This is a genomic window from Sphingobacterium sp. R2 (assembly GCF_040760075.1).
GTDB lineage: Bacteria > Bacteroidota > Bacteroidia > Sphingobacteriales > Sphingobacteriaceae > Sphingobacterium.
Genome location: NZ_CP142884.1, coordinates 4,498,378 through 4,556,048, shown reverse-complemented (window position 1 = coordinate 4,556,048; position 57,671 = coordinate 4,498,378). Strand labels below are relative to the sequence as shown.

51 protein-coding genes, 1 tRNA gene, 1 pseudogene and 1 riboswitch (2 of these 54 only partly in view) are annotated in these 57,671 nt (G+C 38.8%); of the genes and pseudogenes, 33 read left to right on the top strand and 20 right to left on the bottom strand.

The features are described from left to right. Positions 1–2,179, top strand: the 3' portion of a protein-coding gene (locus tag VXM68_RS19135; RefSeq protein WP_367209720.1) for a BamA/TamA family outer membrane protein. Its footprint begins 377 nt before the window's first position; 2,179 of the gene's 2,556 nt are visible here — the last part of the coding sequence; its start codon lies off the left edge, out of view; it ends in the stop codon at positions 2,177–2,179. Positions 2,180–2,215: 36 nt separating this feature from the next. Continuing rightward, positions 2,216–3,001 (top strand): helix-turn-helix transcriptional regulator, encoded by a 786-nt coding sequence (locus VXM68_RS19130; RefSeq protein WP_294182502.1) that lies wholly within the window; start codon positions 2,216–2,218, stop codon positions 2,999–3,001. Positions 3,002–3,046: 45 nt separating this feature from the next. On the opposite strand, the gene VXM68_RS19125 is transcribed toward VXM68_RS19130, so the two are convergent. Continuing rightward, positions 3,047–3,709, bottom strand: a complete 663-nt coding sequence (locus VXM68_RS19125) for a DUF1349 domain-containing protein (RefSeq protein ID WP_294182500.1) — start codon at positions 3,707–3,709, stop codon at positions 3,047–3,049. A 390-nt stretch (positions 3,710–4,099) separates the two neighbouring features. Here VXM68_RS19125 and VXM68_RS19120 point away from each other — a divergent pair, with 390 nt between their 5' ends. After that, positions 4,100–5,008 carry an NAD(P)/FAD-dependent oxidoreductase gene (locus VXM68_RS19120; RefSeq protein WP_367209719.1) on the top strand — a complete coding sequence of 303 codons (909 nt, stop codon included), beginning with the start codon at positions 4,100–4,102 and terminating at the stop codon, positions 5,006–5,008. 215 nt (positions 5,009–5,223) lie between these two features. Here the strand turns inward: VXM68_RS19120 and VXM68_RS19115 are convergent, their stop codons facing one another. Continuing rightward, on the bottom strand, positions 5,224–5,955 hold the full coding sequence (locus tag VXM68_RS19115; RefSeq protein ID WP_293954997.1) for a DUF1080 domain-containing protein: 732 nt from the start codon (positions 5,953–5,955) through the stop codon (positions 5,224–5,226). Between the two features lie 396 nt (positions 5,956–6,351). On the opposite strand from VXM68_RS19115, the gene VXM68_RS19110 reads away from it, so the two are divergent. The 10 genes from VXM68_RS19110 to VXM68_RS19065 all read left to right on the top strand — a co-directional run bounded on the left by VXM68_RS19110 (position 6,352) and on the right by VXM68_RS19065 (position 15,776). Next, positions 6,352–6,495, top strand: coding sequence for a hypothetical protein (locus VXM68_RS19110; protein ID WP_294347146.1), 144 nt, complete (start codon positions 6,352–6,354; stop codon positions 6,493–6,495). A 143-nt stretch (positions 6,496–6,638) separates the two neighbouring features. After that, a complete protein-coding gene (locus VXM68_RS19105; protein ID WP_257786997.1) occupies positions 6,639–6,761 on the top strand; it encodes a hypothetical protein in 123 nt (40 codons plus the stop codon). Positions 6,762–6,788: 27 nt separating this feature from the next. Beyond that, a complete protein-coding gene (locus VXM68_RS19100; RefSeq protein ID WP_367209718.1) occupies positions 6,789–7,166 on the top strand; it encodes a hypothetical protein in 378 nt (125 codons plus the stop codon). Then, positions 7,167–7,244, top strand: coding sequence for a potassium-transporting ATPase subunit F (locus tag VXM68_RS19095; protein WP_075994865.1), 78 nt, complete (start codon positions 7,167–7,169; stop codon positions 7,242–7,244). A 141-nt stretch (positions 7,245–7,385) separates the two neighbouring features. Further along, positions 7,386–9,071: a potassium-transporting ATPase subunit KdpA gene (gene kdpA, locus VXM68_RS19090; RefSeq protein ID WP_367209717.1), complete on the top strand. Its 1,686-nt coding sequence runs from the start codon at positions 7,386–7,388 to the stop codon at positions 9,069–9,071. Between the two features lie 25 nt (positions 9,072–9,096). Then, positions 9,097–11,106, top strand: a complete 2,010-nt coding sequence (kdpB, locus tag VXM68_RS19085) for a potassium-transporting ATPase subunit KdpB (RefSeq protein WP_367209716.1) — start codon at positions 9,097–9,099, stop codon at positions 11,104–11,106. Between the two features lie 25 nt (positions 11,107–11,131). Further along, positions 11,132–11,698 carry a K(+)-transporting ATPase subunit C gene (locus VXM68_RS19080; protein ID WP_367209715.1) on the top strand — a complete coding sequence of 189 codons (567 nt, stop codon included), beginning with the start codon at positions 11,132–11,134 and terminating at the stop codon, positions 11,696–11,698. A gap of 47 nt (positions 11,699–11,745) precedes the next feature. Next, positions 11,746–12,831 (top strand): porin, encoded by a 1,086-nt coding sequence (locus tag VXM68_RS19075; protein ID WP_367209714.1) that lies wholly within the window; start codon positions 11,746–11,748, stop codon positions 12,829–12,831. A 62-nt stretch (positions 12,832–12,893) separates the two neighbouring features. Further along, entirely contained in the window at positions 12,894–14,015 is a 1,122-nt protein-coding gene (locus VXM68_RS19070; protein WP_367209713.1) for a sensor protein KdpD, read from the top strand. Between the two features lie 24 nt (positions 14,016–14,039). Beyond that, a complete protein-coding gene (locus tag VXM68_RS19065) occupies positions 14,040–15,776 on the top strand; it encodes an ATP-binding protein (protein ID WP_294182488.1) in 1,737 nt (578 codons plus the stop codon). A gap of 122 nt (positions 15,777–15,898) precedes the next feature. Here VXM68_RS19065 and VXM68_RS19060 read toward each other — a convergent pair whose 3' ends face one another. The 3 genes from VXM68_RS19060 to VXM68_RS19050 form a co-directional block, all read right to left on the bottom strand. Beyond that, positions 15,899–16,174 carry an aldo/keto reductase gene (locus tag VXM68_RS19060; RefSeq protein WP_294182486.1) on the bottom strand — a complete coding sequence of 92 codons (276 nt, stop codon included), beginning with the start codon at positions 16,172–16,174 and terminating at the stop codon, positions 15,899–15,901. A 65-nt stretch (positions 16,175–16,239) separates the two neighbouring features. Further along, entirely contained in the window at positions 16,240–16,899 is a 660-nt protein-coding gene (locus VXM68_RS19055; RefSeq protein ID WP_367209712.1) for an aldo/keto reductase, read from the bottom strand. A gap of 82 nt (positions 16,900–16,981) precedes the next feature. Then, positions 16,982–17,452: a helix-turn-helix domain-containing protein gene (locus VXM68_RS19050; RefSeq protein WP_367209711.1), complete on the bottom strand. Its 471-nt coding sequence runs from the start codon at positions 17,450–17,452 to the stop codon at positions 16,982–16,984. A 404-nt stretch (positions 17,453–17,856) separates the two neighbouring features. Here VXM68_RS19050 and VXM68_RS19045 point away from each other — a divergent pair, with 404 nt between their 5' ends. From VXM68_RS19045 to VXM68_RS19025, 5 genes are all read left to right on the top strand, one after another. Next, entirely contained in the window at positions 17,857–18,504 is a 648-nt protein-coding gene (locus VXM68_RS19045; protein ID WP_367209710.1) for a hypothetical protein, read from the top strand. Between the two features lie 33 nt (positions 18,505–18,537). Continuing rightward, positions 18,538–19,296 carry a DUF1266 domain-containing protein gene (locus VXM68_RS19040; protein ID WP_367209709.1) on the top strand — a complete coding sequence of 253 codons (759 nt, stop codon included), beginning with the start codon at positions 18,538–18,540 and terminating at the stop codon, positions 19,294–19,296. Between the two features lie 10 nt (positions 19,297–19,306). Then, positions 19,307–19,474 carry a hypothetical protein gene (locus tag VXM68_RS19035; protein ID WP_367209708.1) on the top strand — a complete coding sequence of 56 codons (168 nt, stop codon included), beginning with the start codon at positions 19,307–19,309 and terminating at the stop codon, positions 19,472–19,474. A 138-nt stretch (positions 19,475–19,612) separates the two neighbouring features. Further along, complete coding sequence (locus VXM68_RS19030; RefSeq protein WP_293955027.1) at positions 19,613–19,987, top strand: hypothetical protein; 375 nt, start codon at positions 19,613–19,615, stop codon at positions 19,985–19,987. A 92-nt stretch (positions 19,988–20,079) separates the two neighbouring features. Further along, positions 20,080–20,520 carry a hypothetical protein gene (locus VXM68_RS19025; RefSeq protein ID WP_367209707.1) on the top strand — a complete coding sequence of 147 codons (441 nt, stop codon included), beginning with the start codon at positions 20,080–20,082 and terminating at the stop codon, positions 20,518–20,520. Between the two features lie 135 nt (positions 20,521–20,655). On the opposite strand, the gene VXM68_RS19020 is transcribed toward VXM68_RS19025, so the two are convergent. Further along, the gene (locus VXM68_RS19020) at positions 20,656–21,105 is read right to left on the bottom strand and encodes a hypothetical protein (protein WP_293955031.1); all 450 of its coding nucleotides are present in this window, start codon (positions 21,103–21,105) and stop codon (positions 20,656–20,658) included. Between the two features lie 418 nt (positions 21,106–21,523). Here VXM68_RS19020 and VXM68_RS19015 point away from each other — a divergent pair, with 418 nt between their 5' ends. The 8 genes from VXM68_RS19015 to VXM68_RS18980 all read left to right on the top strand — a co-directional run bounded on the left by VXM68_RS19015 (position 21,524) and on the right by VXM68_RS18980 (position 28,055). Continuing rightward, positions 21,524–21,709, top strand: a complete 186-nt coding sequence (locus VXM68_RS19015) for an alpha/beta fold hydrolase (protein WP_367209706.1) — start codon at positions 21,524–21,526, stop codon at positions 21,707–21,709. A 150-nt stretch (positions 21,710–21,859) separates the two neighbouring features. Beyond that, positions 21,860–22,015 (top strand): hypothetical protein, encoded by a 156-nt coding sequence (locus tag VXM68_RS19010; protein ID WP_293955034.1) that lies wholly within the window; start codon positions 21,860–21,862, stop codon positions 22,013–22,015. Positions 22,016–22,597: 582 nt separating this feature from the next. Further along, entirely contained in the window at positions 22,598–22,801 is a 204-nt protein-coding gene (locus VXM68_RS19005) for a hypothetical protein (protein WP_293955038.1), read from the top strand. Between the two features lie 288 nt (positions 22,802–23,089). Then, on the top strand, positions 23,090–23,890 hold the full coding sequence (locus VXM68_RS19000; protein ID WP_367209705.1) for a hypothetical protein: 801 nt from the start codon (positions 23,090–23,092) through the stop codon (positions 23,888–23,890). Positions 23,891–24,077: 187 nt separating this feature from the next. Beyond that, positions 24,078–24,665 (top strand): TetR/AcrR family transcriptional regulator, encoded by a 588-nt coding sequence (locus VXM68_RS18995; protein WP_294182473.1) that lies wholly within the window; start codon positions 24,078–24,080, stop codon positions 24,663–24,665. Between the two features lie 140 nt (positions 24,666–24,805). Beyond that, on the top strand, positions 24,806–25,099 hold the full coding sequence (locus VXM68_RS18990; RefSeq protein WP_293955044.1) for a hypothetical protein: 294 nt from the start codon (positions 24,806–24,808) through the stop codon (positions 25,097–25,099). Positions 25,100–25,580: 481 nt separating this feature from the next. After that, positions 25,581–26,636, top strand: coding sequence for an NAD(P)-dependent alcohol dehydrogenase (locus VXM68_RS18985; protein ID WP_367209704.1), 1,056 nt, complete (start codon positions 25,581–25,583; stop codon positions 26,634–26,636). A gap of 120 nt (positions 26,637–26,756) precedes the next feature. Next, on the top strand, positions 26,757–28,055 hold the full coding sequence (locus VXM68_RS18980) for a deoxyribodipyrimidine photo-lyase (RefSeq protein ID WP_294182468.1): 1,299 nt from the start codon (positions 26,757–26,759) through the stop codon (positions 28,053–28,055). A gap of 74 nt (positions 28,056–28,129) precedes the next feature. On the opposite strand, the gene VXM68_RS18975 is transcribed toward VXM68_RS18980, so the two are convergent. Both VXM68_RS18975 and map read right to left on the bottom strand, forming a co-directional pair. Further along, positions 28,130–28,915 carry an alpha/beta fold hydrolase gene (locus tag VXM68_RS18975; protein WP_367209703.1) on the bottom strand — a complete coding sequence of 262 codons (786 nt, stop codon included), beginning with the start codon at positions 28,913–28,915 and terminating at the stop codon, positions 28,130–28,132. Between the two features lie 521 nt (positions 28,916–29,436). After that, positions 29,437–30,198 (bottom strand): type I methionyl aminopeptidase, encoded by a 762-nt coding sequence (map, locus tag VXM68_RS18970; protein ID WP_367209702.1) that lies wholly within the window; start codon positions 30,196–30,198, stop codon positions 29,437–29,439. A gap of 260 nt (positions 30,199–30,458) precedes the next feature. Here map and VXM68_RS18965 point away from each other — a divergent pair, with 260 nt between their 5' ends. Then, positions 30,459–31,094, top strand: coding sequence for a nitroreductase family protein (locus tag VXM68_RS18965; protein ID WP_293955054.1), 636 nt, complete (start codon positions 30,459–30,461; stop codon positions 31,092–31,094). 340 nt (positions 31,095–31,434) lie between these two features. Here VXM68_RS18965 and VXM68_RS18960 read toward each other — a convergent pair whose 3' ends face one another. Genes VXM68_RS18960 through VXM68_RS18950 form a run of 3 tightly spaced genes read right to left on the bottom strand, consistent with a single transcriptional unit; the run spans position 31,435 to position 35,911 of the window. Beyond that, positions 31,435–32,736: a hypothetical protein gene (locus tag VXM68_RS18960; protein ID WP_367209701.1), complete on the bottom strand. Its 1,302-nt coding sequence runs from the start codon at positions 32,734–32,736 to the stop codon at positions 31,435–31,437. A gap of 30 nt (positions 32,737–32,766) precedes the next feature. Beyond that, positions 32,767–34,521 carry a class I mannose-6-phosphate isomerase gene (locus VXM68_RS18955; protein ID WP_294182459.1) on the bottom strand — a complete coding sequence of 585 codons (1,755 nt, stop codon included), beginning with the start codon at positions 34,519–34,521 and terminating at the stop codon, positions 32,767–32,769. A gap of 52 nt (positions 34,522–34,573) precedes the next feature. Then, entirely contained in the window at positions 34,574–35,911 is a 1,338-nt protein-coding gene (locus VXM68_RS18950; protein ID WP_367209700.1) for a sugar porter family MFS transporter, read from the bottom strand. Positions 35,912–36,001: 90 nt separating this feature from the next. Here VXM68_RS18950 and VXM68_RS18945 point away from each other — a divergent pair, with 90 nt between their 5' ends. Then, the gene (locus VXM68_RS18945) at positions 36,002–36,739 is read left to right on the top strand and encodes a GntR family transcriptional regulator (RefSeq protein WP_232475551.1); all 738 of its coding nucleotides are present in this window, start codon (positions 36,002–36,004) and stop codon (positions 36,737–36,739) included. A gap of 76 nt (positions 36,740–36,815) precedes the next feature. Here the strand turns inward: VXM68_RS18945 and VXM68_RS18940 are convergent, their stop codons facing one another. Further along, positions 36,816–38,147 (bottom strand): hypothetical protein, encoded by a 1,332-nt coding sequence (locus VXM68_RS18940; protein WP_293955064.1) that lies wholly within the window; start codon positions 38,145–38,147, stop codon positions 36,816–36,818. Positions 38,148–38,501: 354 nt separating this feature from the next. Between VXM68_RS18940 and VXM68_RS18935 the strand changes: the two genes are divergently transcribed. Further along, positions 38,502–40,832, top strand: coding sequence for a GH92 family glycosyl hydrolase (locus VXM68_RS18935; RefSeq protein WP_367209699.1), 2,331 nt, complete (start codon positions 38,502–38,504; stop codon positions 40,830–40,832). A 62-nt stretch (positions 40,833–40,894) separates the two neighbouring features. Here VXM68_RS18935 and VXM68_RS18930 read toward each other — a convergent pair whose 3' ends face one another. The 6 genes from VXM68_RS18930 to VXM68_RS18905 form a co-directional block, all read right to left on the bottom strand. After that, a complete protein-coding gene (locus VXM68_RS18930; protein ID WP_367209698.1) occupies positions 40,895–42,076 on the bottom strand; it encodes a homoserine dehydrogenase in 1,182 nt (393 codons plus the stop codon). Positions 42,077–42,114: 38 nt separating this feature from the next. After that, on the bottom strand, positions 42,115–43,158 hold the full coding sequence (gene metX / locus VXM68_RS18925; protein WP_294182448.1) for a homoserine O-acetyltransferase: 1,044 nt from the start codon (positions 43,156–43,158) through the stop codon (positions 42,115–42,117). A gap of 32 nt (positions 43,159–43,190) precedes the next feature. Further along, positions 43,191–44,501, bottom strand: a complete 1,311-nt coding sequence (locus tag VXM68_RS18920) for an O-acetylhomoserine aminocarboxypropyltransferase/cysteine synthase family protein (protein WP_294182446.1) — start codon at positions 44,499–44,501, stop codon at positions 43,191–43,193. A gap of 262 nt (positions 44,502–44,763) precedes the next feature. After that, positions 44,764–44,876: riboswitch (SAM riboswitch) on the bottom strand. Between the two features lie 180 nt (positions 44,877–45,056). Beyond that, a complete protein-coding gene (locus VXM68_RS18915; RefSeq protein WP_367209697.1) occupies positions 45,057–47,084 on the bottom strand; it encodes an FUSC family membrane protein in 2,028 nt (675 codons plus the stop codon). A gap of 402 nt (positions 47,085–47,486) precedes the next feature. Next, positions 47,487–49,676: a glutamine synthetase III gene (locus tag VXM68_RS18910; RefSeq protein ID WP_293955076.1), complete on the bottom strand. Its 2,190-nt coding sequence runs from the start codon at positions 49,674–49,676 to the stop codon at positions 47,487–47,489. A gap of 174 nt (positions 49,677–49,850) precedes the next feature. After that, positions 49,851–52,670 carry a prolyl oligopeptidase family serine peptidase gene (locus tag VXM68_RS18905; RefSeq protein WP_367209696.1) on the bottom strand — a complete coding sequence of 940 codons (2,820 nt, stop codon included), beginning with the start codon at positions 52,668–52,670 and terminating at the stop codon, positions 49,851–49,853. A gap of 94 nt (positions 52,671–52,764) precedes the next feature. Here VXM68_RS18905 and VXM68_RS18900 point away from each other — a divergent pair, with 94 nt between their 5' ends. Together VXM68_RS18900 and VXM68_RS18895 are read left to right on the top strand one after the other, a co-directional pair. Further along, a complete protein-coding gene (locus VXM68_RS18900) occupies positions 52,765–53,502 on the top strand; it encodes an SIMPL domain-containing protein (protein WP_293955081.1) in 738 nt (245 codons plus the stop codon). Positions 53,503–53,616: 114 nt separating this feature from the next. Beyond that, positions 53,617–53,696 (top strand) — tRNA-Leu (locus VXM68_RS18895). A gap of 70 nt (positions 53,697–53,766) precedes the next feature. On the opposite strand, the pseudogene VXM68_RS18890 reads toward VXM68_RS18895, so the two are convergent. Further along, a pseudogene (locus VXM68_RS18890) lies at positions 53,767–54,537 on the bottom strand (transposase). 205 nt (positions 54,538–54,742) lie between these two features. Then, positions 54,743–55,096: a transposase gene (locus tag VXM68_RS18885; protein WP_367209695.1), complete on the bottom strand. Its 354-nt coding sequence runs from the start codon at positions 55,094–55,096 to the stop codon at positions 54,743–54,745. Positions 55,097–55,760: 664 nt separating this feature from the next. Here VXM68_RS18885 and VXM68_RS18880 point away from each other — a divergent pair. Continuing rightward, positions 55,761–57,074, top strand: a complete 1,314-nt coding sequence (locus VXM68_RS18880) for a PDZ domain-containing protein (RefSeq protein ID WP_367209694.1) — start codon at positions 55,761–55,763, stop codon at positions 57,072–57,074. A gap of 501 nt (positions 57,075–57,575) precedes the next feature. Beyond that, positions 57,576–57,671: the 5' end (the start) of an RtcB family protein gene (locus VXM68_RS18875; RefSeq protein WP_293953325.1), read on the top strand. Its footprint extends 1,296 nt past the window's final position; the window shows 96 of its 1,392 coding nt (coding positions 1–96); its start codon is at positions 57,576–57,578; the stop codon falls past the right edge of the window.

Genomic DNA, 57,671 nt, shown 5'->3' with positions numbered 1-57,671 from the left:
TCACCCATTTGGAGCATTGACTGTACCGCCATTTAATAAAGCATTGAGTATTCCTTCAGCTTCGCCGGAACTTGTTTTTGTAGGGGACGACCCCAGATTAGGCGATTATCGCGAAGTCTTTAAAAATAGGGCTTATATGTTTGAGGCGCGTGCGCCTTTTGAGGATAAAAAGACAGATAATACTGCAAAAGTCATGCGTAAGCTCTTAGAAGATAATGATACGCAAATTGATCAAAAGCTTACGTTACGCGCCCGGATGCTCGACTTTACGCTTGGTGACTGGGATCGTCATCAAGATAATTGGCGTTGGGATCCCGAAAAGGAAAAAGGTAAAAAGATCTATACTCCCGTCCCAAGGGATCGGGATAAGGTATATTATAAAACTTCGGGTGTATTTCCCACATTACTTTCCTATCAATGGTTGAAGGCTCATTTGCAACCCTTTAGTCCACATATCCGAAATGTGCCCCATTGGAATTTTAATGCGAGTACTTTTGATCATTTTTTTCTCACTCATCTTACAGAGGACGAATGGATTGACGAAATACAGTTTGTTCAGAAAACACTGACGGATTCGTTGATTCATCAAGCGATGTTAACGATGCCTGATACAATTGTGAAAATGAGTGCGAATGAATTGGAAACAAATATTCGTTCAAGAAGGGACGAGCTGATGGAAAGCGGACTGACCTACTATCGATTTCTGGCGCGTGTCGTTGAACTACCATTGTCCGCGGAATCTGAATTTGTGGATGTCGATTACAATAAGGATGGCTCGGTCACTGTCAATATTCACAACAAGAAAAAAGATGGAACCGAAGGGCGAAAATTATTAAAGCGTACTTTTTTACCTGATCAGACTAAAGAAGTCCGTATATATGGCATATCTGGCGCTGACGAATATAAGTTACATGGATCAGGGAAATCCCCTATAAAGATCCGGCTAATTGGCGGGGAAGGACAGAATCTTTACCGTACAACGGATAAATTTGCCAATGGCAGCAAAGTTTATATCTATGATAGTAAAAATCAGGTGCCGGGTGCTATGCAGGTTGATGATGCTATTCATCTGAAGTTGAGCAAAGACAGCGCTGTCCATAAGTTTGACTATGAAAATTTTATCTATGATCGTAAAGGGGTCGTTTTTAACCTAGATTATGGGGTTGATCGTGGACTTATTTTTGGACTGGGGTATATGATCGAGAATCAGGGCTTCAGAAAGAAGCCTTATGCCTATCGGCATCAGTTTCTTGGCAGTTATTTGACCGGTCGCGAATCATTTATGTTTGATTACAAAGGGAATTACAAAGATCTCATTGCAGGGCATGATCTTTATATTCATCTTTCGTCCCTTGGTCCCAAAAACCTGAGTAATTTCTTTGGATATGGAAACAATACTATTTTTGATAAATCGGATTCAAAGCGCATTTCATATTATCGAAATCGATTTGACCTTGTGAGCGGTGACATTTTTCTGGAAAAGCACCTAGCGCCTGAATTCAAGGTGTTCTATGGATCTTCTTCCGAATATTATACGAGTAAAGAATCGAATAATGTTGGACGTTATTTTGAGGAATTCCATCAAAAATATCCATCGGAACCTATTTATGGAAGTAATTTCTTCACTGGGCTTACTGGCGGGATAGATTATGATACACGCGATAATATGGCCAATCCTAAATCTGGAGTACATGTACATACCAGGCTGGGCTGGAATGCTGAAATTGTATGGGGGGTCCGTAACTATACAAAATTGCAGCATTCCATGAGTTTTTATAAAACGGTTGCCGATAACTATATTACTTTCGCAAACCGTCTAGGATTTGATGCGGTATGGGGAGATCCCTATTTTTATCAGCATGCGCAAATTGGTGGTGAAATGAGCTTAAGAGGGTATAATTCTCGACGGTTCACTGGGAAAACAGCGCTATATAATAATTTTGACATGCGATTAAAATTATTTAGCTACTCTTCTTATATCGTTCCTGGAACAGTCGGGGCAATTGGTTTTTATGATATTGGGAGGGTTTGGATGAGTCATGAAAATTCCAATGACTGGCATATGGGCTACGGCGGTGGAATTTATTTTATGCCTGGAGACCTGCTCACGATTCAGGGGGTACTCGGTTTTAGTAAAGAAGCAACCTTGCCTTATCTTCGCGTTGGACTTTCTTTTTAAAGGCCTAAAATGAAGTTTTTTTAAGTGTGAAATGAAATGAAATCGGAGATCAAAAAAAAATTAGATAAGAATTTTTCGGAGCGTAGGCTAAGAAATAGCAGCATTGATTTATCTGTGCTAAAACACTATAAGAGTTACGCAAAAACTTTTGCCGACATTCATAATGGTATAGCCGTACTGAGTGACCTTACAGCGAACTGGAGTTATACCTATATCGGAACAATTGCAGAGCGACTTTATCTTCCTGCAGGTGAAAAGAAAATGGAGATAAATGGAATTTGGGAAGATTTTCTTCTCGAACGTGTTTACCCCGATGATTTGGCCATCAAGCATGCTTTGGAACTTCAATTTCTCGACTTAGTCAAAAAAATGGATCTGGAGGAGCGATTCAATTATCAAGCAAACAGCATCCTGCGGGTCGAAGGGCGAGAGGGGCAAATCATGCAGCTGTCCCATCAAATTTTTTACTTGGACACCCCGGGACCGGAATTTCCACAGTTGGCTTTATGCTGTTATACCCTATTACCAGAAACTGAAACATCAGTCAATCTCCGAAATTATATTCTCAATCAGGTAACAGGCGTAGTCCATCAACTGGATGGTTATGGTGCGAAAACTTCGATTAGCACACGAGAGAAGGAAATTTTAAGCTGTATTAAGAAAGGAATGATTAGCAAGCGAATTGCCGAAAAACTAGGACTAAGTGTAAATACAGTAAATCGTCATCGCCAAAATATACTCCAAAAGCTTCGCGTCCGAAATTCATATGAAGCAGTAAGTGTGTTTAATACGATGCAGCAGGATGATACTGAACAGATTTAAGATAACGCCCGTCTATGCGGCTGTATTAGGCGGGCGTCGGTGTTTTTAGTTTGAATTATTCTCTTTTAGCCATTTGCTTCGACGTTGATCTGCAAGGTGTGTGATCGTAAAATGATCAAATTTCGCCTGAAAGCCATTGCCATCAGGTGAAGCTGCCATTAGACCGACCATAACAGGGTGATTATCCTGTAGCCAGGCATTTCTCATCATGATATACTCCTTGTCATCAAAAGAATAGAAAAATTCAACAGCATCTAATCGACGTATCGCTTTGATCCAGATGTAGGGGATTTCCTTATCGATCGGAACAATGCTCCAATCACTTGTTTTATGCGTAACGACCGTACTTAAATTGTATTTTCCGTCAACAAATTCGATTCCTGCTTTTATATAATTCTCCTGATCAATGCGCAACATGAGACCTGCTTGGTCAAAGCGGGTTTGGTAATTAGCCGAGATCTTTGCCTTGACTTCAAACTCACCCCCGCGTAGCGTATAGAAAAAGGGCGCGTCATCTACTGTAAATCCATAATGAGAGATACGCCAATAATCGCTTTTAGGCGTAACGAACATCGACAGCGAATTGTCTTTGATGTTCCATTCTGTCGGTTCGTTAAACCAAAGCATCTTATCCAATTTTTGTGCGCTGGCCTGTATCGTAAGCAATGGAAATAATGAAGCTGCTAAAAATGTCTTTATCGTTTTCATGTTTTGTTTTTTGATGATATTCATTTTCATCAGCAAAGATATTTAAGCCTAGCACAGGTTTTCAATACTGATATATAACCATGATCCCAGTAATTCATCCGATTGTAATTTATTTGCAATTTAATAGCATTTAATGTTTTTGCTACATAGTTGCAATAGTGAAAAGTGCTATCTTCGTTTAGTTGACTTTTAATCCATTTTTGAACCAGGTAGGTTAGGCAAAGATAGATTTGCCATATCTGGTGGAGTAAACATGTACTTTACGATGTTAATACCATTGATACAGAGAACTCGGCCCATATGGATTACTGGAAATTAGAGCGGTAGAAGAGAATTATCGTTCCTAATTTATTTTGTGTCAGAAGAGGATTAATATTTAATAATGTATATATGAAAGATGATAGAAGCTATGAGGTAATTATTGTTGGGGGAAGTTATGCCGGACTTTCTGCAGCGATGGCATTAGGACGTTCCTTGCGGAATGTGCTGATTATCGATAGTGGGTTGCCTTGTAATCGACAGACGCCGCACTCCCACAATTTCATCACCCATGATGGTGAAAAGCCGCTGAGTATAGCGAAAAAAGCAAGGGAAGAAGTTCTGAACTACCCGAGTGTCAAGTTTCAGAAAGGGCTTGCTGTGAGCGGCACGAAGACAGCTACAGGGTATGAAATAAACATCGAAAATGGAGACGTCTTTCAGGCTAAAAAGCTCATTTTTTCAACTGGTGTGGAAGATATTATGCCCAGTATACAAGGATTTTCAGCCTGTTGGGGAATTTCGGTTATCCATTGCCCATATTGTCACGGTTATGAATTTCGAAAAGGAAAAACTGCTATTATGGCCAATGGTGAAAGAGCTCTTCACCTTGCAGGTTTGGTTCACAATCTGTCATCCGACTTAACGCTATTGACTTTTGGTAAGGCTAGTTTTGATGTTAAGCAGAAAGCAAAACTGAAGTTACACGGTATTTCGATCATTGAAGAAGAAATAATTAAAATCCAGCACAAGAATGGATGGGTTCAGCAGGTGCAATTAAAAGACGGTCGTGAACTTCCCTTCGATGCTGTTTATGCTGCCATTCCTTTTAGGCAACATTCGGCTATTCCTGCCGCCCTAGGTTGTGAAATAACGGAACAGGGACATATCAAAATAGATAATTTTCAAAAAACTTCACTTGAAGGAGTTTTTGCCTGTGGAGATAATTCTAGTATGATGCGTTCGGTGGCAAATGCTGTTGCTACAGGAAACCTAGCTGGAGCAATGGTTAATAAAGAACTTGTCGACGAAGTTTTTTAGCACCCATACTAACCTTTTTCCTCGCGCTAGTGGTACCTTTTTACAGTTTATTGGCGCGTCCTTATCCTAATATGGTTACTGAAAAATCTAGTTATAAAAAAGATGAAACCACTACCGGTTTCATCTTTTTACATTGGTTTAGAGATACCTCCCCATAGCGAACAGCTGTTTCTCGATAGCTATTGCTTAACCTATAACGAGAATAGGACTTTTTGTTACAATGGTTTTATTTTTAAGTTTCTAAACGATACGCCTCTGGACCAATCCTGTAGTGCCAATTTACCACTAATATGTTTACCAAACTCTGGATAATCTTTGAAATTACTATGTTTTACCAAATCTTTCCATTTAGCGGAATTAAAATCCATTTCAGCAGTGATTTTACCATTCAGGTAGAACTTTACCTTTCCGTCTTTCTGAATAATACTCGATTCATTCCAATCATCCTGTGCTTTAATATTGACAAAGTTCTGCTGCGGTAGAAATGTATAAAGACAGCCGGAACGCTTTAGCGGCTTATCAAAATCAGGATGAGAATCTGCTAACAATTGATATTCTGGTCCTGAATGGTAGGTCGCATTGATATCCGGTCTTTCCTGTACATTGACAAAAACGCCACTATTTCCCTCTTTTTCCAGCTTCCATTCAAACTTAAACTCATAATTTTTATACTCTTTGTCCGATACCAAGTCATATTTTTGGCTTTCACTGTTTGGATTGCAGTAAATAGTCCCATTTTTAACGACCCAGGCTGTAGGCGCATTTTTGCTATTATTGTAGGTATGCCAATTGTTGAGCGTGTTACCATCAAATAGAAGTTGCCAGCCGTTACTTTGCTCTTCTTCTGTCAATGTATTGGGACTGCTTTTTTCATTTTGACAGGAGAGTAAAATACAGCCTAGAAAGACCCATAAGGTGATTTTTTTGAAAAGGTTTAAGTTTATCATTGTTTTTATTTGTATAAGTGTCTCGTTAATACGTTTTCCCAACTAATATGTATTTCCTAAAATAATTTTTAATGTGAACTTTTGGAGACGATTTCATATTCCTTTGCAAATTTGTTACATAGTGCTTCTGCTAATACTTAACTCGAGGTTCACCTATTCTCCCGTTCATTCATGAATTTTTAAAATGTGCTGGCCCATCATATTAAAAGATAAATCGGCTCAAGCCGTCTATACTTTTTTGGTCACCTTTCAAGCATAGATGACAAGGTACACATTATAATGATTTTATCACATTTTCAGCATAGTCATTCTCATTTTGATAAAATAACCTTATCAAAATGATAGGATTCTCCAATTCTATTTTGTGACTTATTTTTTTATATCATCTGATTCATAATGTTTTATGATGTTTTATGGCATGGTGGAACGCTGTTTGGCTTATTGGGACAAATGAATGTAAATATGAAAACAGGACGGAAAAGAAAAGTATGTGGCAAGAGTCCTCCGCGGGAGACGATCGGTAAAGCTGCTGGTATGTAATTGAGTTTAACAAAATGAAATCGCGATTCACTAATAAAATTTAACAATGGTAATAACAATCATACTCGTCTTAACTGGAATTTTGTTCTTCTGGTTATTCTATAAAATGGTCGATTTTTTCGGCAAAATATGAAAGAAATAATATGAAAGAGAAGCAAGAAAATAAAGGCAGAAGTTCCGCACATAATTTATCGGGAGACCGTATAGCGAAGATCATAGTAGTGGTGTTGATTATTGCAATGATTTTTCAACTCTATATCGGTTAGATTTTGAAGTATAGTTTTACGCACAACATGAAAAAATTAAATCAATACGGTGCAGGTTTGTATATGGCGCTCCATTATAAGGAAATCCGATCAGAGATTAGTTTCCTATTACGGAAGCACAATTTTGCAGGAGCCCTACAGGCCGTTATTAATCACCTTCGGAGCTTAATTATATTGCAAAATACGGACAAAATTTGCCAGCATATTCATTTCCTCGGAATGATTTATGGACGAGGAAACCATTACGTCAAATACATTCTGGAAAATCTCTTTGTAAGATCTTTAGGAGGTCTTCGGCGCATCAGTTCGGTCAATGCATGGGCGGTAATCGAAGCTCAGCTGCCAACACCATTTTTAGAGGTCCTTAAAGGACAACAAATTCATAATCTATTAATATCAAAGTAAATGACAGCTTTATTTATTGTAGCACTACTGGTTTTTGCATATATCTGTTATGTACTTCTAAAGCCAGAAAAATTTTAATAATAAGATTACTCATTCTCTATCGTCGACGATGAAATCCCGCTCTCAGTCAGTTCTTTTCGTGTTACATAGCGAAAATAAGAGCTTGAGGTTAGATGACGATCGGTCATGATACACTTTTTATACAAATCAACTAAAGAAATGAATACAGAGATTCTTGGAATCATAGTGATGTTCACCGTAACATTACTACTCGGACTTCCCCTTGGGAAATATATAGCTAAGGTATATGGCAATGAAAAAACCTGGTTAGATCCATTGTTTCAACCATTGGAACGTTTTTTTTATCGGGTGACAGGAATTAATCCTAGCCTCCAGATGACTTGGAAACAGCACCTCGTTGCTCTTTTGACAATTAATCTACTGTGGTTCCTGTTGAGCATGGCTATCCTGATGAATATGGCACATTTGCCTTTAAATCCAGATGGGAATCCCGGAATGACTGCTGATTTGGCCTTTAATACCAGTATCTCTTTTTTGGTCAACTGTAATCTCCAGCACTATTCCGGTGAATCAGGAGTGAGCTATCTAGGACAAATTTGGCTCATGTTTCTTCAATTCGTGACCGCAGGCGTGGGAATGGCTGCAGCAGTGGTTATTTTCAAAGCTTTTAGGGATAAGACAACAACACAATTGGGCAATTTTTACGATTTCTTTGTGAAGTCTTGCACCCGGATTTTACTGCCTATCTCTGTCTTGGTTGCTGCCATCTTCGTATTCCAAGGCATGCCGATGACTTTCGAAGGTAAGAACAGCATGATTACTGTCGCTGGAGATACCGTACAGGTAAGCCGAGGACCGGTAGCTGCCTTTGTCCCAATTAAACATCTTGGTACAAATGGAGGTGGTTTTTTCGGTGCGAACAGTGCGCATCCATTTGAAAATCCCAATTATTTGACCAATATGGTGGAAATGATTGCCCAGTTTATTATCCCGATGGCGATGATATTTGCATTCGGCTTTTTTATTCGCAAGCGTAAATTTTCATGGATGATGTTTGGTGTGATGACCATTGGGTTTATCATCCTGACAATACCAAATATAAAAATGGAGATGGCTGGAAATCCAGCGATCGCGCAGATGGGTATTGACACGTCTATGGGCGCCATGGAGGGAAAGGAAATACGTATTGGTGCAGCGGCATCGGGGTTTTGGAGTATTGTTACAACGATGATTTCGACGGGTTCTGTCAATTCTATGCATGATAGTTACATGCCCTTATCTGGTATGAACGAACTTCTAGCGATGATGGTGAATGCTTTTTATGGCGGTGTAGGCGCGGGGATACTCAATTTCTTCATTTTTATTATACTCGCCGTTTTCATTAGTGGCTTGATGGTGGGGCGCACACCAGAGTTTATGGGTAAGAAAGTTGAAGCGCGGGAAATGAAAATCGCTATGATTGTTGCTCTTGCCCATCCTTTTCTAATCCTTGTCGGTACAGCACTTGCGACAGCGTTTCCAGCCCAAGGTGCTTCTACATTGAATAACCCTGGATTCCATGGTTTTAGTGAAATATTGTACGAATATACTTCATCCGCAGCTAACAATGGTAGTGGATTTGAAGGTCTTGGAGATAGTACAATTTGGTGGAACATTTCGACAGGCATCGTATTGTTACTCGGCCGCTTCATACCGATTATAGGGCCAATTGCTATTGCGGGATTATTGGCTGAGAAAAAATTTATACCTGAAGGGGAGGGAACGCTAAAAACAGATACAAGTACATTCGGTTTAATGGTATTCGCTGTGATCGCGATTATTGCAGCACTCTCTTTCTTCCCTGCCTTGGCATTGGGTCCAATTGCGGAATATTTTTCCATGTAGTACTTAAAATTAAAGAATTCTAAAAATGAGCAATCAACAAACATTGTTTCAGAAAGAACTTGTACAACAGGCGTTAAAGCAATCTTTCGTGAAGCTAAATCCTAAAATAATGTTCCGTAATCCAGTGATGTTTACCGTGGAAATCGGGACGCTGATTATGGCCGTCGTTTGTCTTTGGATAATGACTGGGGAAAAATCACAAGGTACACTTGGTTATAATTTTACGGTATTTCTTATTCTATTTTTAACCTTATTGTTTGGAAATTTTGCTGAGGCAATTGCCGAAGCCCGCGGTAAGGCGCAAGCAGATAGTCTTCGGAAAACTCGAGAGGAAACTCCGGCAACCCTGCGCGATGGTCGGGTGGTTTCATCCGCTCAATTGAAAAAAAATGATGTTTTTGTTTGTCAGGCTGGTGATGTAATTCCATTGGATGGGGAGATTATTGAGGGGTTGGCGACAATAGATGAGAGTGCAATTACCGGAGAATCAGCACCGGTGATCCGCGAGGCTGGAGGTGATAAAAGTTCAGTTACCGGTGGTACCAAGGTTTTGTCCGATCGAATTGTTGTGCAGGTGACGACAGAACCGGGGGAGAGCTTTTTGGATAAGATGATCGCATTGGTCGAAGGGGCAAGCCGCCAAAAAACACCTAATGAGATTGCCTTAACCATCCTTTTGGCAGGTTTTACACTTGTATTTATTATCGTAACGGTGACCTTAAAACCATTTGCAGATTATGCCAATGTTGGTATCACCATTGCTTCGTTTATTTCACTTTTTGTCTGTCTGATTCCAACAACAATAGGTGGTCTTTTATCGGCAATTGGTATCGCGGGAATGGATCGTGCACTTCGTGCAAATGTTATAACAAAAAGTGGCAAGGCAGTTGAAACGGCGGGTGACATTGATGTCTTGTTGCTTGATAAAACTGGAACCATTACGATCGGAAATCGTAAGGCGACAAATTTTTACCCCGCCGATGGTGTCCTGAAGGAAGCGCTGGTACGTGCATCAACATTGAGCTCCATGGCCGATGAAACACCAGAAGGGAAATCAATTGTCGAATTGGCTGGTGTCAACCCATCGAGCTATAAGGTCGAAAACCCGGCATTCATTAAGTTTACCGCCGAAACCCGTAGTTCGGGAATAGACTTTGAACAGACACGTATTCGTAAAGGTGCAACAGATGCTATTCGAAATATCATTGTAAAGGCTGGAAATCTATTTCCTCAGGAAATAGAGGAACGCGTAAAGCTTATCTCTCAAAATGGGGGAACGCCATTGGTCGTAGCCGAGAATGAACAAGTACTCGGTGTCATAGAATTGCAGGATGTGATAAAACCCGGGATTCATGAACGCTTTGAACGATTGCGAAAAATGGGTATAAAGACTGTTATGGTGACAGGAGACAATCCGTTAACGGCCAAATATATTGCCGAAAAAGCGGGAGTGGATGATTTCATCGCCGAAGCGAAACCCGAAGACAAGATGAACTATATCAAAAAAGAACAGCTTGACGGGCGATTGGTCGCCATGATGGGGGATGGTACAAACGATGCCCCGGCACTTGCACAAGCCGATGTTGGTGTAGCGATGAACAGCGGTACACAAGCTGCAAAAGAGGCCGGAAATATGGTCGATCTCGACAATGATCCAACCAAATTGATTGAGGTTGTGGAGATAGGTAAACAATTGTTGATGACCAGAGGTACGCTAACGACGTTTAGTATTGCAAACGATGTCGCTAAATATTTTGCTATCATTCCGGCCTTGTTTATTGCAGCAATACCCGAACTTCAAGGTTTAAACATTATGCAGCTCAGTAGTCCACAAAGTGCCATACTATCAGCTGTCATCTTTAACGCAATTATTATCCCATTACTGATTCCGTTGGCATTGAAAGGAGTCGCATACAAACCTATAGGTGCAAGCGCACTGTTACGGAGAAATCTGCTCGTTTTTGGACTTGGTGGAGTACTCGTTCCATTTATTGGTATCAAGGTCATAGACCTACTGGTTTCCCTATTTATCTAATACATTTTTAATAATAAAAGCAAAGATGAAAACACATATATATCCGGCAATAAAGATTACAATTGTTTTATTGCTCCTGCTCTCAGTGGTATATCCAGCCCTCGTATGGGCAATAGCGCAAATAGCACCTAATCATGGAAAAGGGGAAATGCTAGCGTACAACGGGCAAAAGTATTACAGAAATATTGGACAGGCCTTTACGCGTGATGATTACTTCTGGTCGCGTCCTTCCGCTGTTGGTTATAATGCAGCAGGATCGGGAGGAAGTAACAAAGGGCCCTCTAATGGGGAATATCTTTCGGAAGTTAGGGTCCGTATTGATACGTTCTTAGTCCACAATCCCACCGTAAAACGCGAACAGGTGCCGGTAGACATTGTTACAGCCAGTGGGAGTGGTTTGGATCCAGATATCTCCATCGAGGCAGCAAAAATACAAATTGATCGTGTTGCGAAAGCGAGAGGTATATCGGTAAATAGCCTACAGTCTCTTGTTGATGCCCACGTTCAGACGCCTTTATGGAATATGTTTGGACCTCGCAAAATCAATGTCCTTGAACTAAATATTGCTTTGGACGAGATGGCTGAAAAATAAAATTGACCTGAAGGGTCATCGATATACATTTTATAAGAACAATTTACATGAAAAAACTAGCGATGTTGGTCTGTTTACTCGCAGGGGCAACACAATTATTTGCACAGCAAGATACGACTCAAAACACCCAATTGTCTATCAGTGGTTACCTTGAAGCATATTACCTTCGGGACTTTAACAATCCACTTGGAAATACACGCCCAGGCTTTGTATATAGTCACAATAGGACGAATGAAGTAAACATAAACTTGGCATTTTTAAAAGCTACATACGAAACAATAAATACCCGTGCAAATCTTGCTTTAGGTGTCGGTACATATATGAATGCGAACTACAGTGCGGAACCCGGTGTCTTAAAAAATATTTACGAAGCGAATGCCGGCGTTCGTATCTCGAAAAAACATAATTTATGGATCGATGCTGGCATATTTTCTTCCCATTTGGGCTTTGAAAGCGCTATAGGAAAGGATAATTGGACTGTAACAAGGAGTATTTTTGCGGATAATTCACCTTATTTTGAAACCGGAGCAAAAATATCCTATACATCCGCATCGGGAAAACTATTTTTAAGTGGGCTTATTTTAAACGGATGGCAGCGGATTCAACGGGTGGACGGTAGCAGTTTACCAGCATTTGGCCATCAATTGGTCTATAAACCGACAGCTAAATGGACCATCAATAGTGGTTCTTTTATAGGCAGTGATAAAGCGGATAGCGTCAGACAGATGCGCTATTTTCATAACCTTTATGCAATTTATCAAATGAACGAAAAGCTGGGAATCACATTCGGATTTGATATTGGAGCTGAACAAAAAGCAAAAGGTAGTTCGAAGTACAATGTATGGTACACCCCAGTGTTAATTGCACGATACGCGACGACCGAAAAATTTAGCTTAACAGCAAGAGGAGAATATTACAACGATAAGCATGGTGTGATCGTTTCTACGACTACAGAGCAAGGTTTTCAAACGTTTGGCTATTCTTTAAATGCAGATTATGCCATTCTTCCCAATGTTCTTTGGCGTACGGAACTACGTAATCTCACAAATAAAGATGCTATTTTCCTTGATCGGACAAATAAGTTGGTGAAAAATAGTGTGACGGCTGTAACAGCACTTATCGTTAGTTTTTAAAAACAATTGTTCCTGCCGTGTGTTGGATCGGCAGGAACCTTCTGAAATGAAAGGCAATAAAAATGGAAGAGAGGAAAAGCGCTGAACACTTTTTGGACCTTATTCGGAAATCGAGAAGAGGTCGCTTCAAACTTTATATCGGTATGAGTGCAGGGGTTGGAAAAACATACCGCATGTTACAGGATGCACATACCCTTTTACAGGGAGGAATCGATGTTCGTATTGGCTATATTGAGACACATAATCGGAAGGAAACACATCAATTGCTCGACGGTCTACCCCTTATCGCCCGACGCCATCTTTTTTACAAAGGCAAACAGTTGGAGGAACTGGACCTTTATGCTGTCTTGAATTCACATCCCGAGGTTGTCATTATCGATGAGCTGGCACATACCAATATTGAAGGCAGTAAAAATACCAAAAGATGGCAGGATGTTATGGAGATTCTTGAAGCGGGGATTAATGTAATCAGCGCTGTTAATATCCAGCATATTGAGAGTTTAAATGAGGAGGTCAAAGCGATTACAGGCGTTGAAGTGCAAGAACGTGTTCCCGACAGTGTTATTGATTCCGCAGATGAAGTCGTTAACATTGACCTTACTGCAGAAGAGCTTATCATTCGCCTAAAAGAGGGTAAGATCTATGACGCGTCAAAAATTCAGGCAGCGCTTCAAAACTTCTTTAAAAGCGAACATATATTACAATTGCGTGAAATGGCGTTGAAAGAAGTTGCCTCCCAGGTTCAACGCAAAGTAGAGATTGAAGTTCAACCCCAACGATGGGTGCGAAAGGAGCGTTTCCTTGCTTGTATAAGTTCTAATGAAATAAAAGCAAAAAACGTCATCCGAAAAACAGCACGCTTAGCAGGATATTACAATAGCAGTTGGTTTTTGCTCTATGTACAGTTGCCAAAAGAGCGCGGAGACCGGATAGCTTTAAATAAACAACGGCACCTGATCAATAACTTCAAACTGGCGACAGAACTTGGTGGAGAAATTATCAAAGTAGAAAGTCATAGTGTGGCAAAAGAGATCATCGCTTTGTGCGAGCTCCGCAAGATCACCACAGTTTGCATTGGAAAACCACGATTATCTCTTTTAAGGATATTACTTGCTAAGGATACATTTAGCAAACTGCTGGCACAACTGTCGACCGAAGACATCGACCTGATTATATTGTCTTAATAATAAAGACAAATTGTGAATAAGATGAAAATAAAAACGAAACTTACCTTTGGTGTAGGATCACTTTTTCTCATGATCTTTCTACTTGCCGCACTAAGTGGTTGGTATGTAAACCGGTTAAAAAAGGATACCGCAAATATACTGACAGCGAACTACAATACGCTGCTGTACGCCAAGAATATGTTATTGGCATTGGAGGAAATTTCTGTTGAAAAAGCTGCTTTTAATAATTTCCAGATTAATCTTGACAAACAACGGAAAAATGTTACCGAAGTCGGAGAGCAGCAAACAACAAACGCAATTGCCAAACATTTTTTAAAACTGAAAGATAAGCCCTTAGATGTTACTATTGTCTCGTCTATCAGAAAGGATATTGCCTTGTTAATGGAGCAAAATATGACGGCAATTTCTCGGAAGAGTATTGTTGCGGATCGCACTGCCGAACATGCAATTTTGGTCATTTCATTTGCCGGGGCACTCTGTTTTATCATTGCTTTTATATTGCTGGTCAATTTGCCGTCCAATATAGCTGACCCCATTGCGAAATTGACAGCGAGTATTGGACAGATTGCAGGACAGAACTACAAAGAGCGTATTCAGGTACAGAGCGGAGGTGAGTTTGCGGAACTCGTCGCTTCATTTAATTCCATGGCAGAGAAATTGGAAGAATATGCTGAAAGTAAACTTGAAAAAATTTTAAAGGAAAAAAGACGAATAGAGTCCCTTGTTGATCATATGCATGATCCGGTGATAGGCTTCGACGAAGAGCGACGTGTTATTTTTGTCAACGAGGAAGCACTTCGCATCACAAATCTACATAAAGATCAACTTCTCGGAAGATCTGCTTTAGCGGTTTCAGATGAAAATGATCTTGCTAAGGATATTTTTAAAGATCTTTTTCTTCCTGTAGAAAAACGTGAAAAAAATGCTGTTAAAATTTATGCAGACGATAGAGAAAGCTATTTTGAAAAAGATGTTATTGATATCAATGTTTTGCCCACAGGTGAACTTGAACCAAAGTTTATCGGGCAGGTGGTTATCCTAAAGAATATTACGCCATTTAAGGAACTTGATCTTGCAAAAACAAACTTCATCGGTACCGTATCGCATGAATTCAAAACGCCTATTGCGGCGATTCAAATGGGGGTCCAATTGTTGGAAAACGAGCAAATAGGGCATCTGAATGCCGAGCAGCTTACGTTGTTAAATGGAATAAAAGATGATTCTAACCGCTTGCTTCAAATAACCGGTGAACTGTTAAATATGACGCAGGTCGAAAGTGGTTCTATTCAAATTAACTTACATACGACAGAAATACAGCCAATTATTGAATATGCTATCATGGCAAATCAATTTGCTGCGAATCAAAAAAATATCCACTTTGTTATCGAGGTAGACCCCAATGTGAAAGCTATATTTGCTGACAATGAGAAAACTGCCTGGGTTCTTACAAATTTTCTTTCCAATGCGATACGTTACTCCCATGAAGATTCGGTTATTCGTATAGCGGTGGAAAACAGCGAACTTAAAACAAAGTTTATCGTTACCGACAGTGGGCAAGGGATCGAGCCGAAATATTTGGATAAAATATTTGCGCGTTACTTCCGTGTGCCAGGGTCCAAAAAGGGTGGAACAGGACTTGGTTTAAGTATTAGTAAGGAGTTTATAGAAGCGCAAGGTGGCGAAATTGGTGTTGAAAGTGATTATGGCGCAGGAAGTTCTTTCTATTTTTCATTGCGTACTGCTATTCCCGATAATTAATACATACTAATCGGATCTGTTCCCATAGTGTATTATGACAACACGACAAAGCTGGATCAGTGGAAAACAATTTTTGAGATCATAAGTGACGCTGGCAAGCCACTTATAATCTCAAAAATGGATTAATGGTTAACTAAAGCCATAGCACCTTCACTGTATCGTGCTCCAATATTAGGGTATTTGAGAAGTATTTCATCTATTTTTTTTAAATCATCATGCGATAATTGTACATCAAGGGCACCAACATTTTCCTCCAGGTATCTTCTTTTTTTAGTTCCTGGAATAGGAATGATGTCATTTCCTTGTGCCAGCACCCAGGCTAAAGCGAGTTGTATTGGACTACAGTTTTTATCTTTTGCCAGTAGGGAGAAGTCGGCGACTAAATGTGCATTGTTCAATGCATGTTCACCTTGATTTCGAGGTAAGGTTCTTCTAAAGTCGTCCGAAGCAAGATCTTCTAAATTTAAAGAATTGAAAATAATCCACGCGCTAGAGGCGCATAAGGAATTAAACTTATCCCCAACTGCCTTATTGTGTGTAAGATTTCTTTTTCTACATCACGTGTAAGGAGCGAATATTCGCTCTGTAAAGCAGCTATAGGGTGTACGGCATTTGCTTTAATGATTGATGCGGGCGATGCTTCGCTTAAACCCAAATACCTCACTTTTCCTTCTTTAACCAATTCTGCCATAGTGCCTACGGTCTCTTCGATAGTAATATTGGGATCTACGCGGTGCGCATAATAAAGATCTATGGTGTCGATTCTAAGGCGTTTTAAACTTTTTTCTACCGCTAATTTTATCCATTCGGGCGAGCCATCGAAATAAGTGTTTGCCGTATCACTTGGACCAGCTATTTCATCTTTAAAGCGAAACCCAAATTTTGTTGCAATAAAAACTTTGTCACGGTTGGGAACAAGCACTTTTGAAATAAGTTTCTCATTTGCACCGTTGCCGTACATATCCGCGGTATCCCAAAAATTAATGCCGAGGTCCAATGCTCTTTCCAATGTTGCAATGCTCTCTTTTTCGTCCGTAGGTCCGTAAGCAAAGCTCATTCCCATACAACCTAATCCAATCGCAGAGAGTTTTTCATTTGTTGTTCCAAGATTTCTATATTTCATAATGATTACATTTTGTTCAATACAAAAGTACATAAGGAACAAACGAAGCGAGTTAAGACAATCAAACAGATTGTTATACAATTCAAACAGTACTGCTTCGGACTTGGTTTGGAGACATCCCGGTTTGCTTTTTGAAGAAATTGGTAAAATAGGATGGATATTCAAATCCTAGGCTGTAGGCAATATCCGATATATTCCAATTGGTATGCAGCAACAAAGCTTTGGCTTCTTGGGCCACACGGTTTGCAATATGTGTACTGGTGGTTTTGCCTGTGGCTTCTTTTACCGACCTGTTGAGGTAATTGATATGAACCGAAAGCGCATGCGCATAATCTGCAGAGCTTTTCAATTGCAGGCTAAGTTGAAGGGTATTGATTGGAAATTGTCTTTCTAACAGCTCAAGAAATAATACCGATACCCTAGTCGATGCATTGGTATAAGATCCAAAACTCGCTGCGGGACTCGATTTCATCGTTTCATGAATTAGAAGATGTAGATAACTTCGCAACATATCATCTTTATGGATATAGCTCGAGTTCATTTCAACCATCATCTTTTGCAAGATTGTAGAAATTTCTGCTAATTGTGTTGTTTATTCAGTGTAGACTGAATAAACAATGAACAAGCACTGACTAAAAATTGATTTAAAACTGTTATGAGATACAATTTGGTATCAATGTATTTCGGTTTTATTCTTGATGTCTATGACCTACTTTAGTAAATACGGAAATTATACAGTCTACTTGTATTTAATTGGCTAAAATATTTAAAATCAACAATTGTCATGTTGTTTTCAGATATTTATTATTAAGCTACAAATATCGCCAAGTTTTGACCTAATATGGGTTCCGGATTTAAGGGGTGAATAATTATGTGCAGATTTACGGTGATCAATGAAAACATGGGATATGTTTTCACGATTTTACAGATTTAAATACTTCATTAAATATTTTTAGTTTGAAAAGAGTCCTCATTATCCTGTTCATATTGCTGGTTTCATTTTTAATTGCAGCGTTTTTTATAAAAGTCAATAAGAGGGAAACCTTACTCTATAAGATACAGCAGTGGGTTAGCTACGATACAGCAGATTGGGAAAATTACCAAAAAAATAAGCAGCTATTGGCTTCCGGAGCCACCGAAGTAACGACGACAGAAGTGACGGCTGCCGAAGATGAACTATATCCGGTCGATACGAATCGCATATCGCCTGAATTTAGGGCTTTAGAAATCGAAAAAATTAAAAAGGCAGATTTAGGGCGATTAGTAATAGCAAAGTTACGACCCGATGATGAGGACGCACAAATTGCATTAATTCATCTCACAGATCGTAAATTGACCGATGTGATAATCAATCAAAAGATTAATATTAAAGTTGGAACTTGTTTTGAAAACCAAAAAACAGCAGGTAATTATCGCTGTGTAAGTTGTATGATTTTACTTTACAATCGAGAGAAGAAAGATTGGGTTGAAGCTCCAAACGGCAAGAATTTTTTGAAAAATGCCTATGATTTCTATCAGATTTCCGAAGGGGATATTTGGCAAGCACGCGAGCTGTCCATGAGAATCCCGTACGATTATGCGCTGTTAGCAAAATATAGTAAGTAAGATTTCTTTTACGTAGTTAATATCAATACCGTTATGTTTAAATTTTTGAAAGAATTATTTAATGCGGCAAATGAAGGTGTAAATGAAGCCAAAGATGAACTAACTTTGAAAGCCGAAGAGGGAGAAATGGCGGGAAGTTTAGTACCTGATAACGCTATACTTCTGAATACTCCTTATGAAGAACAGTTTGGTAACGCGCTAGGAGCCGCATTTAGAGTGATTGTTTTTGGGGATTGGTTTACGGTATTCGGAAGTACCGGAGATGATGGTAGTTATCCGATTCACTTATATCAATTTGGTAATTATCCAAGGGTTGATCAATATAGAAGTGATTTTATCAAATTGCTAAAGAGAGATTTTGGTATAACAGATAGAGAAACTTGTCTTGAAATGTTGAGTTCATACTTTACGTTACTTGGGATAGAAAAGACAGGGACCGCATTGGAGGGAAAAAACGGCAAAATCGATACGTCCATTTGGGATATCTCCAAATCAGGGGTAAATGCCTTTGTTGTTGCTGTCGTAAGTCATATTACTACATCCGCAACGGACGTTGAATATTTACCAAAACCTGTGGCATTAAATGTTCTCAAGAGTTTGTCACTATATGCGAGAGAGCATTTTATTGATTGGTTGCAATTTTCCGATTATTTCCTGAAAGGAGAAGATCAAGTTGGTGTAAACAGTAAAATTGGGAAATCTTACTTGAAAAGGTATATTGGGTATCTTAAAGAAAAGAAAGGAAGTCCTTGGAATAATATTGCATGGCAGAATGGTAATCATTCCGTCTGAGTGTTGTCTCATGTGGTCTTCACATCCACTACATTTTACGGCTTTGGATTTGCTGTATCAATTTGAACAACAAATAGGTCAGAAACAAGTCGGTGGCTACATCTATTTCAAAGGATTAGATGCTATCGAGAAAGATGAAGGGCGAATTCCGATGTTCTATCTGATTTGTATAAGTTAATTTCTTTTTGTGGAATAAATGAATTCTAAGGGCATCATTTTGGTTATCAGTTGTGTGTTGATCGTTGTCGTGTCGATAGCAGTATATAGGAAAAATGTAGCTAAGAAATATTTATACAGTGTTAAAAAAAGTTATGAAATGAATGATCATTTTGAGACAGATAAATTAAGAAAACTGTCATCACGTCCCTTTTTATTTGGTATAGAAGATAATCTGCTAAGTGACGAAGATTATTTTTTTGATGAAAATTATTTCTACGCTGTCGGTCGAAGAGACGGAGCAGGTAGATCCTTTAGGTTAGTGGATATCATTGAGCTTCGTAGGACATCGACTCAAATTAATAATCACTATATCTGGCAAGTCGTCGTTCAATTGGATAGCAAGGGACAGTCCATTTTTAGTTTTACGCATAACTATTCCCTTTGGAATAGGAATTTCTATGCTTTTTATCAAAAAATACGAGAACTAAATCCACATGCAATCAAATCAAAATGGAGTTTGTGGACGATGTAACAAATTCAATTTCAGCGTTTGTTTTGTACAGAAAAAGTTGTCGTAACTAAAAACCGTAATTTAATAACTTTTGTTATTTTAAGTAAAACGTTATGGGTAAATTAAGATTATTGATCATGAATGTGTTGGCAATTTTTATTTATGGAGCTTGTCAATTTCCTGATCGCCCACCACAATTCAGTACAAATGAATCTAAGCTCAAGGCACAGGAATTACCTTCTAACATAACGTTTTTTGGTGGTGGAAGATCTAAGGAAATGAATATGGTATCAGGAAAAACAGATACTATTTTCATTTCAGTCCATCAGGCGGATTCGGCTCTTATCAAAATAAAAACTCCCATGGATACAGCCAATGTACGAATTAGTCAGCTTTTTCTGCCCAATGGTTCGGCTGATGGCCCCTTCGGCCAAGAGCTTGCCTATAGATTTAAAGATGTTGGCCAATATCATATTACTGTAAATGAGAATAAAATGATAGGGAATCATTACTCAGGGCCATATGTAGTACAAATTGTGCCAATAGTTCAATAGTACACTTGAAACTAATAGAATTGTACAATAGTTATTCCAAGCAAAATGGATTCAGAATAACTATTGTGGCATTCAGGAATTTAATACAGCAGGCCTTGTGCTGATATAGGATTAAAACGAGATCTTCTTTTTGGGCTACTCAACATCACCTGTGTACTTGATCGTATTATCCACATAAAGCGCTGATTTTTTAGCATCGTATCTATAGCTATCCTTCTGATAGATATCATTCTCAACTTTATCCAAGATAATGGTATTTTTATTGTCATCAGGTAAGAATAATTCTAGCTTTGATTTATCCTCGCTAAGAACCACAAAAGCACTAATGACAGCTTTTCCTTCTTCTTTCTCCGTTGGATTTAGGCGTAAGCCAACATTAAAGACCTGGATACACCCTTGTTTGATCTCACTCCAAGTTTGTCCTGCCGCGACCAAACAACCATGCTCATCCTTGTTGCCGCCGATCGACGGGGTTGCTTCTTCCTTGTTTTGATCAACTGCTTCTTTGGATTCATTGTTCTTGGGAGTATTATTACAGGCCGTGAAAGTAACAAGACTCATTGCTATAAATGCTAATTTTCTCATTTGAATCGGTTTTTATATGTTCCATGAGGTTCTTACAATAAATATACCACAGTCATCTGTTTATTCTTTACCGACCCAATACGTGAGATTTTTATCCTTTAATTAGCTATAAAGTGTATGTCTACAGTATCGCAGAAAAATGTTTAGCGTACTTCAATATTGTCATAGGACAAGTCGAATTTCTGTATAGTTTATCAATATTGTGATATCGTTCAATGTTGCCTTTTATCTCAGTACATTAAACGGAATGATTTTAAACCGGTGTAAATAGAAACTTTCGACCCTGATCTGTTTACAAGTTTGGACCTGCAAAAGTCTTTTACCGATGGGGTCTTGTTAAGTTTTAAAAAATTATAGAAAACAAATCGCTGTAGAAGCGTGTGCTAATGATAAAAATATAGACTATTTAGTATAAATTATGCGTGAAATAGAATCGAAAAGCGCTTATGCACCTGCTAAAGGGATAAAACTTTACTACGAGATATTTGGCACAGGAAAACCTCTCGTACTGATTCATGGTGGTGGATCCTCCGGTCTTTCGGATTTTAAGGAGACTGTAAAAAGGTTGCATGATCAGTATCAGTTGATTTTGATAGATCTATAAAATCATGGAAGATCCGATCATCGATCCTCAGCTGAAACATTCGAGCAGGATGCCAAAGATGTTTTGGCCGTTCTAGATTTTCTTTCCATCGGCAAAGCTTCGTTTTTTGGTTTTAGCAATGGAGCGACAACCCGTTTGAAATTTGTGACGATGTACCCATACAAGTTCGAAAAGCTGATAGCAGCATCCGGAAATACAAAAAGAGAGGGGCTTCAGCGGATTCCGCATGCGCGACTGCTTATTTTACCAGCTAATCATGGGAACTATATGATGACTGATTTTAATGGCGGTGTCAACGACCACTGATTGATTTTACATTAAAACAAGTACAACAATTTTTGGAATCTAAATGATGCTCGGCTTACCGAATAACGGAGCCCTGATGTTTTATCGGTAATTACGGATATTGCGTTCCAATTTGCGCATGCGCTGTTTGTTTTTCCCGTCAACACGAGACGCAACCGCCCATATGGCTGCGGGTATCCAACCGAGTATAGTTATCTGAAGGATCAAACAGAGAAGACCACTTAGAATTTTACCACGTAAAAAAACGATAACCAAGGAAATAAAACTGCTATTAATATCATAAGTAAAAGGTTTGAAAAACATTCAAATACAAAATTACGGTATTCGATACTAAAAATTGCGAATAATATCGACTTAAGCAATATAGCTAGTTTTTTTAGGGTCGTAATGTGTTGATATCGTAATGTGTTGATATATAGTTATTAGTGGTTTTGTTCTATTAGCATATGTAAATATTAAGAAAACTTTAAATGTGCTATTGGATAGCTAAATTTAAAAATTTTAAGGAGGAGTGGCACCAAAGTTGATGTCTCCCTGTCGAATATTTCAGATGCAGATTACATATAATAAATGACGGAAAGCATGGGAAACGATAATAATATTATTGAGAACTTAAATAGCAAATATCATGGATATCTAGAAGATGAGGGGAAATGGCTCAATGAAGGATTTAAGAATATTTTCATCGATGGTGAACCAAGTAAAGCAAATCTGAAAACCTCGGTTTATCTGATGTTACCCCAAGAGATCAGGGAATATATCGATCAGTTGTTACTCAATGATTGATTATAAAATTATAGGAACAAGTAATTCAAAGTAAAAGGTTACTAAAATCAAATTTTTCTGATTTTAGTAACCTTTATTTGTTTAAACAGGGGCGGACAGACCATATCTGGTCGACTCAACTTGGACCCAACGGGAACGATGTACGACGATGTACTTTTGGATTTCGCTGCACTGCTAAAAGTCAAAAGGTGTTAATCCTGCATAATTTCATTTGCAAATGAATACAAATTTATTTTAGTTTGAAGATCTTTACGTCGCAGTAAAGATCATAACCCAAAAATAATTTGAATGACAATTTCGATGAAGCCGTTTCATTTTTTATATTATAGTGTATGTTGTCTGATCGTTTTATCTGGTGTGCTGTATTCCTGTCAATCGCAAAATCCGGATCGGGTGATACTTGAAAAATTGGATAGAAACTTTAATGCATCCAAATTTTATGGCCCCAAAATAAAGAGGAGCGAAGAGTTGCTGCATGCGGACGTTAAAAGTATGGATAAGAAAGAGTTGAAAGAAGTCTTTGAAACCGCCATATTTAAAAAGGATACGCTTGCTATTTTTAATTCAGAAGGGAGTCTGCCTACGTTATTTTATATCGAGTCTACCGCAGCTTGGGGAACACGGAAGTTAAAGCCAGTCAAAAATTTTGGGTATCGTTATACCACTGTTTCTTACAATGAAGAAAAAGATACCATAGCACTCTTAAACGGAGTATCATTTCCTGCCCTAACGATGGCGGAAGATAACAGTGGTAAATTTGCTTACCTAAATGCGATGAAGAGCTTAAAAAATAAAGATGATTTTAATAAAATTTACCGCTATTTACAAAAAAGATACAAAAGACTAAAGCTTCAGAATGATGCCGGGGGCAGTATAGAAGGTTGGGAAAGTGAAGATTTTTATTATTTTTTACTTAAAAAAAATAGACGGGAAGAACAGATTTTCTCATTCGGAGAAGATAAAGACAATGAACCTGCGATCACTGAAATTGTCGATATCCGCTTGGAGATATACGGTAAAAAGTATATCCAAACGATGAGAAGGAAAAACGTTTATCTACCGGATTATATTCCAAATGTCAATGAATAGACGTATAAAAGGTTAGATAGGCAGCCTTTTGATAAATCCACCCGATTTAAAACTATTTTGGTTTCCCAATTCGCCAAAGCACACTGACTGTAAAGAAAAAATGTACCGTTTATAGGAAATCAGTAGTAATAATAAAAAAATACCAGATATAGTTTTTTTTCGACATTTTTTGTATGTTTGTCGAACAATGACAGGTCAACAGGAAAATATTAGAGAAGAAATTATCCTATCTTCCATGAAAGTGTTTGAAACATATGGATTTGCAAGAGTTTCTATGCAGGATATTTCAAAAGCTTGTGGAAAGGGGCGGAGCACTTTGTATTATTATTTTACCAGTAAAATGGACGTGTTCGATGCAATTGCCGAGTATTTGTGTCAACAGGTATTTCAGGTTGCGAGTCAAACATACCATAGAAACGCTTCATTGGAAGATAACCTAGTTGGTTTTTTACAGGCAAAATTGCGCCAAATTAACTTAATCACTAAGCGTTTTCATCTCGCATTTGAAGACATGAAGTCAGATCCAGCTTTGATGGTTTCAAAAACGCGTTACATGTTGGATGATGAAATCAAGCTGATCCGTAAAATGATTGAATTAGCCATTAAGAAAGAAGAAATTCAGCCGCTTGGTGAACAAGACATCTTATTCTTATCGGAAATGTTAGTGACCACATCGCGTTGTTTTGAACAGGAAGTTTTACTCTTTGACCGTTTTCCAGATTTTGAAGCTAGACTTTCCTGGCTGATAAGCATCTGCGTCAAAGGCCTTCGCTAATGATTGTATCGTATGGAAAATTTTTGGATAGTAAGGAATATAGGTACTGTTTTTTTTGTATTCAAATTCGACATAAATACAAAATATGTCTATATTGATTTTTAAACTGTTTTAATAAAAACATAGATGGGGAAAATGCTATGGAATTAAATGCGAAAGTGGGCGAGTTGGTAAAGAGCGTTGCATCAGAAAGGTGTATTTTAATTATGGTGGAGACAGAGCAACCCGGCCGTACTGAGATTACAGGATTGTTGGATCCAGATATAGATTGTTATTTATTAATCAACAATGATGTAGAGCGGTTGGATGGGCTCGCTCTTGCGCTGGAAAATGAAAATAAAAAAGTTCGACTAGCCCGTGACATTGAAGAACTAAAGCAGATGCACCTTTTGAACAATCAGCTACAACAAATTGCCGTTAAAATTTTGAAATAATCTAAATATGTATAAAGTAGTTTATTCGTTGTCCCGCAAGCTAAAATGGAGAGCTAGCGAGATTTATAATTTTCTCTATCAGCGTTTTCCTGAGATAAAAAATATTGATCTCATGTTGGATGACAACCAATTTTTGCTTGTCCTTCGAATAAGTAGTCGATTGGAATTCTCTATTTTAACTATATGTCAGAAACAAGGTTTGGCAATGCAGTTTGTACAAGTTGAGGACACTGATTAGCGCATCCGGTTTATAACGCTTTTCGAATTTATAGTGCTGTTTAGCCCAGTATCTAATGAGTTGTAAAGAAACCTCGATTTAAGACTTCTAATCATGCTAATTTAAAAGTTACTTTTTACTTTTAAAATAATTCCTGCAAAACATTTTTCACGTCCAATGGTTATTTTTATCGCGTGGATGGATTTAGGCGATATAGGGGATTTTAGTCATTTATTCAAAAATTATAGAACGATTTTATCAAGTATGAGTACATTTTCAATAAAGGCGTTTGGCACAAGCGCACCAGCTGCCGAACTGCAACAGATGGCTATCGAACGGCGTGAAGCCAGTGGAAAAGATGTCGAGATTGATATCTTATTTTGTGGTGTTTGTCATTCTGACTTACATACAGCGCGAAACGAGTGGGGCTGGACCGTTTACCCAAATGTACCCGGCCATGAAATTGTAGGACGAATTACTAAAGTTGGGGATGCTGTAACCAAGTTTAAAGTCGGTGATCTAGCTGGCGTAGGTTGTATGGTAGATAGTTGTCGAGAATGTGAAAGTTGCAAAGAAGGGCTGGAACAATATTGTGAAAATGGGAATATCCAAACATACAATGGACACGATAAACACCTCAATAAACAGACTTTTGGTGGTTATTCCGAACGCATTGTGGTGGATGAGGATTTTGTGCTCCATATCCCTGCAAATTTGGATCTCGCAGCAACAGCTCCTTTATTGTGTGCCGGAATTACTACCTATTCCCCGTTGAGACATTGGAATGTGGGACCGGGAAAAAAAGTTGGTATAGTTGGTATTGGCGGTTTGGGACATATGGGGGTTAAAATAGCGAAAGCGATGGGAGCTCAGGTGGTTGTGATTACAACTTCTGCTTCGAAAGTCGACGATGCCAAACGTTTAGGTGCTGATGAAGTTATCTTATCAACCGATGCACAACAAATGAAAGAGCATACGGGAACATTACATTTCATTTTAGACTGCGTTTCGGCACAGCATGACATCAATGCCTATTTAAGTTTATTGAAGCGGGATGGTTCACTGACGCTTGTTGGTGCTCCAGAACATCCATTACCCGTCACTCCTTTTAGTCTGATTCCAGCGCGTAAGAGCTTTTCAGGGTCGATGATCGGTGGAATTGCAGAAACGCAGGAGATGCTTGATTTTTGTGGTCAACACAATATTATATCTGATATTGAGCTCATTAAAATTCAGGATATTAATCACGCCTACGACAGGTTACTGAAAAGTGATGTTAAATATAGGTTTGTTATCGATATGGCAAGTCTGAAAAACTAATCCAATACAATTTTTCAACGCTGAACCATCAGGCATAATATTTAATACTCCTGATGGTTTAGTTTGTCTAGTACCGAACAGTTGTTCGCTATGCTTAGGGAATGGAACATCCGTCATTTTATGGAAAAAAATAAAGTTACTATTTTTTGGTTTCGACGCGACTTACGCTTGGACGATAATAGCGGGCTTGCTCGCGCGCTGACGATTGGATTCCCTGTATTGCCCATATTCATATTTGATGAGGATATTTTGGAGCAATTGGAAGACAAAAGCGACCGCAGGCTTCATTACATTCATCAAGCACTAACGCATATCAATGCTTTACTGCAAAAAAGTGGAGCCTCTTTGAATACATTTTATGGTAAACCTATCGATATTTTTAGAGAACTGGCTGAAAAATTTGATGTCCAGGGAGTTTATTGTAATCGAGATTATGAGCCGAAGGCAATTCGTAGGGATAAGGAAATTTTCGAATTTTGCAAATCGATTGAGATTCCTTTCAAAGCTATAAAAGATCAGGTAATTTTCGATAAGGGAGACATTTTAAAGAATGATGGAACGCCATATACAGTGTATACACCGTATGCAAAAAAATGGCGGGAGAAACTGCGCTCCGATGATTATCGTTCCTATACTTATGGAACTGAATTCTTCTTTCAGCAAAAACAGCAGCAAATCATTCCGTTAAAACAAATGGGTTTTTTAGAAACAGACCTCATTTTTGAAGAACCGCATCTCGATGCCAGTATCATAGATCACTACGATGAAACTCGCGATTATCCAGCTTTAAAGGGTACCACCAAATTGGGGATAGCACTTCGTTTTGGAACCATCAGTGTTCGTAAATGTGTTGCATTTGCATTAAAACATAATGCAACATGGTTATCTGAATTGATCTGGCGCGAATTTTTTATGCAAATACTTTATCACTATCCCCATGTCGTTACCGAATCCTTTAGAAAGCAATACGACGCTATACCATGGCGGAATAATGAAAAGGAATTTTTGCAATGGTGCAATGGAGAAACCGGATATCCCATGGTCGATGCAGGCATGCGACAATTGAATACTTCAGGCTATATGCACAATCGTGTACGGATGGTGGTGGCAAGTTTTCTTTGCAAGCATTTGTTGATCGACTGGAGGTGGGGGGAGGCTTACTTCGCTCAAAAGTTAAATGACTATGACTTGTCTGCCAACAATGGCAACTGGCAGTGGGCCGCCGGGAGTGGCTGTGACGCTGCACCCTATTTTCGGGTTTTCAATCCGGCTCTCCAAGCGGATAGGTTTGATAAAAATCACGAATATATAAAAAAATGGGTGCCTGAGTTAGGTACTGCAGATTATTGTCAGCCTATGGTAGATCACAAAATGGCTCGCGATAGGGCGATAAAAACCTACTCAAAGGCTTTGAAATAAAAATGCCAATGTCTATCCAGCACGACAGGTTTTACTAACTGGCGAATAGGTATAGATATTGGCTTTTTATGAATTTACTGATCTAAGAATTCGGCGACAAAAGCGTCAAATACCTTTGGATTTTCGGCTTGAACCCAGTGACCTGCATTAGGGATAGTTTTAAATTCGGCATTTGGAAATTGTTCCTTGATCTTTATCCTATCTTCCGGTAATATATATCTTGATTTCTCGCCCGCCAAAAATAAAGTGGCACCGTTATATATTCCTGATTTTATCGCTACAGTGATAAATTCAGTATATTTATTTTTTAAAACATCCAAGTTAAAGCGCCAATCTAATTTTCGATCTTCTCTGATATATACATTCTTTAATAAAAATTGGATAACGCCAGGGTCACTTAAATATTGCTCAATCTTATCTTGCACATCTTTTCGGGTTTCTAACGTCGTGATAGCTACAGCAGACAATGCATCGAAGATATCTTCATGGTGTGGAGGATAAGCTTTGGGTGCTATATCAGCGATAATCAGTTTTTCAATTTTTTCTGAATGGTCGATAGCAAATTGCATGGCCACTTTTCCACCCAAAGAGTGCCCCAAAAGTACTATTTTATCAGTTCCGATAGACGCTATATAGGTAAGAAGGTCGTCTACCATCACTTCTATTGACATGTTGTCACTGTGAAAGCTACGGCCATGGTTACGTAGATCGAGTAAATGTACCTGTCTTTTCTCCCCGAAACCACGGCCAAAGGATCCCCAGTTGTCTGCCATTCCGAATAGACCGTGAAGTACAATTAATGGCGTTCCACCATTATTCGCACCATATATTTTACTGTGTTGTAGTTCTTTCAATGTCATGATAGCTCCAATTTCAAATTTTCATTTGTATGCGATGAGTATATGTAGCGAATTTAGCTTTTGTTGCTGAATTTTTAAGCCAAATTTTGTAAAACATTTATGCCGCGAGTAGTCGATTCCATGTTAGTAGTATTGCCACTACGTGAGATTTCGGAAGGAATGTCCGGCCACATATTCTTTACCCTTCAGTAAAGCAAAAGGTGGAATGTTTACAATGGAAATAAAAAATTTTTTTAAAAGTGATTTTCATCACTTTTTTCTTGAAAAGTAAAATCTATCTTTACTACAGTAGCACTTAAAACGATATTGTTGAACTTGCTATTAATAATTTTAGCCATAAAAAATATATTATTTGGGGGTTTTCTCATACGAGAAGCCCCTAATTTTTTTATAATCGCTCAGGTTCTGCTGAGTGTCTATGAACTATTGATAGGCTAAATTCTTGGTGAGAAGAAATGAGCCATTTTAGTCGCTTTCAATAAATTATTTAAAATGGTTTAACAGTATCTAGCTATTGAGCACTAAAAAAATGCATTTTCTGCAGTTAATATAATAGGAGAGCCATCAGTAATCAGAATCGTGTGTTCATGCTGGGCCATGAACCCGCCCTTATCGCCAACCATTGTCCAGCCGTCACTGAGTTCAGTCGCGTACGTAGAAGCTGTTGAGATAAAGGTTTCAATAGCAACCACAGTGTTTTTACGAAATCTGCGTTGATCGAAGCGATTTTTATAATTCAGCAATTCATTAGGCTCTTCGTGCAGACTTTTTCCCACACCATGACCACCAAGATTTTTGATAACTTTATAACCTCTTTTTTTAGCTTCATTTTCAATAAGATGTCCAATGTCTGCTATTTTTACGCCGCCTCGAATGTTACTTATTGCCTTTTGAAGAATTTCTTTGGACGCTGTTACTAATTTTTCATGTTGATGTATATCTTTTCCGATAATAAAGGAACATCCATTATCAGCCCAATAGCCGTCAAGCTCTGCAGATACATCAATATTAATCAAATCACCCTCTTGCAGTATCCTTTCCGCATGCGGTACTCCGTGACAAAATTCGTTGTTTATACTAATACAGGTATAGCCAGGAAATCCATACGTAAGTGCTGGAGCAGAATTTGCACCCATGCTTTGTAATATTTCGGCTCCATATTCGTCAAGCTCTTTCGTAGACATTCCCACTTGAGCATATTCTATCATGGATTTTAACGTCTTTGCAACAGCATTGCTCGCTTTTTGCATGCCTGTTAATTCGGTTTCATTCGTTATGGACATCGCTACTATTTATTGTGAAGCATGTAAAATCTGTTTCCACACCATGTGGTTCTATTGGAATATAAACCGATATGAAGTTCTTAATTTAATTCGATTAAAACTGCGATTTAATTCCGATAAAAGCAAATATACGACAATTAAATAACGAAAATTAGTCAACAGTTTCACCCCCTGATTTTTGATGTTTAGACATTTGATTTTTTATGTATCTTTACATAACTTTTAATGAGTTGCTATCGATCATTTAAATTAGAACAAAAATGGCGTTATTAGATAATCTGGAGTGGCGCTATGCCACAAAAAAATACGATCCTTCGAAAAAGGTCGCTCAACAAGATGTAGACAAGATTTTGGAAGCTGCGCGAATGGCTCCCAGTTCCTCTGGGCTTCAGCAGTTTCGTGTAATCGTGATTAAAAATCAGGAATTAAAAGAAAAAATAGTACCCATAGCCTGGGGACAGCAGATTGTTGCTGATAGTTCGCATTTGCTGGTATTTGCAGGGTGGGATAAATATACGGACGATCGAATTGATAGTACTTTTGACCAAATGAATGCATCACGTGGTTTACCACTTGATACAACAGATGAATATAAGAATAATTTAAAAGCACAATTGGCGACTTTTACCGAAGAGCAGCAGGCTGCACATGCGGCAAAACAAGCTTACATTGCTTTTGGTTTGGCAATTGCACAAGCGGCAGAACTAGGTATTGATGCCACACCAATGGAAGGTTTTTCAAATGTGGAGTTGGATCAATTGCTAGGATTGGACAAACTTGGATTGAAGAGCGCGACCATGCTCCCTTTGGGATATCGTATGGAAGGGGAAGACTGGTTGTTAAAATTGAAAAAGTTTAGACTTCCAAAAGAAGAATTTTTGATCGAACTCGCCTAGGCAGTCGCTTTAGCATACTGAAAAGCGTTTCAATTAATTTTTGAAACGCTTTTTTTCGCTCTAAATGCTATTGAAATTGATGAGCAGTGCAGTCGAGTATCGTGCAGACATTTTTAGGCTAACTATTGTCAAAGGGCTAAAATAATTCTAATTTTCCAACGTAATTGCCTTTATAGCGCATATTTGTTGAAACGCTGCCGGCAACTTCTGCGGAGCACAATTTATTAAAATCATGAAGGATTTGGTTGCTATGCCTTAATAAATTTCAGCGTACAGTTCAATGTCCAATTTTTCGCTGGGTCTATACACGATAGCTTTTGCAATAATAAACAACTCATGTTTATCTTTTTGCTTCTATATTTTCCAGTAATTCGATAGCACCGTAAAGCACACCTGCTTCACCTCTAAAAGTTCCTGAACCTTCTGGTTTATTATCTTTTGTGTACCATTCATAAAAACCTTTATTTTTGATAACACGGGCAAGCATCGGCTGTATTTGTTCATAAGCTTCCTGTTGAAAACCATTTTTAACGAGCTGCTGAATCATACGCCCACCGAACCAGGTCCAGTCCCCACCATTTTGATAACCATACGGATACATGCCTTTGTTTTTAAATGAACCTGCAGGATAAGTTGGGTACACGGTAAGTCCAATTGTTGCCGCACCAGCGTCTTTTACATTTTTAATCATTTTATCCAATGAAACTTTTATTTGCTCTTTGCTAAGTAAATTTGCCTCAATAGCGATAGCTGTTCCACCATGATAATAGATTTGATTTTCATCAAAATCAGCCGCAAATGGAGAGCCTTTGATATAAATATGGGGAATAAACTTCTGATTCTTTTCATCCCAAAGGTGTTTCATGGTATTACTTGCTATGGAAGCTCTGATTTTTCCCCATTTTTCTTTTTTCTCAGGAAGTAGATCCATGTAGTTGTCAAGGGCAATCAAAAACATCGCATTGTCGTAGATGTCCAAAGCAATATGCGAATTTTCATCGAGATGGACACCCCAGTCATGCTCGGGTTGAACGCCGCCCCAATCAACCGTGGTTGCGCCCCAAAGTAAACCATAAGTAGCATTATAACGTTTGTCCAATAAAAATTGCAAAGCATGTTCCATGCGATCCTTTACAGTTGCATCACCAATTTTTTCATTTAGAAAAGCCTTGTCTTTAGTTGCAACGATATATTTATGTACCGCTTGAATTAAAGAGGATTCTTGGTCTGTTTCAACGGTGTTTTTATGTGCAGCATAATCAGGAGCCAAGGTGCTGGTGATTGTGTAATAGTCCGATACGCTATTTTTTAAGCTGGACTTTTTGACAAAACCATCGGCAATATTACCATCAGAACCTTGTAGCTTAAAGAACAAAGCCAGTTGATCTTTGATCTGTTCATGGGGATGTACTTTTGTTGCTAAGGTGATAAATGTATTGTAGTCTCTAATCCATACCTCACTGTATCCATCCCCCGCATTGAATCCGCTTTTGATGATGTTCGTAGCCATATCTTTGACAATATGGAAGCTGCTATCTTTTTGGATGCTGTCTTGTAAATTGTTCGTAGAAACTTTACCACCAGCTTGTTGGCAGGACAGTAATAGGAGCGATGAAGATAATGCAAAAAATATAGTTCTCATTGTGCTGTTTGTTTATAATAAATGGTTTGATTAACATTTGGATTCTTTTACAAAAGATTGGATAACCTTTGCCTTACCGTTTCCTAAATTACGCAATGTATAGGACCCAGCAGCAGCAGGAACGGCAAAAGTCTCGGCATAATGGAAGACCCTCTTCATGCCATTTGCTGTCGTGAGCTCAATTGCCTCACCCTCGACAAGCATCATGATATGGCATTGTCCCCGCGTTTCAATCGAAACATCCTGATCGAATTCGTATCTAAAAACATCGTAGAAATGATCTTCATGCGTTGGCAAATGTATTCTTGTTGTTTGCGCATCAAGGATTTTTTCACTGGGCTGAGCTAGCAGTGTGTTTTTTACGACATCACCTTTCCGGCTAAAATTGAGGTTAGCGAATGCTCTATCAATATTTAATGGACGTGGTTTCCCATCTAAATCGGGACGCACCCAGTCGTACATTTTAAAGGTATAATTATAAGGTGTTGCACTGATTTCGAGCACGAGATTGTTCACGCCGGAAGAATGTACGGTACCATGTGGAATCAAATATAACTGGTGTTTCTTGGATTCGAATTTTTGAACGTATTGCTCGATATCCATCGCTATTCCGCTTTGGAAGCTCTCTTCTAAAGCGGAGCGAAATTTGTCAGCATCAACTGTTTGCTGAAAGCCCAGATACACTTGTGCGTCCTCTTTTCTATCAACGATATAATATGATTCGTCCTGTGTGAAGTTTTCTCCAAATTCTGCTTTTGCATAAGCTGGACTGGGGTGGCATTGAATGGATAGGTTGCCGCCATCAAAGGTATCCAGGAAATTGAAGCGTATTGGAAATTCAACATCGAAACGTTGCTGTGCATGACCGAGTACATTGGCACTTTCTTGAAACATCAATTGATCGAATGAAATTTCGAGAGTATGTCCATCCGCTTCGAGCAAAATACCATTTTCGGGGACAATCATTTCGAAGGACCACGCATAGTTTTTGACATCCTGATCGATACCTGTAAGGTGCTCTTTCATCCACTGTCCACCCCATACTCCGGGTTCAAAAGTTGGTCGTACGCGGAAGTAACTTTGGGACATGGTTTGCAATGTATCGCGTAGATCCTTCCCCGTAATCCATGGTAAGCTGTGGGACGATTGTTGATCGGCAAGAATTTCGACACGGGACAAGATGGATCTTTTATGTCTATTCAATATTTCCCAGTCGACAAAATAGTAACGTTTGTAGGTTTCCTTTTGATTGGTTTGTGTTGAACAGCCTAAATTTAAAGCTGCGCCCACACGCATGCGTTGAATAAGCACATTTTTGGGCAGATCAATATACATCAGCTGACTAGACGTATCGACTAATGATGCTCCAGGACCATAAAAGATGGTATACTCACCTTGTTTTGAATCGGAGCTCGCTCGTATTGTTTGAAAATCTGTTAGCTTTTTAGTATCAAAGTATTCAATGAGCGGAATCCCGGCCTTTTTTCCGAACAATGGGTCATTGCCGCCTAGGTAGGGGGAGACAATATCCTGGACGGCTGATTCCGATTTTAAGGCAGAATCCATCGTAATAAATCGTGCGGCTACGCCCTGTTTTTCAAATTCTTGCTTCAGGCTAGGGATGATTGTGCCCCAGTTAACACCTACAAAACCATCAATGCTATGTATATTATGTGTAATGAGATGTGCAACAAGATCTTGGTAAGAATTTGATAAGTTTCCTTGGACTGGAAAGGTCGGCGCGATTTCGTACTGAAAAGGTTTTGTTTGAGTATTAGAATACATATTGATGTAATTTTTATTGCAAATGAATGATGTTGGAGTAAATAGCTTTTGCTTACTTGTCTGTTGATTTTTTGTTGTGTTTTTCAATCCAGAATTTTTCGATCTCCTCCAAAGGTTTGCCCTTCGTTTCTGGAAGGAATCCAAGTACAACAAGGAATGCGATGGCACAGAAAAATGCAAACAACCAAAACGTATAGCGGGCGCCCCAGGAAGCGAGAAGAATGGGTGTTAGCTGTCCCACGATCGCATCGGAAATCCACATCACCATAATACTGATACCCATGGCACGAGCCCGGATGGCATTTGGGAAGATTTCGGCTGCGACGACAAATTTTAGTGGGCCAATGGAAAAAGCAAAGAAAAATAAGAATGAAAGTATCGCGATAATCAATGCGATATTATTGACTTGACCTTGATTAAAAAGATAACCAGTAACCAGCAAACTCACGGTAGCACCTACAGTTCCCAAAAGATATAAGGGACGTCTCCCCCAATTATCAACCTTCCAGATTGCAAAGAAAGTAAATAGCACATTGGCAGCTCCAAAGAATAACTGGGCATGATAGGAATTGTTTAATGAAATACCTGATTCAAGCAATATGCTAGGACCATAATAAACAATTGCGTTGATTCCACTGAGCTGTGAAAATAAAGGGAGGAAGAGGCCTAATAGAAAGGCCTTGCGATAAATAGGAGAGAACAGATCAGGTAGATTTCCTTTCGAGGAAACATGGCTGACCTCTTGTATATCCGATAGCCCTAATGCGACACTGATCGCTGCAACTTCAGTGTTTCGTCCATTTTTAGAAAGCCAACGTGGACTCTCAGGAATAAAGTAAACTCCAACGCATAACAACAAAGCCGGTATTGCACCAACTAAAAACATAGTTCGCCACAGTTCATTTTGCTGTGCGGAACTATATTCAAGAATCAGGTAATTGCTGATATAGGCAAATAGGATACCGAATGTAATAACGAGCTGGTAACAGGTGACTGATCTTCCTCTAAATTTGCTTGGCGATATTTCCGCAAGATATAAGGGCACAACAATTGAGGCTATTCCAACACCCAGGCCCCCAATGCTTCTACTCGCAATCAATATGCTGTAAGAAGGACTGAATCCACAGCCAATTGCTGAGAATAAAAAAAGCAGGGCCGCAGTAACAAAGGCGGGTTTTCGGCCGTATTTATCTATTAATGGTCCTGTGAAAAATACACCAACAATACAGCCTAGCAAGGCTGAACTGACGAACACGCCCTCTTGAGCAGGAGATAGTACGAAAAATTGCTTCACCAACGGCAAAGCACCTGCAATTACAGCCATATCGAAACCGAAAAGGAGCCCTCCAAGTGAAACGATACATAAAATGATGATAAATTTCTTTGACATCTGCGGTTTATATTAATATGTATATACATACAAACATATCTCTATTTTTTTAATTATGCAAAAAATCTTATTTTAGCACAAGCAATCCAAATGATGAATTTAAAAATAGATCATAAAAGTCCTGTCCCGCTGCATATACAAGCTGAGAATTTGTTACGCGAATTAATTAAGCAGCCTGAATATATAGAGGGGAAATTATTACCCAATGAAATTGAATTAGCAAAAAGATTGGCAATTTCCCGTTCTACTTTGCGTTTAGCGATCAATAAACTGGTATATGAGGAGCTGCTCATTAGAAAGAAGGGGATAGGAACGAAGGTGGCTAGTTCTAAATTCAGTTCAAAATCCAAAAATTGGTTGAGTTTCTCACAAGAGATGAAAAATCGTGGGATTGAGGTGAAGAATTTTGAACTTCACGTCAGCTGGGTTGTTCCGGATAAAGCTGTTTCGAAGTTTTTTAATGTAGATGAGGATCAGAAGCTGTTAAAACTAGAACGTCTGAGAGGAAAGAAAGATGACCCATTTGTTTATTTTATCTCTTATTTCCATCCGCGTATAGGTTTAAACGGCGATGAAGATTTTAAGCGACCTTTATATGAAATCTTAGAAGCAGATTATCATGTCGTTGCAGATCTTTCTCAGGAAGAGTTGGATGCAATGGCTGCAAATAAATTTATAGCGGATAAATTGGAGATTAATATCGGTGATCCTATTTTGTCCCGCAAGCGGTTTGTATTTGACCAATCTGGAAAGCCAATTGAATATAATTTAGGGTTCTACCGTGCGGAAAGTTTTACCTATACTGTTGAAAGCAGAAGAGATTATTAAGTAATTCACTCATCCTATTATCCATTCAAAAAGGACGATAGGATGAGTGAATAGCTCATTTATTTATTCTTTTCTTTTAATGATTCTTTTCTACGGTAGTTTCTGCCCAGCTTTCTAGGAGCGCTATTGCTTTACTGAGCACTCCTGCTGAACCTTTGAATTTCCCTGATCCGCTAGGGACATTATTTTGACCATACCATTCGTAAAATCCTTTGTTTTTCACAACGCGATCGATCATCGGTTGAAGTTCTGCGTAGGCTTCTTGATAAAAGCCGTTTAAAACAAGTTGCTGGATCATCCGTCCGCCAAACCAAGTCCAGTCACCACCATTTTGGTATTGGTAAGGCTGAGCCATTCCTCCGATGAAAAATCCAACCGGATAGGTCGGGTATAAGGTCAATCCAATACTCGGCATGCCCGATAACCTGACGTTTTCCAGCATTTGCGTATTGACTGTTTTTATTTCTGAAGCGGAAAGTAACCCGGCTTCTATCGCGATGGCGGTACCTCCATGATAATGAATCGTATTTTCATCAAATCCTTTTGGGATAGGGGATGTTTTAGGATAGAGATGAGGGATGAATTTTTGTTTTTTCTTATCCCATAGATGACGTCTGCTGTTTGTTTCGAGACTCTTTTTTAATCCCTTCCATTCTGTCACCTTCGGAGCGTTGGGCTGAATATCAATCAGTGTCTGCAATGCAATAATAAACATCGCATTGTCATAAATATCGATCGCCTCATTGGAGAGCTCATTCCAGTCACAACCAAAGCTATCGTTGGGTTGTACATCTCCCCAATCTGCGGTCATCGCACCCCAAAGCAATTGATACTTGTGGTTGAACCGTTCCCTTTTCAAATAATCCAATAGGAGTTGTATTCGATCTTTGACGGAAATTCCACCGATAGACTCCTCCAGGATACTGTAATCCTTTGTTTTCCGGATATATTTACCAAGCAGTTGGATAAGTGAGGTTTCCTGGTCTGTTTCTACTGTATTTTTAAATCCAACATGGCCGGGCGCATTTTCTGAATAATAAGGTGTATCATCGTGCCAGGTAAAATCCTTTTTAAGGACATAGCCGTCTACCATTTCACCATTGGGCTGTTGCATCTGAAAGAATACTAAAATGGCCCCTCTAATGTCCGCTTGGGACCGCTCTTCCAAGGCGGTTTCAATAAATGTATTGAGGTCCCTGGCCCAAATCTGTGAGTAGCCACTTCCCGCATTGAAACCTTCTTTGATTACCTCTCGGGCAAGGCTGTCGACATATTTTAAGTTTTGATCCGCTAGAATGCTTTTTGCCAACTTAAGTTGAGTTATACTGTCGGGTTTTATTTGTTGTGCTGATAGTTGGGTTCCGAGTAACAGAAGTATTAGACTAAAAAATGGGGTGTTTTTTTTCATTGTGGTTTTATTGTAATTAATTAGGCTTGACAAGTGTACCTGTCAATAATTTGTATCTATTTCAGGGTTAATTTTCATCTACTTCAGGGGTTTGATCGAAGATCAGCCGTCTGATGCGTATTTTTTTTGAATTTATTTACTGGTTATATTTTAGTATGTATGTACAATAAAAGTTATGGAAAAATGTCAGTATTTAAGCTCAAATAACGTTTTATTTGGTTAGTATTTAAAATTTTACAAATTTAGGCATTATGGTGAGGCCTTTCCCGTAGTTAAATCGCGTAAGAAAATAGAGATCATGTTTATACATACTATATTTTTTTGTAAGTTTGCTGTAGAACCTAATTGAAAACAATGGTAAAGCATATCATTTATTATTTTTGTAGTTTATTTGTTAGTACGACGGCTGTTTTTGCACAGCAGAAAACAGATTTAACCGTTTTTGTAAAACCTAATATTGGATCCGTTCATAGCCGGTATTTCTTTTATACTCCAGCAGCAGTACCTTTTGGAATGGCTAAGCTCGCGCCGAGCACAAATGGAAGCTATGGGAACAAGTCAGGCTGGGAAGCTGTGGGGTACGATGATAGGCATGGGTCAATAGAAGGATTCGCTAATTTTCACGAATTTCAGGTAGGCGGAGTGGTATTCGCACCATCCGTTGGAAAATTGAAGACAACTCCTGGTCAACTCGATCGTCCACAAAGTGGCTATCGTTCCGATTTTGACAAAAAGGATGAATTTGCCACTTCTGGTTATTACCGTGTCAAGTTGAAAGATTATAATGTACTTGCTGAGCTTACGGCAACGAAGCGTGTCGGTTTTCATCGGTATACTTTTCCAAAAACGGAAGAAGCCAATCTTATTTTCGATATTGGCCATGTGATGGGGGAAAGTGGCCCAGTCGTTGATGCTGAAGTGAATTATGACAAACAGCACGTCTGGGGGTATGTGGTTACCAACCCTGTATACGTACAAAAATATCAGCAGGGTGCTCACGTTAAGATGTTTTTCTTCGCGGAGATAAACAAACAGCCTAAATCTTTTGGAACATTTAGAGATTCCACGACTTTCGATCAACATAGTCGTATAAAGGGAAAAGGGGCTGGCTTGTTCCTGAAATTTGATACCCAGGTAGGGGAATCTATCGAAGTCAAGACCGGTTTGTCTTACACATCTGTGGAAAATGCGCAAATGAATTTGCTTAAAGAAGCAAAGGATATGTCGTTTGATGAGGCAAAGAAAAATGCCTTGCAAACCTGGAATAGTGAACTGGGAAGAATTTTGGTGGAAGGGGGCAAAGCGGACGACCGCGTTAAATTTTATACGGGATTGTATCATGCTTTACTTGGCCGTGGGCTTGCAAGCGATGTCAATGGCGCATACCCCAAAAATGACGGCTCGGTGGGGCAGATTGCCTTAAATAAGCAAGGGCAACCGATTCATCATCATTACAATACCGATGCGATCTGGGGTGCATTTTGGAATTTGACACAGTTGTGGTCCATTGCTTATCCGGACTATTACAACGACTGGATTCAGAGTCAATTGTTGGTCTATCGCGATGCCGGTTGGCTAGGAGACGGTATTGCCAACAGTAAATACGTTTCGGGTGTAGGGACTAATTTTACAGGTTTGGCAATTGCAGCGGCGTATAATGTGGGTATTCGTGACTATGATGTGAATCTTGCCTATGCTGCGGTGCGCAAAAATGAATTGGAAGGGAAAGACCGTCTGCCTGGAGCGGGGAAGTTAGATGTGGGCGTTTTTGTCCGTAAAGGGTATTCTCCGTATATAAAAGATGATAATGGCAGTCCCGAATTAATGACCAATGGATCTCCTTTTGGTGCTTCGCATACCTTGGAATATGCTTTTTCTGCCGGTGCAGCCGCACAATTTGCAAAATCATTGGGGCACCAAAAAGACTACATTAAATTTCAGGGATTATCCGATGGGTGGCGTAATCTGTACGATACCGCAACGAAGTTTATGCGACCAAGGGATAGTACTGGGCGATTTATTTCAAACTTTAACCCTTATGAACCATGGCGTGGATTTCAGGAGGGAAATGCTTGGCAGTATACCTTCTATGTTCCGCATGTCCCACAGGAATTGGTTAAACTGGTTGGAAAGGATCTGTTTAATCAGCGGTTGGATAGTATTTTTACGGTGTCGCAGAAGAATGTGTTTGGAGGTGGTACACAAATTGACGCTTTCGCAGGGATTGAAAGTCTTTATAATCATGGTAATCAACCGAACCTGCATATCTCTTGGCTATTCTATTTTTCTGGTAGACCTGATTTAAGTCAGAAATGGGTACGGGCAATTTGCAATGAGTTTTATGGTAATGATGCAATACACGGTTATGGCTACGGACAAGACGAAGACCAAGGACAGCTGGGAGCTTGGTATGTCTTATCCAGTATAGGGCTATTCGATGTACGAAGTCTCACCACCGAGAAGCCCGCACTTCAGATCGGCGCTCCACTTTTCGATCGGGTAACGATAGAATTGCCGGAGAAATTAAGAAAAAATAAATTTATCATTCAGGTGAAGAAAGAGCAGCCCAATAGTTATATTATTGATCAAGCTCGGTTGAATAATCGCTTGTGGAAAGGTTGGCAACTTCCTTTTGAACGTTTGGTGGAAGGTGGGATTTTAGATATCAAGTTGAAAGGTGACTAAATATTAGATAAAAAATAGCCCCATTCGGGGCTATTTTCAAGGTAGATTGGTTTGTTGATTGCCTACGCGATTTCAGCAATAAAATTGCCCTCTTGATCCAAATCGGCTTTGTGAGCTGCGATTTGTTGAAGATTAATATGTCCGATGACATATTTGAAATCTGGTGCGTAATATCGTTCTGTGATTTCACTGAAATTTAACTTTTCAATCAGTGTATCATCGGTGTATCTCAAATAAACCTTAATTAAATAATCTTGGCTATAATTTAAGGTGCTGGATTCTAAATGTTTTTTATACTCATAGCGGTATCCATAGCGAAGAGCCGCGATATCAGATAGCACAGCAGAACCTGTTGGGTGGCCACCTGCTCCTTTACCATAGAAAAATTGTTCGTCTGCAAAGGCCGCTTTCACCAATACTCCATTGTTCTCATTTTCTACATTATAGAGCATGCTGTCTTTGCCTACTAGGCGTGGTAATACATAAAGTACAACTTTGTTTCCGTCGATCTCTCTTGCCGTCGGTATCAATTTGATCTTGAGGTTCTTTTCTTTCGCAAAACGAATATCTTGCTGTCCCAATTTATCAATACCAATATTGAACACATCGTTTGGTTTGACATAGATACCGTACGCATGCGAAGCAACAATACATACTTTAAATTTGGGATCAAATCCACCGACATCCAAGGTTGGATCTGTTTCTGCAAATCCGAGTTCTTGCGCTTTCTTCAAAGCATCTGAATAGTGTTGGTTTTCGTTGAAAACTTTAGATAGGATATAGTTGGAAGATCCATTAAAAATGCCACTAACAGAGTGGAGCAATTCATTATCATAATACTCTTCTAAATTCCGGATAATAGGAATACTTCCACAAACAGCACCTTCATACAATAAGCTTGTACCATATTCATGCTGGATATCAACTAGCTCTTCCAAATGGCTCGCAATCATTTTTTTATTGGCAGAAACCACATTTTTTCCCGATTTCAGTGCGCGCACAGTTAGTTGGTATGCTGCTTCGGCATCATCAATCAGTTCGACAACAGTGTTAATCTCTGGATCACCTAAAATTGCCTCCGCATCAGTAGAAAACAACTCCGCTGGTAGGGAGCGTTTTTTATCACCGTTTTTAATGACAAATTTCTTGATCTCCAGATTAAGATTTTTGGTTTTGATAATATCATAAAGACCTTGGCCTACAACACCAAATCCAAACATCCCTATTGTTAATTTATTGCTCATATCTCTTCTTATATTCTCTTATTATTTTGTTCAATCTCTTATACTAATTCAGCAGCATACACTTTGTGCTCGCTCAGAAAGAGGCTAATAGTTTCTGTTAGTTTTGCTGTTTCGATCAAAAAGCCGTCATGACCATAGGTTGATTCAATCTCTTCGTAACGAGCATTGGGAATATGCTGTGCTATGAATTGTTGCTCTTGTGGAGGAAACAATAAATCTGTATTGACACTCAATACCAATGTTGGACAGCTAATGTTTGATAGTGCAGATTCAATAGACAATCTGCCGCGCCCCAAATTGTGGCTATCCATTGCTTTCGTCAGGAAATAATAGCTGTAAGCATTGTAGCGGCTTACTAATTTTTCCCCCTGATAATTTTGATAAGATGACGCTTTGTAGTCGCCGAGCTTATTCTGATCATTTTCGCTCTGTGTATTACTATAGGTTGTATAATTACGGTACGATAGCAATGCCATTGAACGTGCCACCTTTAGTCCCTTAGCTCCGCCATCAGGATGGTTTGCATAAAAGGTACGGTCGGTTGTAATGGCAAGGCGTTGGCTCTCATTGAATGCAATACCCCATGGTGAATGAACAGCATTTGTGCCAACGACGATTAAATGATCGATTGAGATCGTGTTGGAAGCTGCCCATTCCAATGCCTGCTGCCCCCCTAATGAGCTCCCGATAAGAACGTTGATACGCTTGATGTCCAGATGGTCAGCAAGAAACTGGTGTGCACTGGCCAAATCTTTTACCGTAAACTCCGGAAATGATAGGTAATAGGGCTGCCCAGTGGTCGGGTTAATAGACAATGGGTTGCTACTATTATAGGCCGACCCAATAACGTTGGCGCAGATGATAAAATAGTCGTTCGGATCAAATAAATCATCGGTTCCAAAAAGACCCGGCCACCAATCCAGGACGTTTGCATTGGCCGTTAGTGCATGACATACCCAGATCACATTGCTGCGATCTGGATTAAGTTGGCCAAACGTCTCATAACTGATTTGTAAATCAGTAAGCTCTCGTCCATTTTCAAATACAAAAGGCTCTGGGTGCAGATAAATATGCTTACTCATTTTACGTTTAAATTTTATAGCCGAAAGTCTAATTAGTTGATTTTATCAAAAGCTTGTTGTAAATCTGCTTTGATGTCATCAATATGTTCTATTCCGACTGACAGACGCAACAGTCCTTTAAACACACCCGCATTCGCTTGGTCGTCCTCACTCAATTGTTGGTGGGTCGTTGCAGCTGGATGAATAATCAGCGATTTAGTATCGCCTACGTTAGCTAAATGACTGATTAATTCTAAGCTGTCGATAAAGTCGTTGGCTTTCTGGGCTGCGTCGCCTTTTAGCTGGAAAGAAAGCACTGCGCCGTATCCATTTTTAAGATATTTTTGTGCATTTGAGAAACTCGGCGAGCTTTTTAATCCCGGATAATTTACCTTTTCTACCTGAGGATGGGCCTCAAGCCATCTAGCGATTTCCAACGCGTTGTCGACATGCCGTTGTACACGTAAAGACAATGTTTCAAGGCCTTGTAACAACAAGAATGAATTGAAAGGAGAGAGTGCTGGTCCAAAATCTCTTAATCCCTCTACACGCGCGCGGATTGCAAATTGTATATTACCAAATGAGCCATTTTCACCAAAAACATCTGAGAAGACCAATCCATGATAGCCATCGGACGGTTCGGAAAATTGGGGATACTTCCCATTTCCCCAGTTATAGTTACCTCCATCAACGATGACGCCACCAATGCTGGTTCCATGACCACCAATCCATTTCGTTGCCGATTCAACGACCACATTTGCGCCGTGCTCTAATGGTTTAAATAAATAACCCCCAGCTCCAAATGTATTGTCAACAATTAATGGCAAATCGTATTTTTTGGCTACAGCAGCGATTTTTTCAAAATCAGGAATATTGAAACTTGGGTTTCCGATTGTTTCAACATAGATAGCCTTAGTTTTATCGTCAATGAGCGCTTCTATTTTATCAGCTTCACCATCGGTCGCAAAACGCGCTTCAATACCTAGCCGTTTGAAGGAAACTTTGAATTGATTGAATGTGCCTCCATATAAGTTGGACCCTGCAACAAAATTGTCGCCGCTTTCAAGAATATTATTTAATGCAATAAACTGCGCTGCCTGACCAGATGCAACTGCGACTGCTGCAACACCACCTTCTAAAGCTGCAATCCGCTGTTCAAATACATCCGTAGTTGGATTCATAATCCGGGTATAAATGTTTCCAAACTGTTTTAACGCGAATAGATTGGCTCCATGTTCTGCATTTTCAAATACAAAAGATGTTGTTTGATATATAGGAACTGCTCTGGATCCTGTGGTAGGATCAGCGATCTGGCCAGCATGAACCTGTAGTGTTTCGAATTTTAAATTTTTGTTAGAAGACATAATATATTAGATTTTAAGGTTTCAAAAAAAGAATTTGTAAAGGTAAAAGAGAAGCATACACACCTACTTGGAAGGTCTGTCAATCGTTATCCAAGAAAAAGGAAATGATGTTTAACAAGCAGTGAAGTGTGTATGCATACGCATTCGCATCGATACTTTTTTACGATGTAGTACACTTTTGCTGTTCGCAAGGTTCAGTTGTATTGAACCTGAACCTGAATTTGTAATGGATTTCAGTAAGTTAATAAGCATTGTCTTATATCATTTATATGCTCCAAAACGGTATTGTTTTGGACAGGAATTGGCACCTTTTCAAGCAAATTGAAGGTTGCCAGTGGGTCATTGAGCCAGTCTCTCGCCACTTCTTTATAAATCAAGACCTACTGATTAAGGAAGGTGTTGATTAGAAATCTTCTTTCGAAGACGATACAAATATAAACTTCTTTTTTATCAATGCAAAAGAAATACGTTTTTTTTAGTTAAAAGGGAGCTACCTCCGCAGCTGGAATTACATATTTGTTATCCAATATCAATACATAAATACAGCGGTTTACCTTATGTTTTTTTTAAGGTGATATTTTCTGCAAGCTGATCTAAATCGGTTAAAAGGGGTTTTAAAGCATCAATTCTACTGTAGATATTGTGTTTTATGTCGTGATTAGATTCTCTACCTAACGATAGGGAGAGACCAGCCAAATGCGAATTGATGCGATAGGAGAGTGCTTGAAAATGATGGATATGAGACCAGTCTACCCACTTGTGTTCAGGTTCCTTCTTCATTTGATTGATCGCATCGGAAAATAGAGCCATGGCAGTCTGTGCCTTTTTTCGAGCGAGCCGAATGTCGAACGAACTTTGCAGATCGTCGGAAAGGCGTCTGTTGATAATTTGAAAATAATGATGGTTATACAATGCGACCTCTTTTGCTAAGTGGATTATGCTCGAGCTTTGGCGTACTGGTATCAAAAAATAGCCCGCTATTGCCAGCAGCGCACCAACTAAAGTAAAAATTATTCTACTGCCTAAAATGATATTAATATTTCCTTCAAATAAGTTTAATGCAATGACTATGCCCAGCGTAATAAAGATCACACTGACCATATAATTTGATCGGTTGAATAAGAAGAATCCAAATAACCCAGTAGCGGCAATGAGAAGAAGAGCAGGCAGAAAGTCAATGCAGACCAAACAGAGTATACCGACGGCAATTCCCGAAAATGTACCTAGTATGCGTTCTATATTACGTGTTTTAGTCATTGAAAATGCAGGTCTCGCAACGATGGCAATAGTGAGTAAGATCCAATAGGTATATTTAAAATCCAAAAAAGATATACCTATCAATGCACCTGTTCCGAAGAGAACCGCCATACGGAGTGCAAAACGGAAAAGTGGATTATGGAGATGGAGTCTGCTCTTGATATCATTTAAACTACGCAATGGACGGTTGATAAATTGCTGATACTCATTAGTGTCAATTTTGTTTTTGATTTCTTGATTCTGATAAAAAGCAACTTGAATCCGTTTGAGAACTTCAATAATAGCTTCAATATTGCGGATGATGGAAGCAAGAATACCATTTGCTTGCGCAGTCTGTTGTTCTTGGATTCCCTTTAGATCCGACAACAGTGCACTGATTTTACTGTGGTTGTCGTAAAGCTGCTCTGCATAGCGAAACCTTTTATTAGGCTGCGAAAAACTATCGATTTCCAAGGCCAGTAATTTTATACTACGACGAATTAGCGGAAGGCTGCCGGTATCCAGCAAATTTTTTCGAATGGCATCATAATCATGATCCAGTGCAATAATTAATTCGTGTAAATCAATTAATCCATACACTTGACTAAGCCAATAGTTGCTTTTGTGCCAGCGTTGGCTAATGATTTTTTCTTCCCTAAATAAGAGCGATCTGATTTGCTCTTGTTGTTCACTGATCTGGCCATAAATTTTTCCTACGCGGCTGTAAGTCAAGTCCAGCGGAATATCCGGATCGTAAGATTCTGAACGTATCAATAGAAATTGAGATAAACCGTGAAACCCATTGGCCATGGCGTGTTTCAAAGAACGATAGGGTTGTATGTAAGCCTGCAATAGGCTAAAGAAATAATAGATGCTGGCGCCTACGGTAATTTCTAAGCTCACTGAAAGCGGATGCTGAGGGGCCATACCGATGACAAAGCTCATCAGAATCAATGTCATGTTCCCAATTGCGGCATAACGAGGGCCGAAAATTCCATAAAAAGTACAGATAAAGCCTGCCGAACTCAATAAAATAACCAGCGGCCAATGATAAGGAAAAAGATAAGCTGTAAAAAGCGAAGCAATAAAGAAAGTGGGAATACAAACAAGGGCGGAAGAAAATTTATCTTTCCGATTACCTGGAGGATCAGTTAATGTAGTCAATAATGATCCCACCCCAATACCGATGGCTGCGTTTGCCGGTGCGCCCAACAGATAGATCGCCAAACTCGGCAAAATGCTGATAGATACATTGCGAAAAGCATCGCCAGTATGTTCACCCTGGATGAACCGGATAATATGGATATAAAAAAGGTAGAATCTTTTCTTTAACGATTCAATGCTCATCAATCAGTTTACTAATTTTCGCTGCAAAAATACAAATATTATGCTTAATATTTTGTATATACAATTTATTTGTTTTGAATATTATGTATTTTGTAGATTTTTATTTTGATTCAATTCATGTTAATCAAATTTCGCCTTGAACCCTGCTGTTTGACGTTCAGCAATAATTGCTCGTAAAAGGCCGTTTGCGTTCGCTTGATATAAAGATGACCGTACATAGCCAACTCTAACGGTCATATGAGCTTCTTATAATAAGCCTTTCTGATGGGAGCGGTCTAGCGCTAAAAATAAGGGGATTAATCGCCGAGTAGAGAAAATATTCTTCTAAATTCATTGTTAAGCATATAAAAAAGAAGGGGTATCCTCTTTTAGAATACCCCTTCTCTTTATTGCGATGTTGTTTTAACTTAAAAATAAGATCTCTCTCAATTTTGGAAGAGGCCATTTTTTGTCATCAACAATTTTCTCCAATTTGTTGACATGATAACGGATCACATCGAAATATGGCTTAACCGATTCATCGTAAGCGATTGATCTTTCACGTACGTCATCAATTTGGTTTGCTTTTTTACGTTCCTGACGCATTGCTTCAGCTTGTTCCAAAATGGTATTTACGTGTGTTGAAATACGTTCTACAAAGTTTAATTGAGAGCTAAATGCTGACTGCGCTAGACCAAGGTCTTTTAATCCTTTGACATTTTCAATCAATTCGTTTTGATAAATGAAACATGCAGGAGCAATTTGGTTGTTAACCATCTCTTCGATAACACGTGCCTCAATTTGTAATTTCTTATAGAAGTTTTCAAGCAAAATTTCGTGGCGAGCTTCAGATTCACGTTTGGTATAAATACCTAATGATTCAAACAGCGCTAAAGATTCTTCTTTTACATAAACATCTAATGCTTTAGGCGTCGATTTGATGTTAGAAAGACCACGAGCTTCGGCTTCTTTTTCCCAATCTTCGCTATATCCATTACCTTCAAAACGGATCGCTTTTGAATCTTTGATGTATTTGCGGACAACGTTTAAGATCGCGAGATCTTTTTTAGTGCCTTTTTTGATTTGTTTATCAACTTCTGTTTTGAATTCGATCAATTGTGCTGCAACGATTGCATTCAATACCGTCATTGGTAAAGCGGAATTTGCCGAGGAGCCGACCGCACGAAATTCAAATTTGTTACCAGTGAAAGCAAATGGTGAGGTACGGTTCCGGTCTGTATTGTCCAATTTTAATTCAGGAACTTTAGGAATACCATGCCATAAGTTTGCCTCTGCTTTTACTTTTTTAGCAACACGAGCAGATTCAACTTCTTCAAGAAGTTCATCCAATTGAGAACCTAAGAAAATTGAAATAATTGCTGGAGGAGCTTCGTTTGCACCCAAACGGTGGTCGTTGCTTGCACTCGCAATAGAAGCGCGCATTAAGTCAGCATATTCATAAACTGCTTTGATGGTGTTAACAAAGAAAGTCAAAAACATCAAATTATTCTTCGGAGTTTTACCGGGAGACAGTAAGTTTATACCTGTATTTGTGATTAGCGACCAGTTATTGTGTTTGCCCGATCCATTAACACCAGAGTAAGGTTTTTCATGTAACAATACTTTGAAGTTATGTCTTAAAGCTACTTGCTCCATGAGGTTCATTAACAATTGGTTGTGATCGATCGCCAAGTTGATCTCTTCATACATTGGCGCACATTCAAATTGGGACGGAGCAACCTCGTTGTGACGAGTTTTTAATGGAATACCTAATTTCAAAGCTTCATTTTCCAAATCCACCATGTAAGCCAATACGCGTTCTGGAATGGCACCGAAATAATGATCTTCCAATTGCTGGCCTTTAGCGGACATGTGTCCAAATAGCGTGCGGCCAGTTAACTGAAGGTCCGGACGAGCATTATACAAAGAAAGGTCAACCAAAAAATATTCTTGTTCAATACCTAAAGAGGCATTGACCTTGGTAACAGATTTATCAAAATATTGAGCGACATCAGTTGCTGCTTTATCAACAGCATTGATTGCTTTTAACAAAGGTGCTTTATAATCTAATGATTCCCCTGTATAAGAAACAAAAACTGTAGGAATACAGAGTGTTTTACCAGCTCCTGTTTCATAGATGAAAGCTGGAGAAGATGGATCCCAAGCAGTATAACCTCTAGCTTCAAACGTGTTGCGGATACCACCATTCGGAAATGACGATGCATCTGGTTCTTGTTGCACTAATGCATCAGCTGTAAATTTTTCAATGGCTTCACCGTTGTCATCAGGTTCAAAGAATGCATCGTGTTTTTCAGCAGTCGAACCAGTTAGGGGTTGAAACCAGTGCGTGTAATGTGATACACCGTGATTAAGTGCCCAAGTCTTCATCGCTTGTGAGATATGCTCAGCTAAATCTCTTGAAATAATTTGGCCCTCTTCAATGGATGCAACTAACTCCTTATATGAATTTTTAGGAAGGTAGTCTTTCATTTTGTTTACGGAAAAAACATTCTTTCCGTAGATGTCAGTTGCTTTTTTAGTTTCAACTTTTTCAAATGAAGCGATTTGGCGTGAGCCCGCTGCTTCTACTGCTTTGAATCTTAGGTTCGACATTTGTATTTTGTAGTTAAATTACAGTTTTGTTGATTTTGTTTTTCAAAAATATTGTGTTTTTGTTAAAAATTGAAATTTTTTTTGATGTTTTTTTAAAAATAATCTGTCAAACAAGGTTTTTTGGTATTAAAAAAGGTGTGATTTCTAAAAATCACACCTTTTTATTGTTTTGTGCTAGAATTCGAGCCCCCAGTCTATTCCTTTTTCCGTGGCTGGAATCCCTTTCTTCATCCAATTGGGGGCAGGAGCTCCTTTTAGAAAATGGTCAAAGAACTGCTGCTCTCGAATTTGTATATCTTTTCTGTTTTGTCGCATCATCAGATTATGCTCGTCACCATTGTAATTCAACATCCATACAGGTTTTTTCAATCGGCGCAATGCGGTAAACATTTCAATCCCTTGATACCATGGCACAGCACCATCATTGTCATTTGCCATGATAACAACAGGAGTATTTACTTTATCTAAATGGAATAATGGTGAATTTTCAATATAGAGTTCTGGTGCTTCCCATAGCGTTTTACCGATACGACTTTGTGTATGTTCGTATTGAAATTGACGTGACATGCCGCTTTGCCAGCGTATTCCGCCATAGGCCGAGGTCATATTGACGACAGGAGCCCCAGTCCAAGCGGCCGCATACATATTCGTCCGTGTAATCAGATGTGCCACTTGATAGCCACCCCAGCTTTGTCCTTGGATCCCCATTTTCGTACTATCAACCCAGCTGTTTTGAGTTAGGTATTTCATGCCTGAATTAATGTATTCTTCCGCGGATTTGCCAGGGTGTCCCGTTTTGTAACTGATGTTTGGTGCAAAGACCAAATATTCATTGCTAACAAAATAAGGAATGTTTAAACGCGATGGGGTAGGTGCAGGAGCCTGATAGGTGTATAAACCATCGGAGAGCTTTTCGTAAAAATAAGCGATAATCGGATATTTTTTTTCCGGATCAAAATTTTCTGGTTTATACAAAATACCTTCTGCTTGATTGCCTTCAGGCGTGGTCCAGTGAACTAATTCGGCTGTCCCCCAATTATAGTCAGCTTGTTGCTGGTTTATATTGGATAACTGAGATTCATCATTGAATTTCGCGTTATTTGTATACAGATTGGGAGACATTATATAATCCTCTTTACTGTAAAGGATGGTTTTTTGATCTGCGGAGGCACTAATGTTCTTGAAAGATTTAGGTGCAATCAGGAGACTTTTTGGATCATTACGTTGTCCTTTGAACTGATAAAAACCCGATTCTTTTGTCTTGTGGTTGAAGGATGTCAGATAGCCGCCCTTTTTATAGTCGAGCGTTGTGGCTTGATTGCGGTCCTCTTCTCGTCTAAAAGGCAAATAACGGAATGTTGTCTGTGACGCCGCACCATAACCATTGGTTAAAATAGATTTGTTTGAGCCGTCTAAATTAAAATACCAGATATCATATCTTGAATTGACGTATATCCCCTTATAGTCTGGAGTCCATGCAGCCATTCCGTAGCCCTGCGGCGTGGTAGGCATATCATTTTCTTCATCGGAGAACGATGCGGGTATACCTTCATTCAGCACAATCTTTTTCTTTGAACTGATGTGGTAGGAATTCCAAGTTGCCTTGTCCTGATCAAAAAATACAATATATTTTGCATCGGGACTTATAATCGCATTTCCTGAAAAGTTTGAGAGAATTAATTCTTTATTTCCTGTTTTCGTCGAAACCAGGTAAATATCATCCCGTGTACTACCTTCCCATTGGCTTTCAATTCGTTTGCCGAAGTCAGTTCGCGCCAAAATATATTCACCATTTGCATCTGGGGTAAGAGAGGTTGAATTAAACGTATTGTCTGTCAGTGGGATAATTGTGCGATTATATTTGGGGTACGTTACCGCTAAGAAGTTTTTTGCAAGTTCTTTCTTTAGATTTACCAGCTGCATAGGTTGTAAATAGTCGTCTTGCCAATGCCAAACATCCACTTTCGCATGCTCAAAATCCACTAAGGTAGTATCTTTAACACGAGGTATTGGTGCTATTCCAAAAAACAACTTCTCTCCATTTTTACTAAAACGAACTTCCCCATCTCCACTAACGGACCAGTTCTTAGGTATGCCATTGCTGGTTTTTGTAGCAAGATATTGGGCTGTATCTATCGCGTTTGTATAATAATAAAGCCTATAATTTTTTAGTAATGCCTTTTCAGTTGAGAGGTCCCCTAAGAAAGCGAGCTGATCGCCCGACTCGTCAAACTTGAAGTTTTTGTAATTGCCTTTCCCATTTGATATCTTTTTGAGCTTTTTGGTTGCTAATTCGTAAAGGTATACACCAGATTCTTTTGAGAGGCTGTCTTTCGCATCTGTCTTTTTGGAAAAAACTATTTTCGACCCTGATTTATTCCATTCATACTGATCTACCGCCGAGAATTGGACGGAATCTCCAGTATTTAAATCGTATAGAGCAAGGGTTGCAATCGTCTTTTTCTTTTTATCACTATTCTTATTTGTTGAACCAGCAGTTGTGGCAGCATTTGGTACGGCTTGCTCACTTACTTCTTTATCAAAAAGGAAAGAAACGAAATTATTGTTCTGTTCGGAAATTTTATAGGACTTTACCTGCGGAAATTTAACAAGGGCAGCGGTCGTCAAATTGTAAATGCCGAGTGAATCTTTTGGAAGATCTTCAGCTTTTTTCTTTTTGATCTTAGCCTCGCGGGTGGCTGCAAAAGGGGCTTTGATTAAGCTGACTATATTATTTTCATTATCCGTTATTTTCGCATTATAGCCTCTAGGAATTTGGGCGATTTGTTTGTTATCTTTTGTTTTTAAAAAAAGTTGACCGTCTCCTTCTTGGGGGGTGACTTGAAATAGGATAAATTTACCGGATTTACTGATGTATGGCGAAGAAATATTTTGCCAACTATCATATACTGTATGATCCAATGGTTTCTTTTGAGCGTTGGCAGCAAATGCTGCTAAAACACAGAATGGAATACAGATATTTTTCTTATTCATATTTTAATACTTTTTGTCGCAATTTATCTATAAAAAATAAAAAACGGTTTATTTTTTGGTATATTCATTGTTACGTAAACATAAAAAACTGGTTATGAAATCTTCATCCGCTGTTATCGCTTCAGTTATCTTGGGGCTTTTAATTGTAGTCACTGCCTGGATCGTGGGATCGGCATACCGATACAAGTTTAAATCTATGCAGACGATCACCGTAAATGGGAATGCCAAAAAAGATTTTGAGTCCGATTTGGTCAAATGGAGCGCTACTTTTAGCAGAAAAAATTTCGAGTTGAGTGCAGCCTCTGCTCAATTGGCAACAGATCGTGATTTGGTTCGTGAATTTTTAGTTCAACAAGGTGTGAAAGCCGACGAGATCCGTTTTGAAGCGGTTAACATTGCTAAGGATTTTGAATACCATACCGATGGGAAGGGCAATGGTTACAATACTTTTTCTGGATATACGTTGTCTCAAACCGTCAGTGTGGAATCAAAAGATTTGAACAAGGTGGATAATGCTTCAAGAGAGATATCCACGTTGATATCTAAAGGAATTGAACTCAGTTCGAGCACACCTAATTATTATTATTCTAAGTTGGAAGATCTCAAATTGGAACTTATTTCGCAAGCCTCAAAAAATGCACATCAGCGTGCTAATAATATTGCAACAGAGTCCAACGCTGACTTGGGCAACCTCGTAAAGGCCGATCTTGGAATTTTTCAGATAACTGGTCAAAATGATAACGAAGAATATTCCTCTGGAGGGGTGTTTAATACAACCTCAAGGAAAAAAACGGCGAATATTACTGTCAGAGCAAGCTATCTGAGTAACTAAAGCAAAATTATTCGGCTGAATTTCAGCTTTATATTTATTTATACGGTAAATTTATTCAAAAAGTTTTCTCTTTTTCATGAAAAAACCTACTTTTGCATCATCCCAAACGGATATGCCCGGATGGCGGAATTGGTAGACGCGCTGGTCTCAAACACCAGTGGGAAACCGTGCCGGTTCGACTCCGGCTCCGGGTACGCAAAGCCTCTTTACATTAGTAAAGGGGCTTTTTTGGGATCATACCGAAAGTTTGGGGGGCAGTAAGTTTTAAGCATATAATTTCATAACTCGGTATAGGAAGAATGTAGTATCTCTAACCCCTCTGAATATGGCTCTAAAAGATTTTAATTTAGCGTTGAAAGATTCTGCAGAAGCATTCGTACTCTTATTATCAAAATAGTGAAGGATATTTGCGTGGTGTGCCGCAATAGATCTTGCTGCACTTTCGAAAGACTGTGTTCCAGCGTTTTCTACCTGATTATGCCATAACGCTAGTTTAGTAAAAGCACCTTCTTTACTCTTAGATTTATGGAAGATGTTACCTAATGCTAGACTCAAATCATACGCTCTTTTTAATAATGGAAACCGCAAGAAAAGCAGCTCTGCTCGATATTTTTGACTTTCAGACCATCTAGAAGGATGTTTGAATAGTAGATGCCTAGATCTTGCAAGTAATTATTTCAACGTATCTCCGTTTGAAAGTATTTCTGGCTCATAAGACTCTCCTTGCTTACGAGCTTGTGTTATCTTATAACTTTCTTCATCTAAGACCTCCCAGCGATATTTGATCCGTAACTCCTGTACAGCATCGTAGGCTAGTTTTTGTACATGAAATCTATCTATTACTCGTCTAGCATTTCTAAAGCATCGCTGGATAGCTTTAGCCATATTGGGTGCCATGTCCATGGTCACTTCCTTTACTTTATTCCTCAATCTTAAAGGAATACGTTCTAAAACGTTAATAATATCTTCAGCTTTAGTTCCTTTGATGGTAGCTAAAATAGTTCCTTTTTTGCCTTTAGCCGCTTTATTACTCAGAATAGTATAAAGTTCGCCGTTACTGAAGCTCGTTTCATCAATACTAAGTTTTTCGCTTATATTATCTGTAAAAAGTGTCCATTGCTCTGCGTGAGATTTCTGATCCCAAGACTGAAAATCGCTCAGATAATTCTTGTATTGATCTTGTAATTGCTTGCCATCTATTTGAAAGAATAAACCTACTAGATGAGCACTTACAGGATGATTATCTAAATATCTTCTTTAAAAAAAGCCCAAATTCTGTAGTCATTCGAGCACCTTGTTGTACCAAGTTCCAATCTCTTGTGATAATCTCTCCACTATCCAGTACAGTCCAACGACGACGACGGACATGGAGCGTAACCTTTTGTCCTCTAATAGGAAAGTCGGATATCTCCGTAGAAGGCATAAAACCTTTGGATTCTAATTTACTGCTCTGATAATCTGCTGGTGGAATATTAAGCTCATCTAAATAAATATGGAGTTGGTCCTCCACTTGATCTACTTCCTGAATTTGAAAATATTCTAAAAGCCCTTCGGGCATTAAAAAGGATAGTAATTTACGTTCGGCGTCTTGCAAGGTTGATTCGTTTTTAAAGATGCTAATTTAGAAAATTATTACTATTCCCCCCAAGAATTCCGCTTGATCCCTTTTTTGCTTTATAGGCTTTTTTCAATGAATTATCACATCAAATGATCATGCGGATACAATCCCTTTTTTTGTTACATAAGTTGAGTTCCCTACCTTTTTTTTAAAAAATTTTTAGCTACATCTGATGGGGATTAAATGGCAATCCTATTAACCGTTACCTCACTGCTTGTTCAGTGTTTGTTCAGTGCTTGTTCAGTGATGACTCAGCCAGCATTGAATAAGCAGTGACTAATTACTGTCCATATATAGAGTAAATATTGTTGTTAGGAAAAAGTTGATATTGGGTTGTATTACACTTTATTGATTATCTTAGTCAATTTTAATCAGCCCATTGCTTAGCAGTGTCAATAGGTTTGGTTTTATTGTCTTCAGACTAGATTTTCTCAGTTTTCGCATCCACATAAACACAGGTCTACGATAGGATCTGCTTCGAAAGGTATTAAGGGCAAATGCAATACGATACAATAAAATGTGGTTTTTTTGTTAAAAAAGTGGCCATAAAAGAAAAATGATCAGGCAGTTTTCGTCTTTTAAAAATCTTTTTTTATATGAATTTTGTTGTTTACATTGGAAATACCAAATGTAAACTTGAATGAAGGTATTTTTTCTATCGCTGGCATTGTTCTGCTTTCTCCTCACTCAGGGGCAGGTAGGCTTTGTATTGAATGGAAAAAAGAAGGCTAAATTTTCTTTCCTCTTTGTACATAACTTGGTCATCATTCACGTTTTGGTGAATGGTTATCCGATGAACTTCCTCTTGGATACAGGCGTAAAGGAAACCATGATTTTTGGCGAGACATTAAAATCAATTGACACCGCAGTTTTTGTCAACAAATTTCAGGGTTTAGGTCGTGAAGAGGGGCTGGATGGCTATCTATCGATTAATAACCATGTCAATATAGCTGGTGTATATGAAGATTTGAACCAACCAATATACATTTTACAAAATGCTCATATTGATATCTCTACGCGCATAGGAATAGAGGTCAATGGTATTATGGGAAGTCGTTTTTTTGAAAACCACATGATAGAAATTGATTTTCAAAAGCACCGCATCACATTATTTCCTCAGAAAAATCGGCCCAAGATGCTGGAGAAAATGCAATGTCTACCATTGGATATTGTAAATAGCCGCCCCTATATTTCAGTTGCTTTCAGACAGGATAATGCCGTGATCGATGGTCGGGTATTGATCGATATGGGAAATAGCGATGCTTTGATGCTTATTCCGTCGAGGTTAAACAATTTCGATATTAAACCTCCATTTATCGATGATTATATAGGGCAAGGCTTTAATGGCGAGATTTACGGGAAGAGAAATCGAATACGGTCGCTTGAGCTTGGGCCGTTTACGATGAATTACCCACTTGTCGCCTATCCTGAGTTGAGTTCGTTACAACATGCGACATTTGTAAGTGAAAGAATAGGTTCGCTTGGCAACGAATTGTTGCGCCGATTTAAAGTCATATTAGATTATCCAAACAAAGCAATCTATCTTCGGAAGAATAAGGATTTTGATCGTTTTTATTATTTGAATATGAGTGGTCTGGAAATTATACATGATGGTATTCAATACGAGAGAGAAGAAATCCCTGTAGTCCTTCAAAAAGATGGTGGTACAGAGGTAAGAATGGGAAATAGCGTGCAATATCGCTTTGTACTTCGAAATATGTATAAGATTGCAACGGTGCGCGAGGGGTCACCAGCGGCAATCGCAGGACTACTCCCTAATGATAAAGTCATTAGGATCAATGGTCGCCCCGCATCTTCATTTTCTTTGGAGTCGATTCATAATCTTTTTAGATCGGAAGAGGGTAAGGAAATGCATCTTCGTGTGATAAGGGGTGAGAATACGGTAGATTTTAAATTTGTGTTAAAAGATCCTCTTCCATTTAACGTAGATTAAATATCTGAAGTTTTTTTTATTAGCTAAACTTACTTATATTTGCACTCGATATTATTCTATTAACACTTTAAATACGAAGAGATATGTTGGTCGCTAGAAAGATAACACAGCAAGCTTTTAAGGCAAATGGATTTGCCGAAAGCATTCTTCGTGCTTTTTGTAAGATGTAAGATATTCTTCGAGATGTAAGCATATCCTGATAGATTCAATCCGCTAGGATGAATTGTCAAGTAGCTTAATTCTTTTGAAAAACCAATTTATACAAATCAAGAAGCCGAAGTTCATTCGGGCTTTTTTTATTTTCTGGATTTGATGTTCAATTAAAACGAGCTAACCGTAATCGGCGATGATCGCTTTGTGTCTTTGCGCGTGCCGCTGAGGGATAATTCGCAGCATTGGACGGTTAATTTCCAAAATATGTCCCCGAATTTTTTCAACATGCTGCCAATTTGATTCGCAAGAACAGATTGACCGTTAACTGTTTATTTTTTTTTAATAAAAATGGGAAGTAAATTATCAGGGAAAAGTCTAGTTAAAATAGGGTTTCCTAAAAATAATGTAATTAATATAGCTTTAGGGCTGATCACAAGGTATCGT

Bases quoted from the DNA above. Each gene is read 5' to 3' on its own strand.
- VXM68_RS19130 (WP_294182502.1), top strand. From the start codon at position 2,216: ATGAAATCGGAGATCAAAAAAAAATTAGATAAGAATTTTTCGGAGCGT.
- VXM68_RS19125 (WP_294182500.1), bottom strand. From the start codon at position 3,709: ATGAAAACGATAAAGACATTTTTAGCAGCTTCATTATTTCCATTGCTT.
- VXM68_RS19120 (WP_367209719.1), top strand. From the start codon at position 4,100: ATGAAAGATGATAGAAGCTATGAGGTAATTATTGTTGGGGGAAGTTAT.
- VXM68_RS19115 (WP_293954997.1), bottom strand. From the start codon at position 5,955: ATGATAAACTTAAACCTTTTCAAAAAAATCACCTTATGGGTCTTTCTA.
- VXM68_RS19110 (WP_294347146.1), top strand. From the start codon at position 6,352: ATGTTTTATGATGTTTTATGGCATGGTGGAACGCTGTTTGGCTTATTG.
- VXM68_RS19105 (WP_257786997.1), top strand. From the start codon at position 6,639: ATGAAAGAGAAGCAAGAAAATAAAGGCAGAAGTTCCGCACATAATTTA.
- VXM68_RS19100 (WP_367209718.1), top strand. From the start codon at position 6,789: ATGAAAAAATTAAATCAATACGGTGCAGGTTTGTATATGGCGCTCCAT.
- VXM68_RS19095 (WP_075994865.1), top strand. From the start codon at position 7,167: ATGACAGCTTTATTTATTGTAGCACTACTGGTTTTTGCATATATCTGT.
- kdpA (WP_367209717.1), top strand. From the start codon at position 7,386: ATGAATACAGAGATTCTTGGAATCATAGTGATGTTCACCGTAACATTA.
- kdpB (WP_367209716.1), top strand. From the start codon at position 9,097: ATGAGCAATCAACAAACATTGTTTCAGAAAGAACTTGTACAACAGGCG.
- VXM68_RS19080 (WP_367209715.1), top strand. From the start codon at position 11,132: ATGAAAACACATATATATCCGGCAATAAAGATTACAATTGTTTTATTG.
- VXM68_RS19075 (WP_367209714.1), top strand. From the start codon at position 11,746: ATGAAAAAACTAGCGATGTTGGTCTGTTTACTCGCAGGGGCAACACAA.
- VXM68_RS19070 (WP_367209713.1), top strand. From the start codon at position 12,894: ATGGAAGAGAGGAAAAGCGCTGAACACTTTTTGGACCTTATTCGGAAA.
- VXM68_RS19065 (WP_294182488.1), top strand. From the start codon at position 14,040: ATGAAAATAAAAACGAAACTTACCTTTGGTGTAGGATCACTTTTTCTC.
- VXM68_RS19055 (WP_367209712.1), bottom strand. From the start codon at position 16,899: ATGAAATATAGAAATCTTGGAACAACAAATGAAAAACTCTCTGCGATT.
- VXM68_RS19050 (WP_367209711.1), bottom strand. From the start codon at position 17,452: ATGATGGTTGAAATGAACTCGAGCTATATCCATAAAGATGATATGTTG.
- VXM68_RS19040 (WP_367209709.1), top strand. From the start codon at position 18,538: ATGTTTAAATTTTTGAAAGAATTATTTAATGCGGCAAATGAAGGTGTA.
- VXM68_RS19035 (WP_367209708.1), top strand. From the start codon at position 19,307: ATGTGGTCTTCACATCCACTACATTTTACGGCTTTGGATTTGCTGTAT.
- VXM68_RS19030 (WP_293955027.1), top strand. From the start codon at position 19,613: ATGAATGATCATTTTGAGACAGATAAATTAAGAAAACTGTCATCACGT.
- VXM68_RS19025 (WP_367209707.1), top strand. From the start codon at position 20,080: ATGGGTAAATTAAGATTATTGATCATGAATGTGTTGGCAATTTTTATT.
- VXM68_RS19020 (WP_293955031.1), bottom strand. From the start codon at position 21,105: ATGAGAAAATTAGCATTTATAGCAATGAGTCTTGTTACTTTCACGGCC.
- VXM68_RS19015 (WP_367209706.1), top strand. From the start codon at position 21,524: ATGCGTGAAATAGAATCGAAAAGCGCTTATGCACCTGCTAAAGGGATA.
- VXM68_RS19010 (WP_293955034.1), top strand. From the start codon at position 21,860: ATGTACCCATACAAGTTCGAAAAGCTGATAGCAGCATCCGGAAATACA.
- VXM68_RS19005 (WP_293955038.1), top strand. From the start codon at position 22,598: ATGGGAAACGATAATAATATTATTGAGAACTTAAATAGCAAATATCAT.
- VXM68_RS19000 (WP_367209705.1), top strand. From the start codon at position 23,090: ATGACAATTTCGATGAAGCCGTTTCATTTTTTATATTATAGTGTATGT.
- VXM68_RS18995 (WP_294182473.1), top strand. From the start codon at position 24,078: ATGACAGGTCAACAGGAAAATATTAGAGAAGAAATTATCCTATCTTCC.
- VXM68_RS18990 (WP_293955044.1), top strand. From the start codon at position 24,806: ATGGAATTAAATGCGAAAGTGGGCGAGTTGGTAAAGAGCGTTGCATCA.
- VXM68_RS18985 (WP_367209704.1), top strand. From the start codon at position 25,581: ATGAGTACATTTTCAATAAAGGCGTTTGGCACAAGCGCACCAGCTGCC.
- VXM68_RS18980 (WP_294182468.1), top strand. From the start codon at position 26,757: ATGGAAAAAAATAAAGTTACTATTTTTTGGTTTCGACGCGACTTACGC.
- VXM68_RS18975 (WP_367209703.1), bottom strand. From the start codon at position 28,915: ATGACATTGAAAGAACTACAACACAGTAAAATATATGGTGCGAATAAT.
- map (WP_367209702.1), bottom strand. From the start codon at position 30,198: ATGTCCATAACGAATGAAACCGAATTAACAGGCATGCAAAAAGCGAGC.
- VXM68_RS18965 (WP_293955054.1), top strand. From the start codon at position 30,459: ATGGCGTTATTAGATAATCTGGAGTGGCGCTATGCCACAAAAAAATAC.
- VXM68_RS18960 (WP_367209701.1), bottom strand. From the start codon at position 32,736: ATGAGAACTATATTTTTTGCATTATCTTCATCGCTCCTATTACTGTCC.
- VXM68_RS18955 (WP_294182459.1), bottom strand. From the start codon at position 34,521: ATGTATTCTAATACTCAAACAAAACCTTTTCAGTACGAAATCGCGCCG.
- VXM68_RS18950 (WP_367209700.1), bottom strand. From the start codon at position 35,911: ATGTCAAAGAAATTTATCATCATTTTATGTATCGTTTCACTTGGAGGG.
- VXM68_RS18945 (WP_232475551.1), top strand. From the start codon at position 36,002: ATGATGAATTTAAAAATAGATCATAAAAGTCCTGTCCCGCTGCATATA.
- VXM68_RS18940 (WP_293955064.1), bottom strand. From the start codon at position 38,147: ATGAAAAAAAACACCCCATTTTTTAGTCTAATACTTCTGTTACTCGGA.
- VXM68_RS18935 (WP_367209699.1), top strand. From the start codon at position 38,502: ATGGTAAAGCATATCATTTATTATTTTTGTAGTTTATTTGTTAGTACG.
- VXM68_RS18930 (WP_367209698.1), bottom strand. From the start codon at position 42,076: ATGAGCAATAAATTAACAATAGGGATGTTTGGATTTGGTGTTGTAGGC.
- metX (WP_294182448.1), bottom strand. From the start codon at position 43,158: ATGAGTAAGCATATTTATCTGCACCCAGAGCCTTTTGTATTTGAAAAT.
- VXM68_RS18920 (WP_294182446.1), bottom strand. From the start codon at position 44,501: ATGTCTTCTAACAAAAATTTAAAATTCGAAACACTACAGGTTCATGCT.
- VXM68_RS18915 (WP_367209697.1), bottom strand. From the start codon at position 47,084: ATGAGCATTGAATCGTTAAAGAAAAGATTCTACCTTTTTTATATCCAT.
- VXM68_RS18910 (WP_293955076.1), bottom strand. From the start codon at position 49,676: ATGTCGAACCTAAGATTCAAAGCAGTAGAAGCAGCGGGCTCACGCCAA.
- VXM68_RS18905 (WP_367209696.1), bottom strand. From the start codon at position 52,670: ATGAATAAGAAAAATATCTGTATTCCATTCTGTGTTTTAGCAGCATTT.
- VXM68_RS18900 (WP_293955081.1), top strand. From the start codon at position 52,765: ATGAAATCTTCATCCGCTGTTATCGCTTCAGTTATCTTGGGGCTTTTA.
- VXM68_RS18880 (WP_367209694.1), top strand. From the start codon at position 55,761: ATGAAGGTATTTTTTCTATCGCTGGCATTGTTCTGCTTTCTCCTCACT.